The organism is Acidovorax sp. IB03 (assembly GCF_016406015.1).
GTDB lineage: Bacteria > Pseudomonadota > Gammaproteobacteria > Burkholderiales > Burkholderiaceae_C > Acidovorax > Acidovorax temperans.
Window position 1 is genome coordinate 1 of record NZ_JAEFCH010000036.1, and the last position, 46,599, is coordinate 46,599.

The window sequence follows — 46,599 nt, forward strand, 5'->3', positions numbered from 1 at the left end:
AACACGTCCCCTTTTTACTGGATCAAGCCGCCTGCGGGCTTAACTGACTGGCATTAGGCCCAGGGTGGCATGTTCCTGCTCGGTCAGTCCGGGGCCGTTGTCTTCCACGCTCAGGCTCCAGCCCAGCTCGTCCCCGGCTGCTGCCAGCGTGACAGTGCCCCCTGATGGGGTGTAGGCAATGGCGTTGGCTGCCAGATTGGTCAGCGCTTCGTGCATCAGGTGGGCATCGGCAACGGCCATGGCATGCGACGGGGCAGGCGGCTGAATGCCAAAGTCGATCTGCTTGGCGCGTGCCTGGGGTAGCAGTTCGAGAGCGACCGTGCGCAGCAGGCTGGACAAGTCCAGGGGCGCGAAATCCAGGGCGGCTGTGTCGCTGCGCCCCAGGGCTAGCAATTGCTGCGTGCTGCGGGTGGCGCGGGAAATTTCGGTTCCCAGGGCTTGCAGTGTCTGCTGCACCAGGCCGCTGTTCGGCTCTCGCCGTGCATAGTCCACCTGCATCTGCAAAGTGGTCAGGTGGGTGCGCAACTGGTGCGATGCGTCGTCCAGAAATTCTCTTTGCTGCGTGATGAGCGCCTGGTTGCGCGTCATGTGCTGGTTGACGGCGGACACCAGGGGGCGGATGTCTGCGGGCAGATCCTGTGGCGGGATAGGCGTCATATCTTCCGGGCTGCGGTCTTGCACGCCTTGCGCCAAACGTGCCAGCGGGCGCAAGGCCAGCGCCAGGGTTCCGGCAGCACCTAGCACCATCAGCACCAGTATCAGTCCATCCCGCAGGGCTGCGCGGCGCACAAAGCGGAGAGTGAAATCGCGGCGCGATTGGGTGCTTTCACCCACTTGCACGATGACGCTGGTATTCGACTGCTCCAGGCTGGTTCCGTTCAGACTCGCATCTGCCGAAATGGGGCGCTGGTAAGCCACCAAGCGCAAGGACTCTCCAAAATACCGGGCGTCGTAAAAACGCGGAACACCTGGCTCCAGCGGGCGGGGCGGTAAGGGCAGATCGGCATTGCCCAGCTCTACCAACGCATCGGACGTCGCTACCCGGAAGTACACCGATCCGCTGGCTGTCAGCTCAAAGAACTCCAGCATGCTGTAGGGCAGCTCGGCCGTGAGCCCGCCCGATGCGGTGGAGATGCCCGCGTCGATGGCCTTGAGCGCCCCCACCAGCGAGCGGTCATACGCCGCGTTGGCTGCCTCCAGCGCATCGTGCCGTGTCATCCAGAGTTCCAGCGCCGTCACCAGCACCAGCAGGGGCAGCAGCACGATGGCCAGGCGCTGCCACAGGCGCAGGCCGGAGAGCGTGGATGGCCATGTGCTGCGCCACAGCGCCATCAATTGCACTCCAGTGCGTAGCCCAACCCGCGCAGGGTGGTGATGCGTACGTCGCTGCCTTCCAGACGCTTGCGCAGCCGGTGCACAAACACTTCCACTGCTTCGGGGTGAACGTCTTCGTCGTCAGAGAACACCCGATCCAGTATTTGCTGTTTGGAAAAGGGCTCGCCGCTGCGTTGCACCAGCACCCGCAGCACTGCCAGTTCGCGCGGGGACAAGGCCAGTGGCGCGCCTTGCAGTGTGAACTGCTTGCGCTGGCCGTCATAAACCAGCGAGCCGCAGGCCAGCCGGGGGTGTTCGTTGCCCCGTGCGCGTCGCACCAGGGCGTGCAGGCGTGCCTCCAGCTCCGCCAGCTCGAAAGGTTTGGCCAGAAAGTCGTCTGCGCCAGCGTTGAGCAGGCGCACCCGCTCGTCCAGCGAATCACGCGCCGTCAGAATCAGCGCGGGAAGGCGTTGGTCGCGTTCGCGCAGCCGTTGCAACACGCCATGGCCGTCCAGCCCCGGCAGGCCCAAGTCCAGCACCAAGGCGTCGTGGTCGGCATGTTGCAGGGCCCGATCGGCCATCAGTCCGTCGCTGACCCATTCGACCTGGATGCCGGCGTGCTCCAGAGCCCGGCTGAGCCAGGTTCCCAGGCTGTGTTCGTCTTCTGCCAAAAGGATGCGCATGATGGGGCGATGCTAATGCGGGATAGACGGCCTGAGGGTAGGCTCGGCAACGTCCACAGCCATTCAAGCCTGCGGTGCAGGCCTGAATGATGGATAGGGGCAGTCTGTGGAGTGCTCAGTCGGGCTTGACCTTGGCGCGCAGCAATACCTTCTTCCAGCGTTCCTGCTCTGCGGCGATGAACTGGGCAAAGTGCGCAGGCGTACCCCCAATGGCCTCGGCTGCGTCGGCGTTGAGCCGTTCCAGCGAGGCGGGGGCTTTGACGGCCTTCATGGTTTCGACCGAGAGCTTTTCGAGGTTGGCTGCGGGCATGTTGGCCGGGGCGAGCATGCCGTACCACTGGGTCATTTCAAAGCCAGGAAAGCCTTGCTCGGCCACGGTGGGCACGTCGGGCAATTGCGGCAGGCGCTTGGCCGAGCCGGTGGCAATGCAGCGCACCTTGCCCGACTTGATGAAAGGCAGCATCGCGGCTGCACCCACGGCTGAGGCCTCAAGGCGGCCCGAGAGCAGGTCGGTCATCATGGGGCCGGTGCCACGGTAGGGCACGTGCAACAGGAACAGGTCGGCAGTCATCTTGAGGTATTCAAACGCCAGGTGCCCCGCGCTGCCATTGCCGGCCGAGCCGTAGCTGAACCTGCCGGGGCTTTTCTTGGCGTAGGCGATGAATTCCTTGAGGTTCTTGACCGGCACATCGGGGTGCACCACATACAGGCTGGGCACCTTGGCCAACAGGCTCACAGGCTTGAAGTCCTTGTTGGCATCGTAGGGCAGCTTGTCGAAGATGAAGGGATTGACCGCCAGCGTGCCGATGTGCCCCAGGATCAAGGTGTGCTGGTCTTCGGCGCGTGCCACTTCCGACATCGCGATGTTGCCAGCGGCCCCTGGCTTGTTGTCCACAAAAACGCTTTGACCCAGGGTCTTGGACAGTTCGGCGGCCGTGGAGCGCGCCACGATTTCTGAGCTGCCCCCCGGTGCAAACGGCACCACAAAACGCACCGATTTGCTGGGCCAGGCGGCCTGGGCCGCTGCGCCCGCAGGCAAAAGCCCGCCCAGGGCCAGCGCTGAACCTGCGCTGAGCAGGTGGCGGCGTGCAGGGTTGAAGGTGGGGGGAAGTTCAAACATGGCGATGTCTCCTCGTTCTGGTCAGTGATTCGTAGGCCTGGTTGCCTTGAAGCATCGTGCCGAGTGACAGCTTTCGGAATGCTGTCAGTGTGGCGTGGTCGCACTGACTCAGGCTTGTATTTGTTGCCCTTGCTACGCAGCAGCCCAGGTCTTCACAGTGCGCGGTCAGGCCTCTGGGGTGCCTGCCCGCACGACCCGGTTGCGTCCGGTGTTCTTGGCTTGGTAGAGCGCCGCGTCGGAACTGGCCAAGGTCGAGGCCGAGTCTGGCAAGACCGGACACAAGCCCACGCTCATGGTGACTCGGATGGTCTGGCCGTCATCGCTTGCGATGGTGCTTTGCTCCAAAGCGATGCGCAGACGCTCGGCGATGGCGTGGCCTTGCTCCACCGTGGTGTTGGGCAACAGCACCGCAAACTCCTCGCCACCCAGTCGCCCAGCCATGTCTTCCTTGCGCAGCAGATTCCCGCGCAACAAGTTGGCCAGATGAACCAATACCTTGTCGCCCGTGGCGTGTCCCCAGGTGTCATTGACGCGCTTGAAGTGGTCCAGGTCCAGCATCAGGAAGGCCGCGGGAGGCGCACCGTGGGCGATATGAGTGATCTCGGCTTCGAGGCGGGCCATGAAAGCGCGCCGGTTGGTCAGGCCCGTCAGGGTGTCGGTGGTGGCCAGCCGCTCCAGCGTACGCTCGCGGCGGCGGCGCTCGGTGATGTCTTGCGCCAGCCACAACCTGCCCAGGTCATCGCCTCGGGCGGTGCGTATCTGCACCATGTCGATCCGCACGGTGGTGCCTTGTGCCAGTGCCACTTCGTAAGTCGCGTTGTTACCCATGGTGTACAGCTGCTCTGTGGGGGGCAGCGCATCCAAAACCTCGGACGGAACCATGGCACGCAACTTGTTTCGATCACAACCCACCAGCTCTTCTGAGGGCGTGCTGACGCCAAAAAGATCACACAGGGCCTGGTTCAGCACCACGGCGGTGCCAACTTGGTTTTGTACCAGCACCCCTCCAGGGAAGTGCCGAATCACCTCCATCAAGTGCGCCTGGGCTGTTGCCAAGGCCTCTTCGGTCTCGCGCCGCTCGGTGGTGTCCACCAGGGTCCAAATCACGTCGCCCTCTGGCTGCTGCGGATCCAGGGGGGTGCCTCTGATCGAAAACCAGCGAAGGGCGCCTGTGGCAGTGCGCATGAGGTATTCCACCTCCACGCCACCTTGCTCCCGCACGGCATCCACGTACGGTAGAAGTTGCGTGAACGCTGCTTCGTGCCGGTGCAGGACGCTCAGGCTTTTGCCTTGCAGGGGCAGTCCGTCCTGCGAGAAGGTCTCCACGGCTCTGTGGTTGGCCAGCGCAATGATGCGCTCGGGGGTGGAGATGAGGAGGGCCGCTGCGGCATTTTCGAGCAGTGCTTGCCGAAGGTGTGTTTCCTGCTTGCGGGGGGTGATGTCGGTCTGGGTGCCGATGACCAGCCCGGCAATTTCTGTGTCGTCCGGCGCAACTTGCCCTCGGATTTCCATCCATCGCCATGTGCCTTGCTGGGTGAGCAGGCGTGTTTCCAGGTCGAAGGGCTCGCCCAGGGCAATCTGGCGTTGCAGCGTGGTGAGCACCCGGTGGCGGTCATCAGGGTGCACATGCTCTTGCCACGTTTGAAAGTCTAGCTTTTGAGAAAGCACTTCGTAGCCCAGCATCTGGTGGCAGCGCTTGTCCATCTCGATGATGCCCGTGCGGGTGTCCCATTCCCAAAGGCCGTCCTGCACGGCCACCATGGTCAGGCGCAGCCGCGCTTCGCTGCGGCGCAGTGCTTCCATCACGGAGTGTTGTTCAGTCACGTCGTGGATGTATCCATGCCACAACGTAGACCCATCAGCTTCGCGCTCAGGCTTGGCCTGGCCGGCCAACCACCGGGTTTGGCCGTTGGGCAGCACTTGGCGCCATTCGTGGCTCCACAGTTCCAGCCTGCTGGCTGACTCCAAGATGCTGGAGCGCAATGCTTCAAGATCCTCAGGATGGGCACTGGCAAATGCCTGGCGGGAATCCGTCTGCGCCAGCTCTGGGGTGATGCCGTAGATGTCGGCAATAACAGGGCTCGCATACGGAAAGCAACTGCTTCCGTCAGGCCGCAACCTGAATTGGTACACCGTGCCAGGAACCTGCACCAGCAGTTTGGCCAGGCGTTGCTGCAGTTCCTGGCGCGCCGCGTCGATCTCGTGCCGCTGCGTGACGTCGACATAAGTGCCGGTGATGCGTTGCGAAGGCGGCTTACCCGCGCGGCGCACGATGCGTCCACGCACCTGCATCCAGATCCAATGGCCGTCCTGGTGGCGCAGCCGGGGCTCTGCCTCGAAGAATTCGGAGTCCCCGCGAACGTGAGCGTCGAGGGCATCACACCAGGCTGGCCAATCCTCAGGGTGGATCAACGCTTGGAGTTGCTCAGGGTTGGGGTGGTAGGCTTCCTTTGGCAACCCCAGCAGACGGACCCAGCGGCGGTCAAAAAAGAAATCTCCCGCAGGCGGGCTCCAATTCCATGTGCCCAGCTTGCCGCCTTCCAGTGCCAGTCGGTAACGTTGCCTTTGGCGCTCCAGCCGTTCACGGTCCTGCTTTTGACGCTGGAAGAGCAGCGCAATCCAGCACGCCGCCAGCACAAACGCCAGCGTTCCCACGGCATTGCGCAGGCGGCTGTCGCGCACGGATTGGTACGTTCCCGCCATGGCCTGGTCGCGGCTGAGCCCGACGCTGACGCCAAGGGATAGTGCGCGAGTCGCTGCCAGGCGTAGAACCGGTGCACATCTTCAATAGGCGCGGCAACTTGGTATCGCCCACTGGTGCGCTCTGGGTAGCGCATAAATTCGCGGTCTGCGGGTACGTTCAGGGCCATTACCTCCTTTTGACCGTGGGAGCGCGCGAGATACGCCCCATCAGCACGCAGCAGCAGTGCTGCGTCGTTGCCCTGGGTGAATACATCGCGCAGGTTATTGGACAGGTAGTCCGGGTTGATGGAAAGCACCACCACGCCGCCAAAGCGGTTGCCTTGGCTGATAGGGTAAGACACTTGCACCGACCACTGCCCCGACACCCGGCCCAGTGTGGGGCGGCTAATGTAGAGGCGCTTTTCCGTCTCCAAGGTGTGGGCCTGGAAGTGGGGACGGTCTCCGATCGATGTGCCCAGCGTTGCGCTGTCGGGCGACAGCGACGAATACACGATGCGTCCACTGGAGTCTGTCACCGCGATTTGCAAAATACTGCCCGGCGGGAACGACGCAAGGGCGTCGGTCGCTGCCAACTGAAAGGTGTGCTGCGGGTCGTGTTCGTGCAGAACGGCCAGACTGCGCGCCAGGTATTCCAGCCCGCCCATCAATGTTTCCATTTGGGCCGCAAGGGTGCGCGCAATGTGCGTGGCACGCAGTTCGGTCTGTGTCTCCGCAAAGGTGGTTTGCTCTTGCTGTTGCGCGAGCAAAAGCCACCAGTAAGCGCCACAGGCAACGAGTACCGCGGCCAATGCGCCCGTCACCCTCCAGTGCATCCAGAACGTTTTCATCGGGTGCATCCTGACCGTGAACGGATGAGGGCTAAGAAGGCTCGTTTGTGGCAGGGCTTTGTCGCAAGCCCAGCGGGCTTGGCCCACAGTGCGGCCGAGGCGGCTGGCAGGGAAACTGCGGGTACCGTTCGGGGTGAGGAGACTGCGGGGTAGGCGAAAAAACGCATTAATACCGATTTTATTGTTCAGTAGCGGATAGTTACTGATAAAGCGGCTGCGCCTTCCCGGTAGATGGCCCCGTTCGGGATCCAGATCGACGATTTTTGAGGCGTATCAAGGTTGCTCTGGTCGGCTGGACTGCTGGCGACCGCGCCAGAATTTGCCCGCCAAGCGGGTCGTTTTCAGTGGCGCAGGCCTGTGATTTGCTGCGCTGCGTGCAGGCCGCTGCGGATAGCGCCTTCCAGCGTGGCTGGGTAGGGGCCTTCCGTGTAGTCGCCTGCGGCCCACAGGCCTGAGAGCACGCGATTTCCAGGACGGCGCAGGCTTGGGGTACAGGCAAAGGTTGCGCGTTTTTCCACCACGGTCTGGAGGGGGCGCAGGGTTTTGAGGCCCAGCTGTTCCTGGGCCTGGCGCACAACCTGATCCTCAAGCGTGGCACGGTCTTGCTCACTGACGCTGACCACAAAGGCCAGCAAACCGGCAGGCCCCCCCAGGTGCCCGCGGTCGAACACAAACTGTGCGGGTTGCTCGGGGCCTGGGCGCAAGGCCAGCATTGCCTGGTTCAGGGTATGGCGACTTTCCTCAGTGTGCCCAGACCCATTCGGGAGGCTGGTGGCAGAGGCCTGTGCGTACACCGTACCGATGGATGTGAACCGCAGTGCTTGGGTTACATGGATCCACTCGGCGGCTTCGCCTTGTTCGGTTTGGGAAAGGCTGCCGTGGGCCGCTTGCACCAGGCGGGCGGCTTCCGTGCTGTGGGTGGCCAGCACCACCGAGTCAAAGCGTGTGCCGTCCACGTCCCAGCCGTCAGGGGTGCGCGCCAGGCCTGCCACGCGTTGCCCCGTGTGCAGCGCCGCTCCCTGGGCTTGCAGCCACTGCGCAGCGGTATCCGGGAACAGCGCCCCCAGGTCGGTGCGCGGCAGCAGCAGGTTCGAGCCACCGCGCCCGCTGAACAGGCTGTCGCGCAACACGCGCAAGAACACTTCCGCGCTGGCCTCGTGCGCGGGGGTGTTGAGTGCCGATACGCACAGGGGCTCGATGAACTCTTGCAGCAGGCGCTGCGGCAGGCGCTCGCACAGCTGCGCTACCGACCAGCGCGCATCGCACCGGAAGCCCTTGAGCTGCCAGCTGGCGCAAGTGCGCAGCAACGCGACTTTGTCGGTCCAACTCCAGCCGCGTGCCCGCGCCACGCCCACCAGCGCATCCCAGGGGGGCGGCAGGTTGGGCAGTTCCAGGCCTCTGCGGTCGGCGTAGGTCAAGGTCAGGGGGAGGCGCAGCATGGCGCTGGGCACGTCCACGCCCACCGTGCGCATCAAACGCAGGGTTTCGGTGTAGGCACCAATCAGGATGTGTTGCCCGTTGTCCAGTACGAGGGGCTGGCCCGCTGCATCCACGGTGTGCAGTGCCCGTGCCCGCCCACCCAGGGTGCGAGCGGCTTCCATCACCGTGACGTGGTGGCCTGCCTGCGTCAACGCCACCGCTGCCGCCATGCCGGCCCAGCCGGCGCCCACCACCGCGACGCGCATCACATGCGCCCCAGGGCCTGTACCTTCCATGCCAGCCAGAACTTGCGCAAGGGCGTGAGGCGAATGCGCTGGTGCAGCACCTGGAAGTTGTCGTGTTCGATTTCGCGCAGCAGGGTGCGGTAGATGCTGGCCATCATGAGCCCAGGCTTTTGGGCGCGGCGGTCTGCGTCGGGCAATAGGGCCAGCGCCTCGTCGTACAGGCGGTGCGCTCGCTCGGCCTGAAAGCGCATGAGGGCGGTGAAACGGTCGGAATACGTGCGCTTCAGAATCTCGTGCGCCTTCACATCAAACTGCTGCAACTCGCTGACGGGAAGGTAAATGCGGCCCAGCATGGCGTCTTCACCCACGTCGCGGATGATGTTGGTGAGCTGAAACGCCAGCCCCAGCGTGTGTGCGTATTGGGTGGTGCGCTCGTCGGTCTGGCCAAAAATGCGCGCAGCCACCTCGCCCACAATGCCCGCCACCAGGTGGCAATAGCCCTTGAGGCCTGCAAAGTCGAGGTAGCGGGTTTGCTCCAGGTCCATCTGGCAGCCATCTATCACCGCCTGCAGGTGGCGCTGCTCAATGCCGTAGTCGGCGGTGTGCGGCATCAGCGCCTGCATCACCGGGTGCGTGGGCTGGCCGCCAAAAGCCTTGGCCACTTCGGCCTGCCACCAGGCCAGTTTGGTGCGGGCCACGCCGGGGTCAGACACTTCGTCCACCACGTCATCCACTTCGCGGCAAAACGCATAGAACGCGGTAATCGCTGCGCGCCGGGGCGCGGGCAGGAACAAGAAGGCGTAATAGAAGCTGCTGCCCGAGGCAACCGCTTTTTGTTGGACGTACTGTTCCGGAGTCATGGGGCGCGATTGTCCCACGCGCTGTGTGGCCCGCGCCCGAGAATCTGCGCGCCAGGGAGCTTTGCCCGGCCCCTGGGGATGAGCCTGTGATTTTCAAAGGGCGCTCTGTCACTCGCACGCTGGAGCGGCGAAACGATGCAATAAGAGCGGCTAACAAAACTCTTCTGGCGTCGTTGCCGCGTCTTGTCGTACTACGCGTACTGCCTGCGACGCGGCGCCTAGCCAGAACCGCTTCGCTGAGTTTTGTTAGCCGCTCTAAGCGATGTGCCAGCTGTGCATCGCAGCATCCATCTCTCCGATGGGGCTTGCGCCACGGCCGTTAGCGTGCCAACTTGCCTGGTGCTGCTTCAGCATTCCACCACATTCACCGCCAGCCCGCCGCGCGAGGTCTCCTTGTATTTGCTCTTCATGTCGGCGCCGGTCTGCATCATGGTTTTGATGACCTTGTCGAGCGACACCACATGCTGGCCATCGCCGCGCAGGGCCATGCGGGCGGCGTTGATTGCTTTGATGGCGCCCATGGCGTTGCGCTCGATGCAGGGAATTTGCACCAACCCACCCACGGGGTCGCAGGTCATGCCCAGGTTGTGCTCCATGCCGATTTCTGCGGCGTTTTCCACCTGCTCGGGCGTGCCGCCCATCACAGCGGCGAGGGCACCCGCGGCCATGGAGCAGGCCACGCCCACCTCGCCCTGGCAGCCCACCTCGGCACCCGAAAGCGATGCGTTGACCTTGTAAATGATGCCGATGGCGCCCGCAGTGAGCAAAAAGGTGGCAATGCCCGCATCGTTCGCACCGGGCAGGAACCGCACGTAGTAGTGCAGCACTGCGGGGATGACCCCGGCGGCACCGTTGGTGGGTGCTGTGACCACGCGGCCGCCCGCCGCGTTTTCCTCGTTCACCGCCATGGCGTACAGGTTCACCCAGTCCAGCATCGATAGCGGGTCGCGCAGCGCGGCCTCGGGGTGGCTGCTCAGGTTGCGGTGCAGTTCGGCCGCGCGGCGGCGCACATGCATGGGGCCGGGCAGAGTGCCAGTGGCCGCGCAGCCGCGTTGCACGGCCCCAGCCATGGTCTGCCAGATGCGCAGCAGCTGGCGTTGCACTTCGTCGGCGCTGTGCCAGTGCTGCTCGTTGGCGGCAGTGACCTGGGCCATGCTCAAGCCCGTGGCGCGGCACTGCGCCAGCAGCTCGGCCCCGGTGCTGTAAGGGTAGGGCAGCCCCTGGCCATGGCCCTGGCTGCCGGAAGCAGCTGCTGCGCCGGGGTTGGTCACGCGCTGGCCTTGCTCGTCCACTACAAAGCCGCCGCCAATCGAGTAGTACTCGCGCACGGCGATTTCCTGGCCCTGCGCGTCAAAGGCACGAAAACACAGGCCGTTGGGGTGGCGGGGCAGGCTTTTGCGCCGCAGCAGCATGTGTTCCTTGTCGATCCAGGGAATGCTGTGTTCGCCCAGCAGCGGCAGGCGTTGGCTGCTGCGAATCTGGGCCACGGTGGGCGCGATCTGGTCGGGGTCGATGGTGTCAGGCTCGTGGCCTGCCAGGCCCAGCAGCACAGCGGTGTCGGTGCCATGCCCGATGCCCGTGGCGGACAGCGATCCAAACAGCTCGGCCACCACATGGTGCACTGCCGCCAGCCCCACGGTGGCTTGCAGGTGGCATGAGAACTGCCGCGCCGCAATCATGGGGCCCACGGTGTGGGAGCTGGAGGGGCCGATGCCAATTTTGAAAAGGTCGAAGACGCTGACGGACATGGTGGTGCGAGGCCGTGGTTCGGGTTGTGATCCTGCCAAGGCTAGCGGCGCCGTGCTGCCGCCGCACGCGCGGAATCCCTGCCCCTCATGCCGGTGGCGGCAAGGCGGGCCAGGGTGGCTGGCGTGCTGGGTTGTCTGCCAATCATCAATGATGCTATTAAAAATGTAGCTGCTGGCGCTTTTGGATAAAGCGCTAGAGCATGATTTGACTTGAATTTTTCGGGCGCTTGAAGCCGGCGGGTTAGCGCCCGTTGTGGGGCATAAATCTTTCTTACATTGCCACGGCGCGGGCCAGCATCACGATCCAGTCCGGGGCATGCAGGCGGGGGCGGGTGTGCAGGCTGCCGCCTTGAAGGGCGTCCACCTTGTCCAGAATGCGCAGGCCGCCTTGCACCACCAGGCGCAGGTCCCACCCCATGCGCCCGGGCAGGCGGTGTACCAGGGGTGCGCCTTGCACCATCAGGGCCCGTGCCCAGTCGGCGCTGTCTTGAATCAGCCGCGCATTCTGCGGCGTGGTCTGGCGTGCCAGCAGCTCGGCCTGGCAGGCGCCGTAGGCTGCGCAGTCGGCGCGGGGCAGGTAGTGGCGGCCGCGCGGAATGTCCACGCTCAAGTCCTGCCAGAAATTGGCCAGCTGCAAGGCTGTGCAGATGGCGTCGCTTTGCTGCAGTGCCTGGGCATCGCTCACGCCATACAGGTGCAGCAGCAAGCGGCCTACCGGGTTGGCAGAGCGGCGGCAGTAGTCCAGCAGCTCTGCCCGGTCGGCGTAGCCCTCGGCGTCACGCGTCTTTTCCACGTCTTGGGCGAAGGCGCTGAGCAGGTCGGCCAGCAGGTTCACAGGCAGCTGGTGCTGTTCGATCATGGCGCGCAGCGGAAGAAACACCGTCTCCCAACGCTCCGATGGTGCGTGCCCCCGGGCGACAGCTTGCAAGTCGGCCTCGAACGCTGCCAGGTCTTGCAGGCGCTGCGCTGGCGGGGCGTCGCCTTCGTCAGCAATGTCGTCGGCGGTGCGTGCAAAAGCGTAGATGGCCCGAATGGGTGGGCGCAGGCGGGGCGGGCACAGCAGTGACGCCACCGGAAAATTCTCGTAGTGCGTGACTGCCGCTGCGGCCTGGGCCGCTGGGGCGGCCAAAGGGGTCGCAGAAGGGGCAGGGGAAGAGCGATTTTCAGGATTCATGGCGGCGTGGATTGTCGCTTGACAATGCCCGGGCCTTCTCATAGATTACTAACCGGTCAGTCAGTAGCTGTTTCGGCACTGTCTGACCAGGGCCGGTTCGCGGTCTCTCTCTTGAACAAATCACCGCTTTTGCAGCCCCGAATCAAGGGGTGGTTCCCGGTTGCGCCTGCCGCGCCGGTGCATCGCTGTGGCGCGCACGACTGTGTTGTCGTGCCCTATCGCGTGATTTGCCGGGGGAGGGGCCCATCGGCTTTGGCCTGGGCGCAGAGCAAGGGGCAGTCCACCTTGCACCGCCCGGTCGCACCATTTTTCATCACTGGATTTTCCATGCGTACACCTTCCGCTTCGCGGCCATTTCACGGGTTTCACAGGTATCTCATGCTTCTGGGCGCAGTGGCGCTGATGGCCGCTTGTTCGCGGCCTGCGCCGCCGCAGGAGCCCGTGCGTGCCGTCAAATTGATGACGGTGGGTGTGGGGGCGTTGGAGTCGCAGCTCGAATATGCGGGTGAGGTGCGTGCCAGGGTGGAATCCCGCCTGGGCTTTCGCGTGGGCGGCAAGATCGTGCAGCGCCAGGCCGAACTGGGCCAGCGCGTGAAGGCTGGCGATGTGCTGGCGCAGCTGGACCCCAAGGACTACCAGTTGGCGGCGGAGGCTGCCCGCGCGCAGTTGGCAGCAGCCACCACCCAGCGCGACTTGGCAGCGGCCGACTACAAGCGCTACGCAGCGCTGAAAGACCAGAATTTCATCAGCGGTGCCGAGCTGGAGCGGCGCGACACCGCCCTGAAGACCGCGCAAGCCACGCTGGACCAAGCCAAGGCGCAACTGGCCTCGCAAGGCAACCAGGCCGCCTACACGCGGCTGGTGGCCGATGCGGCTGGCGTGGTGACCGGCATTGATGCTGAGCCAGGCCAGGTGGTGGCGGCAGGTGCGCCCGTGGTGCGCATCGCCCAGGACGGGGCCCGTGATGTGGTGTTTGCCGTGCCCGAGGACAAGGTGGCCGCCATGGCCCCCGGCCAGGAAGTGGCCGTGCGTGGCTGGGCCAATGGCAAGACGTTGACGGGCAAGGTGCGCGAAGTGGCCGCCAGTGCCGACGCTGCCACCCGCACCTTCCAGGTCAAGGTGGCCATCGATCGCGCCGAAGCGCCGGCTTTGGGCTCCACTGTGTACGTCACCCCCAAGGCGCTGAGCCATGCCGGCACCCCCGCCATCAAGCTGCCCACCACGGCCTTGCGCCAGGAAGGGCAGTCCACCGCGGTGTGGGTGTATGACCCAGCCACCAGCACCATCAAGTCCCAGGTCATCCAGATTGCCACCGCTGATGGCAACGATGCGGTGGTGGCCTCCGGCCTCACGCCTGGCATGCAGGTGGTGGCCACCGGGGTGCATGTGCTCTCACCAGGGCAGAAGGTAACGGTATATCAGTCAAAAACGGCTGTAGCGCCCGTGAATCAAGCGCCAGCAGCTACTGATTCAGTAGCAAACGGTGCATCCCAGCCCGCTGCGAAGTAAGGTACACCATGAGCCAGAACCAACCAAAAGAGGGGTTCAACCTCTCCAAGTGGGCGCTCGACCACCCGGCGCTCACGCGCTACCTGATGGTCGTGCTGATGCTGCTGGGCTTCGCGGCCTATTTCCAGCTGGGGCAGGACGAAGACCCGCCTTTCACCTTCCGGGTGATGGTGGTCCGCACCTACTGGCCTGGCGCCACGGCGCAACAGGTGGCCGAGCAGGTGACCGACAAGATCGAGCGCACGCTGCAGGAAGTGCCTTACGCCGACAAGATCCGCAGCTACTCCAAGCCAGGCGAGTCGCAGATCATCTTCCAGATCAAGGATTCATCGCGCCCGAGCGAGGTGGCCAACATCTGGTACACGGTGCGCAAGAAGGTGGGCGACATGCGCTACACGCTGCCCACCGGCGTGCAGGGGCCGTTCTTCAACGATGAGTTCGGCGATGTGTATGGCGTGATCTACGCGCTGGAGTCCGAAGGCTTCAGCTACGCAGAGCTGAAGACCTTTGCCGACGATGTGCGCCAGCAACTGCTGCGGGTGCGCGATGTGGCCAAGGTCGAGCAGTTCGGCGTGCAGGACGAAAAGCTGTTTGTCGAAATCTCGCAAAAGCGCCTGTCGCAGCTGGGGCTGGATTTCAACCAGGTGCTGGCCCAACTGGGCCAGCAAAACGCCGTGGAATCGGCCGGGGCTGTGCAGACCCCGCTGGACCAGGTGCAGGTGCGTGTGGGCGGCCAGTTCAACGCCATTGAAGACCTGCGGGCCATGCCGATTCGCGGCCCGTCGGGTGCGCAGTTCCGCCTGGGCGATATTGCCGAGGTCAAGCGTGGCTACGTAGACCCGGCCACCGTGAAGGTGCGCCACCAGGGGCGTGAGGTGATTGCGCTGGGTATCTCGATGGCCAAGGGCGGCGACATCATTGCCCTGGGCAAGGCGCTGGAACAGGCCACGCAGCGCATCGGCAACTCGTTGCCAGCGGGCGTCAAGCTGGTCAATGTGCAAGACCAGCCCAAGGCCGTGTCCACGTCGGTCAACGAATTTGTGAAGGTGCTGATCGAAGCCGTGGTCATCGTTCTGGCCGTGAGCTTCATCAGCCTGGGCCTGCACAAGCGCCCTGGCAACCACCCGCTGTGGAAGCGCTGGTACATCGACCCCCGGCCCGGCCTGGTGGTGTGCATCACCATTCCCATGGTGCTGGCCGTGACCTTTTTGGCCATGTGGTACTGGGGCATTGGCCTGCACAAGATTTCGCTGGGCTCGCTCATCATTGCGCTGGGCCTGCTGGTGGACGACGCCATCATCGCCGTCGAAATGATGGTGCTGAAGCTGGAAGAGGGCTACGACAAGGTGCGCGCCGCCACCTTTGCCTATGAGCTGACAGCCATGCCCATGCTGACGGGTACGTTGATCACGGCTGCAGGCTTTTTGCCGATTGGCATTGCCAAGTCGATGACGGGTGAATACACCTTCGCGATTTTTGCCGTGACGGTGATTTCGCTGGTGCTGTCATGGGTGGTGTCGGTGTACTTCGTGCCTTACCTGGGCACGCTGCTGCTCAAGGTGCCGCCCCATGTGCAGGCCGCCCAGGCCAACAAGGGCATTACCGACGACCCGCACGAGGTGTTTGACAGCCCGTTCTACACCGCCTTTCGGCGGCTGGTGGATTGGTGCGTGCAGCACCGCTGGATCACCATTGGCCTCACGGCCCTGACCTTTGCCCTGGGTATTGTGGGCATGGGCAAGGTGCAGCAGCAGTTTTTCCCGGATTCCAGCCGTCTCGAAATCATGGTGGAAGTCTGGTTCCCTGAAGGCACATCGTTTGCGGGCAACGAAGAGGTCACCAAGCGGGTGGAGCAGCGTCTGCTGACCGAAGCCGGCGTGAATTCCGTGACCACCTGGGTGGGTTCGGGTGTGCCGCGTTTCTATCTGCCGCTGGACCAGGTGCTGCCGCAAACCAACGTGTCGCAGTTCATCGTCTTGCCCAAGGACCTGGCGGTGCGTGAATCGCTGCGCATCAAGCTGCCCACGCTGCTGGCACAGGAATTTCCTGAAGTGCGCGGGCGCGTGAAGTTGCTGCCCAACGGCCCGCCCGTGGCCTACCCCGTTCAGTTCCGCGTGATGGGTCCCGACCCGGTGGTGCTGCGTGAGCGTGCTGACGAGGTGAAGGCTGCACTGCGCGCCAGCCCCGACATGCGCGGCGTGAACGACAACTGGAACGAGTCCGTGAAAGTGCTGCGCATGGAGGTGGACCAGGACAAGGCGCGTGCGCTGGGGGTCAGCAGCCAGTCCATCGCCCAGGCCGCCAAGATCATGCTGGCCGGCTCGCAGATCGGGCAGTTCCGCGAGGGTGACAAGCTCATCGACATCGTGCTGCGCCAGCCGCTGGACGAGCGCAACGCCATTACCGATATTGGTAGCGCTTATCTGCCCACGGCCTCGGGCAAGTCCATCCCGCTCACGCAAATTGCCAAGCCTGTGTTCACCTGGGAGCCCGGTGTGATGTGGCGCGAGAACCGCGACTACGCTATCACGGTGCAGGGGGATGTGACCGAAGGCATGCAGGGCGCCACGGTGACGGCCGCTCTGCTGCCCGGCCTGCGCGAGATCGAAGCCCGCTGGCATGCGGCAGGGCAGGGCGGCTATCGCATTGAAGTGGCCGGTGCCGTGGAGGAAAGCTCCAAGGGGTCTGCGTCGATTGCGGCAGGCATTCCGATCATGCTGTTCATTACCTTCACGCTGTTGATGCTGCAACTGCACAGCTTCAGTCGCGCGATGCTCGTCTTCCTGACCGGCCCGCTGGGGCTGGCCGGGGTGGCTGGTGCGTTGCTGCTGTTGAACCGTCCGTTTGGCTTTGTGGCGTTGCTGGGGGTGATTGCCCTCATGGGCATGATCCAGCGCAATTCGGTGATCCTCATCGACCAGATCGAGCAAGACCGTGCACGCGGCGTGCCTGCGTGGGATGCGATTGTGGAGTCGGCTGTGCGCCGTCTGCGCCCCATCGTGCTCACTGCCGCGGCGGCGGTGCTGGCCATGATTCCCTTGTCGCGCAGCGTCTTCTGGGGCCCTATGGCCGTGGCCATCATGGGGGGCTTGGTGGTTGCTACCGTGCTCACTTTGCTGGCTTTGCCAGCGATGTACGCAGCGTGGTTCAGGGTGCGTCGCCCGGCTCCTGAAGTACTTTGAAGAAAGGTTTCGGTCAGCCGTCCCGCACATCAGGGTAAAATAGAAGGTTGACCGATTTCACACAGGCGGCGAGCCGTGCTTGCCGCCTGTTTGTTTGTAGAACCGCGCGGGTGGCGAAATTGGTAGACGCACCAGGTTTAGGTCCTGACGCCAGCAATGGTGTGGGGGTTCGAGTCCCCCCCCGCGCACCATCCATGTGAGACTTTGCGGAACACGGCGCTGCTGCGCTGCAGCCAGCACGATCCACATTCATAAGAGGAATAGCCATGGCCGTTACTGTTGAAACCCTTGAAAAGCTCGAGCGCAAGATCACGCTCAGCGTGCCCGTTACCTTGATTCAGGCTGAAGTGGACTCGCGCCTGAAGCGCTTGGCCCGCACGGTCAAGATGGACGGTTTCCGTCCTGGCAAGGTGCCCATGAATGTGGTGGCTCAGCGCTATGGCTACTCGGTTCAGTACGAAGTGCTGAATGACAAGGTGGGCGAGGCTTTTGCCGTGGCCGCCAACGAAGCCAAGCTGCGTGTGGCGGGTCAGCCCCGTATCACGGAAAAAGAAGGCGCTCCTGAAGGTCAAGTCACTTTCGACGCCGTTTTCGAAGTGTTCCCTGAAGTCAAGATCGCCGATCTGTCTGATGCCGAAGTGGAAAAGCTGTCGGCCGAAGTGACCGATGCCGCTATCGACAAGACCATCGACATCCTGCGCAAGCAGCGCCGCAGCTTCGCCCAGCGCGCGCTGGACGCAGCAGCCCAAGACGGTGACCGCGTGGCGGTGGACTTCGAAGGCAAGATCGACGGCGAACCCTTTGAGGGCGGCAAGGCAGAAGGCTTCCAGTTCCTGGTGGGCGAAGGCCAGATGCTCAAGGAGTTTGAAGACGCTGTGCGCGGCATGAAGGCCGGTGAAAGCAAGACTTTCCCGCTGGCTTTCCCTGCCGATTACCACGGCAAGGAAGTGGCTGGCAAGACTGCTGATTTCCTGGTCACCGTCAAAAAGATTGAAGCTGCTCACCTGCCTGAAGTGAACGACGCCCTGGCAAAGTCTCTGGGCATTGCTGACGGTTCCGTCGAAGGTCTGCGCGCAGACATCAAGAAGAACCTCGAGCGTGAAGTCAAGTTCCGCCTGCTGGCTCGCAACAAGCAAGCCGTGATGGACGCCCTGGTGGCCAAGGCTGAGCTGGATCTGCCCAACGCCAGCGTGCAAGCCGAAATCGCCCGCCTGATGGAAGGTGCCCGCGCTGAACTCAAGCAACGCGGCATCAAGGATGCTGATAAGGCAGAAATCCCTGAAGACGTGTTCCGTCCCCAGGCTGAGCGCCGTGTGCGCTTGGGCCTGGTTGTTGCTGAGCTGGTGCGTGCCAATGAACTGCAAGCCAAGCCTGAGCAACTGAAGGCCTACATCGACGAGCTGGCTGCCAGCTACGAGAAGCCTGAAGACGTGGTGCGCTGGTACTTCGGTGACCGCCAGCGTCTGGCAGAAGTGGAAGCCGTGGTGATCGAAAACAACGTGACCGAGTTCGTGCTGAGCAAGGCCAAGGTGGTTGAAAAGGCCGTGTCGTTCGACGAGTTGATGGGCCAGGGCTGAAGCCCTGCTGCTGGCCATTTCCTACGGAATTGAGCTGGCAGTAATGCCAACCAAGGGGCTTGTGCTTTTGCGCACAGGCCCCAATTCATTTCTGGGTACAGTACCTGCTTGACTGGAGAAAACATGAGCGCATTGGAAACACAAGGCCTGGGCATGATCCCCATGGTCATCGAGCAGTCTGGCCGTGGTGAACGGTCGTATGACATTTACTCGCGCCTGCTCAAGGAGCGCGTGATTTTCTTGGTGGGGCCTGTCAACGACCAGACTGCCAATCTGGTAGTGGCCCAGTTGCTGTTCCTTGAGAGCGAAAATCCTGACAAGGACATTTCGTTCTACATCAACTCGCCTGGCGGTTCCGTCAGCGCGGGCATGGCGATTTTCGACACGATGAACTTCATCAAGCCCGATGTGTCAACGCTGTGCACCGGCATGGCTGCCAGCATGGGCGCCTTTTTGTTGGCAGCAGGCGCCAAAGGCAAACGCTTTGCACTGCCCAACTCCAAGGTCATGATCCACCAGCCTCTGGGCGGCATGCAGGGGCAGGCCACCGAAATTGAGATCCACGCCCGTGAGATTCTCAAGACCCGTGAGCAACTGAACAAAATCCTGGCCGAACGCACAGGCCAGCCGCTGGAGAAGATCCAGCGCGACACGGAGCGCGACTATTTCCTGTCTGCCGATGAAGCCAAGGATTACGGCTTGGTGGATCAGGTGATCAGCACGCGCGCCTGAACCCGGTAGCACACTGGGCGGCGTTTTCCCTTGGGGAAGACGCCGTTTTTATTTGGTTATCATCCCGACAACTTTCCGTAACAAGGCATTGCTCCATGGCCGAGAAAAAAGGCTCCTCCAGCGAAAAAACCCTTTACTGCTCCTTCTGCGGTAAAAGCCAGCACGAAGTCAAAAAGCTGATCGCTGGTCCTTCGGTCTTTATCTGTGATGAGTGCATTGACCTTTGCAATGAAATCATCCGTGATGAGTTGCCTGTGGGCGAGTTGTCCAAAGAAGCCCGCAGCGATTTGCCTACCCCGGCAGAGATCAAAAATAATCTCGACAACTATGTGATCGGTCAAGACGTAGCCAAGCGAACGCTTGCTGTGGCCGTGTACAACCATTACAAGCGTTTGCGTCACAAGGACAAGGCGCATAAGGACGATGTTGAGCTCTCGAAGAGCAATATCTTGCTGATTGGCCCCACGGGCTCTGGCAAGACTTTGCTGGCCCAGACACTCGCGCGCATGCTGGATGTGCCTTTTGTCATGGCCGATGCCACCACGCTGACCGAGGCTGGCTACGTGGGCGAGGACGTAGAAAACATCGTGCAGAAGCTTCTGCAAAGCTGCAATTACGATGTGGAGCGTGCCCAGCGTGGCATCGTTTACATCGATGAGATCGACAAGATTTCTCGCAAATCTGACAACCCCTCCATCACCCGTGACGTGTCTGGTGAAGGCGTCCAGCAGGCATTGCTCAAGCTGATCGAAGGAACCATGGCGAGCGTGCCTCCCCAGGGCGGCCGTAAGCATCCCAACCAGGATTTCTTGCAGATCGACACGACTAACATCTTGTTCATTTGCGGTGGCGCTTTTGCCGGCTTGGAGAAGGTCATCGAAAACCGTACCGAAGCGTCTGGTATCGGTTTTGGTGCGGCAGTGCGCAGCAAGAAGCAGCGGTCGCTGACGGATGTCTTCCAGGAGATCGAACCTGAAGACCTGATCAAGTTTGGCATCATCCCTGAGCTGGTAGGCCGTATGCCGGTGGTGACGGCGCTGGCCGAGTTGAGCGAAGACGCGCTGGTGCAGATCCTGACAGAGCCCAAGAACGCGCTCGTCAAACAGTACAGCAAGCTCCTCTCCATGGAAGGTGTGGAGTTGGAGATTCGCCCAGCGGCCTTGAAGGCGATCGCGCGCAAAGCGTTGGCGCGCAAGACGGGAGCGCGCGGTTTGCGATCCATTCTGGAGCAATCGCTCATTGGCACCATGTTTGACTTGCCCAACACCAGCAATGTTGAAAAAGTGGTTGTTGACGAGGCAACCATCGAAGAAAACAAGCCGCCGCTTCTCGTGTACCGCGAAGCGGCCAAGAAGGCCTGAGATACCCGGTACGGGCGTGCACCCTGCAGCCCTTTCTTTTATCAACCCTTGCGCCGGTGCGGCTGCGTGCAAGGGTTGAAAATCCCCATATGTGGACCATATTCCACAGAGTTAACTGAGGATTTCCATGTCCGGACATACCCCCCTCCCAGCCACCCCCCTTGACCTTCCACTGTTGCCCTTGCGTGATGTGGTGGTGTTCCCCCATATGGTTATCCCCCTCTTTGTGGGAAGACCCAAAAGCATCAAGGCGTTGGAGTTGGCCATGGAAGCCGAGCGGCGCATTATGTTGGTCGCCCAGAAGGCAGCCGCCAAAGACGAGCCTTCGGTGTCTGATATGTTTGATGTCGGCTGTGTCTCGACCATCTTGCAGATGCTCAAACTTCCCGACGGCACCGTCAAGGTGCTGGTGGAAGGCCAGCAGCGTGCCTTGGTCTCCTCCATAGAGGATGCAGAAACCCATTTCAACGCTACGGTGACGCCAGTTGCCCCTGCTGCTGACGAAGCCAAGTCGAGTGAAATTGAGGCTTTGCGTCGAGCAGTGATGCAGCAGTTTGACCAATACGTCAAACTGAACAAAAAGATCCCACCCGAGATTTTGACGTCGATCGCCAGCATCGATGATCCGGGCCGTTTGGCCGACACCATTGCGGCCCATCTGCCTCTGAAGCTTGAGAACAAGCAGGTGGTACTGGACCTCTCCGATGTGAAGGCTCGCCTTGAGAATCTGTTCGAGCAGCTTGATCGTGAAGTCGACATCCTGAACGTTGACAAGAAAATCCGTGGGCGCGTGAAGCGCCAGATGGAGAAGAACCAGCGCGACTTCTATCTGAATGAGCAGGTCAAAGCCATCCAGAAAGAATTGGGTGAGGGCGACGACGGCGCGGACATCGAAGAGATTGAGAAGAAGATCAAGCTCGCCAAGATGCCTGCCGAGGCTCGCAAGAAGGCAGAAGCTGAATTGAAAAAGCTCAAGCTGATGTCTCCCATGTCTGCTGAGGCATCGGTCGTGCGCAATTACATCGATGTGTTGACAGCTTTGCCTTGGGCTAAAAAGACCAAGATCAAGCATGATTTGGTCAACGCCGAAGGTGTCTTGAACGAAGACCACTTTGGTCTCGATAAAGTCAAAGACCGCATCCTTGAATACCTTGCTGTGCAGCAACGCGTCGACAAGGTCAAGGCGCCTATTCTGTGTCTGGTGGGGCCTCCAGGGGTGGGCAAGACTTCGCTCGGACAGTCGATTGCCAAAGCCACTGGGCGCAAGTACGTACGCATGGCGCTGGGCGGTATGCGGGACGAAGCCGAAATTCGCGGGCACCGGCGCACCTACATCGGGGCTTTGCCTGGGAAGGTGCTCCAAAGCTTGTCCAAGGTGGGAACGCGCAATCCGCTGTTCCTTTTGGATGAGATTGACAAGCTTGGCACTGATTTCCGAGGCGATCCATCCAGCGCACTGCTGGAGGTGTTGGACCCTGAGCAGAACCACACATTTGGCGACCATTACGTAGAGGTTGACTTCGACCTGAGCGACGTGATGTTTGTGGCGACGTCCAACTCGATGAACATTCCTCCTGCACTGCTGGACCGGATGGAAGTGATTCGCTTGTCGGGATACACCGAGGACGAGAAGACCAACATTGCCATGCGCTATTTGTTGCCCAAGCAGCTGAAGAACAACGGAGTCAAGGACGAAGAGTTGTTGATTACCGAAGCTGCGGTGCGCGACATGGTTCGCTACTACACCCGTGAGGCGGGTGTGCGGTCGTTGGAGCGGGAGTTGTCCAAGATCTGCCGCAAGGTGGTGAAGGGCTTGCAGCTGAAAAAGCTCACGCCCCAGGTGGTGGTCACGGAAGACAACCTGCCCGATTACCTGGGTGTGCGCAAGTACACCTACGGGCGAGCTGAGCAGCAAAACCAGATCGGCCAAGTGGTCGGATTGGCCTGGACCGAGGTGGGTGGCGACCTGCTCACCATCGAAGCTGCGACCATGCCAGGCAAGGGTGTCATTACTCGCACAGGATCACTGGGTGATGTGATGAAGGAATCCGTGGAGGCTGCGCGAACGGTTGTGCGCAGCCGTGCCCGGCTGCTGGGCATCAAGGATGAAGTGTTTGAAAAACGGGACATTCATATCCACGTGCCGGATGGCGCCACGCCGAAGGATGGCCCGAGCGCAGGTGCTGCAATGACCACTGCATTTGTCTCCGCCCTCACAGGCATTCCTGTTCGTGGAGATGTTGCCATGACGGGTGAGATCACCTTGCGCGGTGAAGTTACGGCGATTGGCGGGTTGAAGGAAAAATTGCTGGCGGCCTTGCGTGGCGGCATCAAGACCGTGTTGATCCCGGAAGAGAACGTCAAGGATCTGCAGGAGATTCCCGAGAATGTGAAAAGCGGACTCGAGATCATTCCTGTGAAGTGGATTGATAAGGTTCTTGAGGTGGCGCTGGAGCGCAAGCCTGTCCCCTTGTCAGACGAGGAGGCTGCAGTTACTGCAGTGACGGCAGACAAAACTTCTCCGGCAGTCAGTAACGATTCTTTGAAGCACTGAAGTTTTTTTCGAAAACCTCCAAAAAATGCGCTACAATTCATCCCATCGCAGCAAACGTTGTAGAATGTAAGGCTTCGATAAATGCGGGAATAGCTCAGTTGGTAGAGCGCAACCTTGCCAAGGTTGAGGTCGAGAGTTCGAGACTCTTTTCCCGCTCCAAATTCCAAAAAAGGGAAGCATCAGCTTCCCTTTTTTGCCAAGGCAGTGGTTTCTGGCGCGGTAGCAAAGCGGTTATGCCCCGGATTGCAAATCCGGTTAGTCCGGTTCGACTCCGGACCGCGCCTCCAGGATGCGGCTGACTTGCTGAAGTGACTTGAGTTACTTCAGAGAGTTGGAAAAATTTTTGAAATTTCGCAGAAATTCAAAAATTGTGTTATAATTTAATTCTTGCTGATGCACTGAAGTGTTGATGCAAAATGCGGGAATAGCTCAGTTGGTAGAGCGCAACCTTGCCAAGGTTGAGGTCGAGAGTTCGAGACTCTTTTCCCGCTCCAAGTTGTGATCTACAGACTTCTACTGACGTCTGTAGGTCGTTGAAAAGAGGGGCTTCGGCCCCTTTTTTCATTCCAGCGAGCGCCACGGAAATCCACCCACAGCCAGCGTTTTTGAGTCGCCAAATGAGGCACAAGAATGCGGAGGGTCGGCTACCGGATAGTTGCTGGGGCTGAGCGGGGACCATGACGAGCATAGGGCCTAAGTCATAACTTAGGAGCCTCGAAATGGCACTCTCTGATCTGACCGTCCGGCAGGCAAGGACCACCGGAAAGCGCTACACCATCTCCGACAACGACTGCCTGGGCCTGATGGTCTCCGCCGCAGGCGGCAAGTCGTGGCAATTCCGCTACTACTGGCTGGGCAAGCAGAAGCGCATGTCTTTAGGCGGCTATCCCGCACTCAGCCTGCGCGAGGCCCGAGCCGAGCGGGACAAAGCCCAAGCCCTGCTCGCCAGGGGGATCGATCCCCAGGTCGAGCGTGACCAGCGGCGGCATGCGGTCAGGCTGGCCGGCGAATACACCTTCAAGACCGTCTTCGACGCCTGGGTCGAGCATCGCCGCAAGGAACTCAAGGAAGGCCGGCAGAGCACGATGTCGCAGATCCTGCGCATCTTCAACAAGGACGTGCTGCCTACCCTTGGAAAGATGTCTATCTACGACATTCGCCGCCCCCAGCTCCTGGGCGTCCTGGCAGCGATCGAGAAGCGCAAGGCGTTCACCACGGCCGAGAAGGTCCGTACCTGGTTCAACCAGTTGTTCCGCTATGCCCTGGTCATCGCCGAGGGGCTGGAGGTCAACCCGGCCGCCGACCTGGACGTGGTTGCCGAGCCCAAGCCCCCGGTGACCCACAACCCCTACCTGCACCTGCCCGAGATGCCCGAGTTCCTCCAGAAGCTCCGGCTCTACAACCCTCGTGGCTGGCAGACCCAGCTTGGAATCCGGCTGCTGTTCCTGACGGGGGTGCGCACGGGCGAACTGCGGTTGGCGGAAGCTGAACAGTTCGACCTCGACCGGGGCTTGTGGATCATCCCGCCACAGGTCGTCAAGCAGCTTCAGGACGAGATGCGCAAGGCCGGCAAGCGGCCGCAGGACGTGCCGCCCTATATCGTGCCTCTGTCCCTGCAGGCCATCGAGATCGTTCGTTACCTCCTGGGCGTGATGCGGCCGGCGCAGAAGTACCTGCTGTCGCACCGTAGCGAACTCAAGAAGCGCATCAGCGAGAACACCCTCAACAAGGCCGTGCAGCTCATGGGCTATGAGGGGCGCCTGACCGGCCACGGCATCCGCGGCACTATCTCGACGGCGCTCAACGAGATCGGCTATCCGAAGATTTGGGTGGACGCCCAGCTTTCGCACTCCGACCCCAACAAGGTGAGTTCGGCCTACAACCACGCCAAGTACGTGGAACCGCGCCGCCGGATGATGCAGGACTGGGCCGATCGGCTCGACCTACTTGAACAGGGCGAAGTGGAAGCCGCGAGCGCGCACCTGACCATCCGTATCGACGGGGTGCCGGCGATGGCAGAAGTGGAGGAAGCGGTGGATGCGACCATCACGATGGGCGAGCCCACTCCCCCCGGCGTCCCGCCGGTCGTGGCCACGCCTATTGTGGTAACCCCGAACAGCGGCGGGATCACGTTCCAGCGGCTGTCTCAGGTGCCGCCGCCTCCGACGCATGCCCCGGAGCCGGAAGTGTCCGCGATCCAGCGCGAGCGCGAGGAAATGCTGGCCATCTACGAGTCGCCAAGCAGCTTGCCGGTCCCGCTGTTCGGCAAGCTGGCCGGGAAGTCCAAGGACCAGATCAACCGCGAACTGAAGGCGGGCAAGTTGCTGGCCATCAGTTTGGGAAATCGGGGGCAGCGTGTTCCCGATTGGCAACTGGTGCCGCTCAAGCACAAGCTGGCCCAGGTGCTCATGAACCAGTGCCCGCACGCGGATTCGTGGGAGCTTTACCGCATGCTGACCCAGCCGCACCCGGACCTGGGTGATCGCGGGGCCATCGATGTGGTGACGCCCGCGAATTTGGGTGTGGTCGTCCAGGTCATCGCGGGCGGCCAGCAGGCTGTCTCGCCGCCGCTGTCCATCTCCGAAGATGTGCGGCAGAGTGTTCGCCGGCTGCTGGATAGTGCTGTGGTGGCTGAAGGGGCCTAGCCTTGATGTTGCCGCCCTATGGCTGGGCGAACGTCCCAAGCCATAGGGCTCTCTACGTTGCTCCGACCTTGGCAATCTGCAGCGCTCTGCGCTCGAACCGATCAGAAACAGGGTTGACTTGCCCGTCGAGTCGCTGCAGGTGCGTCACGATTTCGTAAGGGCCGTCAAAAAGCGGCCTCATGCCGATCCCCCATCCATGCGCGTGCCCAATGCGTGATTGCGCGGATACCCCGACGCCGTAGCCAGCGGCGACCCATAGCGTCATCATCTCGAAGGAAGTTACGCTCTGAACAGTGTTCGGTCGGTTCGCCGGCATGAGGGAGGACAGCCGCTGATCCAACAGAGGGCAGATTTCCGCCTGCCAGCGAAAAATGGGGTAGTCCAGTAGCTCGGCGACCGTGGGCTTCACCTGGGCCAGTAAGGGAGACCGCATCGGCATGGCAACGGCCATGCTCTCACTCCACAGAGGTTGGCTTTTCAAGGGCGGATCGCTCAAACCCTCGAGCGATATGCCTGCGTCGTAGCGGCCGTCACGAAGTCCTGCAACCAGTTCGTCGCCTGCGACCTCGAAAAAAGCGATGGTGACTTCCGGCTCTTCCTCACGCTGTAGCGCAAGCAATGCCGAGAGATGCGATGAGGGTACGCCAGGCGCAATAGCAAGCCTGAAGCTGGAAGTCTGACTGGTGGCGTCGTGCATGAGAGCCCCCAAGAAGCGATCGGGTCAAATAGGCGAGTCCACATGATAGCCAATATACGTTAAGTTTAACGTGGTTAAATTGTCTCGACTGCTCGACGCTTCTGTTCATGCAGAAGCGTACCGTTCAACGAGGCCGTCCCTCGGGCACAACCACATTTGAAGCCGAGCCAGCTCTGGCCTTCGGAAAAGCCGTGCGCGCTGCGCGCGTAGAGCAAGGGATTGCTCAGGAAGAACTGGGAGCTATGGCCGGCATCGCGCGCTCTCACATGGGCAAGATCGAGCGTGGAGAACATATGCCCACGCTGGCCCTGATTCTGAAAATCTCCGTTGCGCTCAGGATCAGTGCCGCCGAACTGATGGCTGCGACTGAACGCAATCTTCATGCCGACACCGAGGCGTGAGGTAACCGGCTGAGGATGGCTTCGTCAGCTACCTGAAGGGTCGCGCAGGCGATCGATAAATCGTTCCAGAGAAGCCGATAAATCACTGCTGTCAGGCCGAAGGAGATATGTGGTCATCACGGCTGAGTCCAAAGCCAAAGGACGGATCACCACGTCTGGCCGCTGGCTCAGCGGAATCTTGGTCGCCGTCATGAAGCCGACGCCATAGCCTGCACCGACCAGGGTGAGCATCATGTCCAGCGAGGACACCTCTTCAACGACGGTCAGCTTATGCTCCAGCGTCTGTAGGAGTCGATGCAGTTCACGGCAGTAGCCTTCGCACACATGCGGGTCGCACAAAACAAGTGGATAGCCCCTGATCTCATGGAGCGGAACCTCCTTGTAGGCGAGCAGTACATGCCGGGCCGGGACCGCGATCACCAGCGGGTCTCGCCAGATAGGTTCGGCAACAACGCCATCACCGACGTCAGCCGTATGAGCGAACCCGATCATGAAGTCGCCCGCGCGCAGCCCGCGCAACTGCTCGGCCAAAGGCACTTCGGACAGACGTATCTCGATCTCGGGCTCTTCGGCGCGGCAACGGGCAAGAAACGCCGATAGACGTAGATCGATCGCTCCATCGGACACCGCAATGCGCAGACTGCCGCGCAAGCCGGCAGCAACAGCTTTGGCGTTTTCCCGTGCCTGCTCCAGGATAGTGAATAGGCGTCGAGTGTCTTGTAAGAATGCCAAGCCCGCTGCGGTCAACTGGGTTCCTCGGCGGTCCCGATCGAAAAGCACAACCCCCAGTTCTTCCTCTAGTTCTTTGATCGCCCGGGACAATGGCGGCTGTTCAATATGAAGACGATCAGCTGCTCGCGTGAAATGCAATTCTTCTGCCAAAACGGAAAAATAGCGAAGATGTCGCAATTCCATGGGCTTTTCCCCCCTTTCTATAGCCTTGGAAGCAATGTGTCCGCGGCTTTGGCGCTGTCCCGGGGATGTTCCAGAGCTGCGAACGAGCGGACAGGATGTTCCGTGAACAGTTTGCCCCGCAGGTGGTGGTTGTGTGTTGCACATGGTGCGAGTAAATCGGGCCACCTGATGCTGTTTTTGTCCGCCTCAAAGTGAGGGCGCGAGAGGCTTGGGTATTCGTTGAAGATACTTAATGTCCTGAACTTTCTGGTGTTGATTGTAAGTAAGTACTCATCTGCGTGTTCCCAGTTGTTCATGCTTAAAGCGCAAGGCATGGCCGGCGGCGATCCACTCCTCGTTGGTGGGCTCCACTGCGACCCGCACGGTGCTGCCGGAACGGGAGATCAACGCTGCGTCGGCGGCGTTGGCGCGGTCGTCGAGTTGCACGCCGAGAAAGCCCAGCGAACGGCAGACGCGCTCGCGCACGAAGGCGTTGTGCTCGCCCACGCCGGCGGTGAATACCAGCAGGTCCAGGCCGCCGAGCACGGCGGTGAGTGCGCCGATCTCGCGCACGATGCGGCGCACGTACAGCGCAAGTGCGATGCGGGCCCGCTCACCGCGTTCACCATCGTCGCCTTCGTGCTGCACGATCACGCGCGGCTCGGCCGAGATGCCGGACACGCCGAGCAGGCCCGAGCGGTGGTAGAGGATGCGGCCGACCTCTTCCAGCGACAGCTTCTCGATCTCCATCAGATACAGCACCGCGCCCGGGTCCAGCACGCCGGTACGGGTGCCCATCATCAACCCGTCCAGCGCCGAGAAGCCCATGGTGGTGGCCACGCTCCGCAGATCCTGCATCGCGCACAGGCTCGCGCCGCTGCCCAGGTGAGCAACGATGGTGCGTCCATGCGCGACGGCACCGTGGCGCTCGCCCAGGACCGCGGCCATGTAGGCGTAGGACAGGCCGTGGAAGCCATAGCGCCGCAGTCCGCGCTGCCACGCATCCCAGGGCAGCGGCAGCATCTGCTCGACCACTGGCAGGGTGTGGTGGAAGCCGGTGTCGAAGCAGGCGACCTGGGCGATGTCCGGGCGCTCGCGCAGCAGGATCTCGATGGCCTCCAGCGCGAACGGCTGGTGCAGCGGCGCCAGCGGGATGTAGCCCTTGAGGTCGGCCAGCACCTGGGCATCGACGCGCACCGGGTCGAAGTACTTGCTACCGCCGTGGACCACGCGGTGCGCGATCGCGGCCACGCCGCGCCCGTCGAGCCGGGCCAGGACGCGCTGCCGGATCAGCGCCAGCGCGTCGCGGTAGGGGTGGTCCGGGCCCAGTTCGATCGGGAACGGCGCCACGTCGGTCTCGCCGAAATCCGGCGCCGGCCCGCCGATGCCCTGCACCTTGCCGTTCCACAGCGGCCTGCGCGGCAGCGGCACGGCGCCGGCATCGAACACGGCGAACTTGATGCTCGACGAGCCGCAGTTGAGCACCAGCAGGACGTCTCGGGTGGGTTCGGACATGGATATGCGGCCTGCGTTCAGGCGGCGGTGTAGCCGCCGTCGGCGACCAGCGCGCTGCCGGCCAGGAAGCTGGCGCCATCGGACAGCAGGAAGGCGACGGCATGGGCGATCTCCTCGGCGCGGCCAAGCCGGCCGATCGCGTGCTTGGCCACCAGCGCCTGCCGCGTGGCGCCGTCCAGGTTGGCCAGGATCGCCGTCTCCACGTAGCCGGGGTGGATCGAGTTGATGCGCACGCCCTGGCTGGCATAGGCCAGCGCGGCCGAGCGGGTCAGGCCGGTCACGCCGTGCTTGGCGGCCACGTAGGCCGGGGCGCCGGCGTCGCCGACCAGGCCGAGGATCGAGGACATGTTGACGATGGCGCCGCCGCCGGCGGCCAGGATCGCCGGGATCTGGTAGCGCAGGCCGTACTGCACGCCGCTGAGGTTGATGTCGATGACCCGGCGCCATTCCTCGGTGGTGAGTTCACCGGCCGGCTTGAACGGGGCACCGATGCCGGCATTGTTGAACGCCAGCTGCAGCGCGCCGAATTCGCGCACGGCCAGCGCCACCGCCGATTCGGCGTCCTCTGGGCGCGAGACGTCGCCGGCGTGGGCCACGGCGGTGCCGCCGTCGGCGACGATGGCCCCGGCCACGCGCCCGGCGGTGCCGGCGTCGATGTCCGAGACCACCACACGCAGGCCGTTGGCGGCCAGCAGCCTGGCGGTGGCCTCGCCGATGCCCGAGCCGGCGCCGCTGACCAGCACCACGTCACCCTGGAATGTGTATTTCATGTCATCTCCTTCGTTTGATGGAACCGTCGTCGGCATCGGGGGCCGTTGTTCAGGGCGGGATCTGCCGGTAGCGGTGCGCCAGCAGCAGGGCGATCGCGCAGGAGGCCAGGCGCGTTTCGCGGCTGTCGGCACGGCTGGTCAGGATGATCGGCACTTTGGCACCGAGCACGACGCCGGCGCTCTCCGCGTTGCCCAGGTAGATGAGTTGCTTGGCGAGCATGTTGCCGCTCTCCAGGTCGGGCACCACCAGCACGTCGGCCTGCCCGGCCACCGGCGAGGCGATGCCCTTGGTACGCGCGGCGGCGATCGACACCGCGTTGTCGAAAGCCAGCGGCCCGTCGAGCACGCCGCCGGTGATCTGGCCCCGGTCGGCCATCTTGCACAGCGCGGCGGCGTCCAGCGTGGCCGGCATCGCCGGGTTGACGGTCTCGACCGCCGCCAGGATGGCGACCTTGGGCTCGGCCACGCCGATGACCTGCGCCAGTTCGATGGCATTGCGGACGATGTCGGCTTTCTGCAGCAGGTCCGGGGCCAGGTTGATGGCCGCATCGGTGACGATGAAGGGGCGCGGATACTGCGGCGTCTGCAATACGAAACAATGGCTGACCCGGCGCTTGGTACGCAGCCCGGTGGTGGAGGACACCACTGCCGACATCAGTTCGTCGGTATGCAGGCTGCCTTTCATCAGGGCCTCGACCTGTCCCTCGCGGGCCAGTTCGACCGCGCGCGCGGCGGCGGCGTGGCTGTGCGGCACGTCCTCGATGGCCAGGCCGGCCAGCTCCAGGCCGGCCTGCCCGGCGACCGCTTCCAGTTTCGGGCGCGGGGCGACCAGGATGGGCTCGATCAATCCCTCCGCCCTCGCCTCCAGGGTCGCCGACAGGCTCAAGGCATCGCAGGGATGCACCACTGCGACCCGGATCGCCGACTTGCCCGCGACGTGGGCGAGCAGGTGCAGCAGGCCTTCGTTGCCGGCGGCCTGGCCGGTTGTCGCGGTCATGGGCGGTTTCCTTTCTTGCCGGTGGCCTTCTTGCCGGGACGCCCAGGCGAACCGGAGGGGCCGGGACGGGTGGCGGGCTCGCCAGCAGTCCCCGATGGGACTGCAGCGCCTGCCGTGGTGCCGCGCTTTCGCGTCTGCGCAGTCCCGGGACGCGGCGTGTGCTTTGCCGCGGAAGCCGCTTTGGCGGTGGCGGCCTTGCCGACCTTCGCAGGCACGCTGGGCGCATGGGCAGGCGTCAATGGCACGGAGGCCGCCGGCGCGGCCGCAGCGGTCGCCGCTTGCGCGGCGTGTGCGAACAGGTCGAGCACGCGTCGCAGGCTGGCCTGCTCCTGGGCAGACAGACTGCCGGCCACTTCGACCAGTCCGGCGATGATGTCGCTGGCGCGGTGGATGATGTCGGGTGGCGTGTCGGCCAGCAGCCGCGGGATCGCCGCCAGTGCGGCCTCGCCGTCGCGCCAGACCAGCAGGCCCTGTCGGCGCACCAGTTCGCGGAACCGCGCCAGGTCCGGCACGCCCAGATCCGGGCGGTCCAGGCGCGGCTGCAGCAGCTCCCAGGCATGGCGGAAATGGCGGCAGTCGGCCTCGCCGCGGGTCTTGAGCACGAAGAACAGGCCGCGGATCACCGCCTCGGCCAGCCCGCCCCGGTCCAGGTCGGCCTCCAGCCGCGCCAGCTCGCCGGCCAGGAAGGCGCGGTGCTCGGGCGAATCGCCCGGATGCGTCCTGGGCGGCTGCGGTTGGTACAGGGTCTGCCCTGCCAGCGACTGCAGCAGGAGCGAGCCGAAGATCAGTTCGAACAGGCGTCCCTGCAAGGCGTCGCGCTGGTCCCGGAACTGATCCAGCGCCTGCACGATCGTCTCGGACAGGCGCTCCTGCGCCAGCAGGAAGGGGTTGCCCGCGGCGGCCGGCGCACGCTCCTTGCGGATCTGTTCGGCGGCGGCGGCGACCGGCACGGCCAGTGGATGCTGATCCGACCACCACTCGAAGCCGACCCGCAGCGGATGCAGCGCTTGCAGCCAGCGGGCAGACCAGGGCGTGGAGATCGCCCGGATCCAGGGTTGCAGCGTGTTGCGGTACAGCGCCAGGTTGATCTCCGACAGGCGCGCGGCGGCCGCGAAGCGGCGGTCGGACGCGGGATCGGGCCGCACGATCTGGCCGATCTCCTCCAGGCTGCTGCCGCGGATGCGCATGAGGTACTCGGCGTCGCCGAGCTCGCCCGCCGGCACGCCGTCGGGACGGTCCTCGACCTCGGCGCGGTAAATCCCGGACGGCAGCAGGTCGATGATGTCGATGTTGGCGGCGAACTCGCGGTGTTCCTTGCGACCGACGCTGGCCGAGACGAAGATCCCCAGATGGCCGATGCTGTCGTGGGTGGCGTAGACGATGGTCTGGTCGTGGGCGACCAGGTCGTCCTTGTCGCGGTACAGGTCGGTGATCCAGCCCAGCGCCTGGCCGGGCGGGGTGATGTTGTCGCCGTAGGAGCAGAACACCACGATCGGCGAGCGAATATTGCGCAGGTCGATGCGCACGCCATCAGACGTCACCAGCTGCGCCGTACTCAGTTTGTTGCCGATGAACAGGTTGTCGACGATGTACTGCATCTCCACGTCGTTGAGGAAGACGTAGCCGCCCCAGTACTTCTCGAAGCCCAGGTAGCGGTCGGCCTCGGTGTCGATGTTGGCGTACAGGTGGTACTGCTTCTTCCACAGGGTGTTGGCCGGGTCCAGGTGCTCGAAGTTCTGCACCAGCCAGGCGCCGTCGAAGCGCCCGGCGCCGATGTCGCTGGTCAGTGCGGTCAACCAGCTGCCGCCGGTCAGGCCGCCGCCGTAGCGCATCGGGTTGTCGCCGGCCCAGTACGAGACCGGCGCGCCGGCCAGGATGATCGGCCCGAACAGCTCCGGCCAGACCGCCGCGGTCATCAGCACCTGCCAGCCGGCCTGGCAGTTGCCGATCACCACGGGCTTGCCGTTGCCCGGATGCAGTTCGCCGACCTTGCGCACGAACGCGGCCTCGGCGCGCATCACGTCCTCGACCGTCTGCCCCGGCACCGGGTCGGGCAGGAAGCCGACGAAGTAGCACGGATGACCGGCCTTCATCGCCGCACCGATCTCGCTGTCGGGCTTGAAGCCACCGATGCCCGGGCCGTGGCCGGCGCGCGGGTCGACCACGACGAAGGGGCGCTTGGCCGGGTCGACCGGGGTTCCGGCGCCGGGCACGATGCGCGCCAGCCCGTAGTTGACCGGGCGCGGCAGGTCCAGGCCGGAGAGCACCAGTTCGGCCTCGAAGGCGAGCACGTTGGGCACGCGCTCGCGCAGGTGCGCCTGGTACTGGTTGCCGCGCTGGCGGAGTACGTCGGCATACAGCAGGCCGCGCTGCCAGGCGTCGATGGTGTATTCGGCCGCGGCGGCACCCAGCCGCAGCGGGTCGGTCGGCCAGTCTGCGGGGATGTTCCCGGTCGTCTTGTGGGGGGCGCGATCGTCGCTCATGTCGTCGGGGCCTGTGTCGGGATCAGCGTTCGATGGCGATGGCCACGCCCTGGCCACCGCCGATGCACAGCGTGGCCAGGCCCTTGCGGGCATCGCGGCGGATCAGTTCGTGGACCAGGGTGACCAGGATGCGCGCACCGGACGCGCCGATCGGGTGCCCCAGCGCGATCGCGCCACCGTTGACGTTGACCCTGGCCGTGTCCCAGCCCAGTTCCTGGTTCACCGCCAGCGCCTGCGCGGCGAAGGCCTCGTTGGCCTCGATCAGGTCGAGATCGCCGATGCGCCAGCCCGCCTTGTTCAGCGTCTTCTGCGTGGCCGGCACCGGGCCGATGCCCATGACCGCCGGGTCCACGCCGGCGCTGGCATAGCCGCGGATCCATGCCAGCACCGGCAGGCCCAGTGCCTCGGCCTTCTGCGCACTGGCCAGCAGCAGCACCGCGGCGCCGTCGTTGATCGTGGAAGCGTTGCCGGCGGTGACCGTGCCGTCCTTCTTGAACGCAGGGCGCAGCTTGGCCAGCGCCTCGGCGGTGGTGCCGGCGCGCGGCTGCTCGTCGGTGTCGAACAGCACCGGGTCACCCTTGCGCTGCGGGATTGATATCGGGGTGATCTCGTCCTGGAAGCGGCCGGCTGCGATGGCCTCGGCGGCCTTGCGCTGCGAGTCGGCGGCGAAGGCGTCCTGCTGCGCGCGGGTGATGCCGTAGCGCTCGGCCAGGTTCTCGGCGGTGATGCCCATGTGGTAGTCATTGAAGGCGTCCCACAGGCCGTCGCGGATCAGGCTGTCCTCCAGTTGCGCATGGCCCAGGCGCAGGCCGGTGCGCGCCTTGGGCAGCACGTAGGGCGCCAGGCTCATGCTCTCCTGGCCGCCGGCCAGGACCAGGTCGGCGTCGCCCAGGGCGATCGCCTGCGCGGCCAGGTGCACGGCCTTCAGGCCCGAGCCGCAGACCTTGTTGAGGCTCAGCGCGGGAACCGCGTGCGGCAGGCCCGCCGCGATCGCGGCCTGGCGCGCCGGGTTCTGGCCGCTGCCGGCGGTGAGGATCTGGCCCAGGACGACCTCGTCGATCTCCGCGGGCGCGATGCCGGTCTTCTCGAGGATGCCGCGGATCAGCGCCGCGCCCAGGGCGTGGGCCGGCAGGCCGGACAGCGTGCCCTGGAAACTGCCGATGGCGGTGCGGGTGGCCGCCAGGATTGCAATGTCGTTGCTCATCTCATGTCCTTTTCTTTGCGGGAGGGCGCCTGACCGCCGGCGCGACAGGCGCCGGGGGGGCGGGCGCGGCGTCAATACATGTGCTGGCCGCCGTTGATGGACAGGTTGCTGCCGGTGAGGAAGCCGGCGGCATCGCCGGCGACGAAGCCGATCAGCGCGGCGATCTCATCGGGACGGCCCAGGCGCCCGACCGGGATGCCGGCGATGATCTGGTTGCGCACGTCCTCGGGCACGGCCATCACCATCTGCGTGGCCAGGTAGCCTGGCGAGATGGTGTTGACGGTGATGCCCTTGCGCGCCACCTCCTGCGCCAGCGCCTTGGTGAAGCCGTGGATGCCGGCCTTGGCCGCCGAGTAGTTGGTCTGGCCGAACTGGCCCTTGGAGCCGTTGATCGAGGAGATGTTGACGATGCGGCCCCAGCCGCGTTCGAGCATGCCGTCGATGAACAGCCGGGTGACGTTGTACATCGAGTCCAGGTTGACCCGGAGCACCGCGTCCCAGTTCTCCTTGCTCAGCTTGCGGAAGGTCGCGTCACGGGTGATGCCGGCGTTGTTGACCAGGATGTCCACCACATGCCCGTCGGCGGCGATGCGCTCGGCCATGGCCTGGGTCGAAGCCCAGTCGGCCACATCCACGTCGTAGCACTGGAAGGTGTAACCGGCATCGGCCTGTTTGCGCAGCCACAGGTTGGCGGCTTCGTCGCTGCGGGCGTGGGTGACCAGCACCGTATGTCCGGCATCGTGCAGATGGCGGGCGACGGCCTCGCCCAGCCCTCCCATGCCGCCAGTGACCAGCGCAGTATGTGTTGTGCTGCCCATTCCGATCAGTCTCCCTTGGGCGCCTTGCGCTGGGTGGCCTCGGTCGTCTGCGACCACAAGGCATTCCACTGCTTGAAGACGTCGGCGAAGGGCGACGCGGAGTTGTCGCTGCCGAGCGCGCTGCTCACGGCCTTGTGCCAGCTCTCGATGGCCTGCTGCAGTCCCGACGTGAAGGCCGCCTGGTTCTTGATCGCGACCTGTTGGAACGTCTGCACGTGCGCAACGCGGCCCTGGAACTGACGCCAGAAGGCTTCAGGCGGCAACGACGCCAGTGCCTGCCAGTTTGCCGAACGCAGCACGCCTTCGATCTCGGCCGAGGTTTCCGCGATCCCCTGCGAACTGGCCTCCTTCACCGAGTCCAGCCATTGATGGCTGCTTTCCTGCAGCAAGCGAGTCAGGCGCAACTGCAGTTCGGCGTTGGCCTTGAGGAGGTTCAGGGGAAGCGTTTCGGTGGTCATGGGTAGTACCTCACTGAGTGGAAGTCCCGAGTCAGGGACGGATTCAGGCCATCTGGCTGATGGTCCTGCGGAAACGGGTGAGCGCGAGCGCGAACAGGGCCGAGCCGATCAGCGCCAGGGCCAGGAAGGGCTTCCAGACCACGCCGATGCCGGCGCCGCGGTAGAGGATGGCCTGCGACAGCTCGACAAAGTGGGTGGTCGGCGCGGCCAGCATGATGGTCTGCACCAGCTGCGGCATGCTTTCGCGCGGCGTCATGGCGCCCGACAGCAGCTGCAGCGGCAGCAGCACGAGCACCAGCAGCATGCCGAACTGTGGCATGTTGCGCGCCAGCGTGGCAAGGAAGATCCCCAGCGACGTTGTGGCGAACAGGCACAGCGCGGCCCCTGCCAGGAACAGCGGCTGAGAGCCTTCGATGGGAACGCCCAGGGCGCCGCGCACCACGAGGTTGAGCGAGGCAAAGGCGGTGACCAGCACGACCAGTCCCATGGACCATATCTTGGCCAGCATGATCTCGGTCGGTGTCACCGGCATGACCAGCAGGTGCTCCACCGTGCCGTGCTCGCGCTCGCGGATCAGCGCCGCGCCCGTGAGGATGATGGACAGCATGGTCACGTTGTTGATGATCTGCATCAGCCCGCCGAACCAGACCTTGTCCAGCGCGGGATTGAAGCGCGCGCGCACCACCAGGTCCACGGGCAGGGCGGTGGCGCCCCGAAAGCGCCGCACGAACTCGCTGACCTCGGCCGAGACGATCTGCTGCACATAGCTGTTGCCCGTGAAGGCCTGGCTCATGCGCGTGGCGTCCACGTTCAGCTGCAGCTCGGGCGCGCGGCCCGCCAGCACGTCGCGCTGGAAGTTGGGCGGGATGTTGAGCACGAAGGTGTAGGTGCCCGAGTCCATGCCCGGGTCCATCTGCGTGCGGTCGATCATGGCCGGCGGCGCGAACTGCGGCGGATAGAAGGCGCCCGCGATGCGCTGCGACAGCGGCGAGCCGTCCTCGTCCACGATGGCGATGGGCGCGTTGTGCAGGCTCTCGGGCATGGCCGTGGCCGCCGTGTAGATGGAGACCGTGAACACATAGGCGATGAGCACCAGCAGCACGGGGTCGCGCCACAGGCTCCACAGCTCCTTGACGCCCAGCCGGTAGATGTTGGAGAAAAGGCGGGTGCGCATGTCAGTTCTCCTGCTTTCTGGTCAGCGCAATGGCCAGGCCCAGGATCGCCGGCACGGACAGCAGCAGCGGCCCGAACGAGCCGGCCAGCTCCCGAAAGCCCAGCGCCTTGCTGAACACGCCGCGGCTGATGGCGATCATGTGGCTGGCCGGATAGACCTCGCCGATGGCGCGGCCCACGCCCTCCAGCGAGGACACGGGGTCGACCAGGCCTGCGAACTGCGTGGTGGGGATCAGCGTGCCGATCAGCACCAGGAACATCGAGGCGATCTGGCTGCGCGTCAGCGTGGAGGCCAGCAGGCCGAAGCCCGTGGAGGCGCCGCTGAAGATCAGCGCCGCCAGGGCCAGCGTGGCAAAGCTGCCCGTCACGGGCACGCCGAACAGGGTGACGGCCATCAGGCACATCAGCAGGAAGTTCAGCATGGCCAGCACCACATAGGGCAGTTGCTTGCCCAGCAGGAATTCGGTGCGCGTGACCGGCGTGACGTAGAAGTTGGTGATGGAGCCGCTTTCCTTCTCGCGCACCACGGCCAGCGCCGTCAGCATGGCGGGCAAAAGCAGCAGCAGCAGGGGCATGACGGCCGGCACCATGGCCGGCAGGCTGCGCACGTCGGGGTTGTAGCGAAAGCGCGTCTGGATGTCGATGAGGCCGGCCGGCGCCACGCCCAGGCGCTCGCGCGCCTGCTCGGTCAGCCAGTGCTGGTGGATGCCCTGCAGGTAGCCGCGCACGGTCTCGGCGCGCGTGGGCATGGCGCCGTCGAACCAGGCGCCCACCTGCACGGAGCCGCCGCGCAGCACATCGCGCGCAAAGCCCGGGGGGATCTCGATGGCCAGGGTCAGCTCGCCGCTGCGCATGCGGCGGTCCAGTGCGTCGTAGTCGGTCAGCGGCGGCTGCTCGATGAAGTAGCGCGAGCCCGACAGGCTCATCGCATAGCTGCGGCTGATGGTGGTCTGGTCGCGGTCCAGCACGGCAAAGCGCAGGTCCTCCACGTCCAGGCTGATGCCGTAGCCCATCACGAACATCAGGATCAGCGAGCCCACCAGGGCCAGCGTGGCGCGCACCGGGTCGCGCTGCAGCTCCAGCGCTTCGCGCCAGACATAGCTGAGCATGCGCTGGGCGCTGAAATGGCGGCGGCGCGCAGTGTGCGTTTCCACGGCAGCGGGGGCGGCAGGCGCGGCCGGTTCCTCGGCGGCCGGGGCCTCGCCGCCACCGGCCTCGACCAGGTAGCCGATGAAGGCTTCCTCCAGCGTGGCCGCGCCGCGCTTGGCCACCAGGCGCGCGGGCGTGTCGCTGTCCAGCACCTTGCCCGCATGCATCATGGACATGCGGTCGCAGCGCTCGGCCTCGTTCATGAAGTGGGTGGAGATGAAGATGGTCACGCGGTCGCGCCGCGACAGCTCCACCAGCAGGCGCCAGAAGCCGTCGCGCGCCACGGGGTCCACGCCCGAGGTGGGCTCGTCCAGGATGAGCAGCTCGGGCTTGTGCACCATGGCCACGGCCAGCGACAGGCGCTGGCGCATGCCCAGCGGCAGGGCGGCCGGCAGGCTGTGCTGCGCGGCCTGCAGGTCAAAGCGCTGCAGCATCTCGGACACGCGCGCGGGAATGTCCGCCTCTGGCACGCCGAACAGGCGCGCATGCAGCACCAGGTTCTGGTGCACGGTCAGCTCGCCGTACAGCGAGAACGCCTGGGTCATGTAGCCCACGCGGCGGCGCGTGTCGATGTCGCGCGGGTCCACGGGCTGGCCGAACAGCCAGGCCTGGCCCTCGCTGGCCGGCAGCAGGCCGGTCAGCATCTTCATGGTGGTGCTCTTGCCGCAGCCGTTGGAGCCCAGGAAGCCGAAGATCTCGCCGCGGCGGATGCGGAAGGACACATGGTCCACGGCGACGAAGTCGCCAAATCGCATGGTCAGGTCCCTGGCCTCGATGGCGATGTCGTCCTCGCCACCCTCGGGCAGGGGTGCAATGGTGACGGGCGCATGGCCGCGCTTTTTCTCTTCGGGCAGCAGGGCGATGAAGGCCTCTTCCAGCGAGCGGCTGTCCGTGCGCTGCAGCAGCTCGGCCGGCGTGCCCGTGGCCAGCACGCGGCCCTCGTCCATGGCCACCAGCCAGTCGAAGCGCTGGGCCTCGTCCATGTAGGCCGTGGCCACCAGCACGCTCATGCCGGGGCGCTGGCGGCGGATGCGCGCGATCAGGTCCCAGAACTGGGCGCGCGCCAGCGGGTCCACGCCCGTGGTGGGCTCGTCAAGAATGAGCAGGTCGGGGTCGTGGATCAGCGCGCAGCACAGGCCCAGCTTCTGCTTCATGCCGCCCGACAGCTTGCCGGCCGGCCGCTCCAGGAATTTGCGCAGGCCCGTGGCCTGGGTGAGATCGTCGATGCGCCGGCGCCGCTCGGCCGCGTCATGGCCGAACAGGCGCGCGAAGAACTGCAGGTTCTCCTCCACCGACAGCGTGGGATAGAGGTTGCGCCCCAGGCCCTGCGGCATGTAGGCCACGCGCGGGCAGACGGCCTCGCGGTGCCGGCGCTGGGCCATGTCGCCGCCCAGCACCTCGACGCTGCCTTCCTGGATCTTGCGCGCCCCGGAGATCAGCGCCATGAGGCTGGACTTGCCCACGCCGTCCGGCCCGATCAGGCCGACCATGCGGCCTTCGGGAATGTCCAGATCTATGCCCGCCAGCGCCTCGACCTGGCCATAGCGCTGGTGCACGCCCTTCAGGCGCACGACCCAGCCGCTGGCGTGGGGCGTCGTGCTCTCGCTCATTGCGCGGGCTGGGCTGGCAGCTTGATGGCCAGGTTGGCGGGCCACTCATGGCTGGCATCGGTGCGCAGCCAGGCCATGCCGGGCACGCCGGTCTTGACCTGTTCCAGATGGCGGCGCAGCAGCTCCGGCGGGATCTGGGCGCGCACGCGGAACATCAGCTTCTGGCGCTCGCTGGCGGTCTCCACGGTCTTGGGCGTGAACTGGGCCTGGCTGGCGACGAAGGAGACGCGGGCCGGGATCACGTACTCGGGCGCGGCGTCCAGCACCAGGCGCACCTCGCTGCCCAGGGCGATGCGGCCGGCGGCGGTCTCGGGCACGAAGAAGGTCATGTAGACATCGGACAGGTCCAGCAGGTTGAGCACGCGCCCGCCGGCGCCGAGCACTTCGCCCGGCTGCGCCACGCGCACCTGCACCCGGCCGGCGCGCGGCGACTTGAGCGCGCTGTCGTCGATGTCGGCCTGGATCCGCGCCACCGCGGCCTCGGCCGCGCGGACCGTGGACTGCGCCCCGACCAGCTGCGCCTCGGCGGCGCGCACGGCCGCCTGGGCAGCGGCAGCCTGGGCCCGGGTCGCCGCGACCGCCGCCTGGCTGGCGCGTGCCCGCGCGCGGTCGTCGTCCAGTTCCTGGGCCGAGGAGGCGCCCTCCACCGAAAGCGTCTCCGAACGCGCCAGCCGGCGGCGCGCAGCATCGAGCTCGGCCTCGCGCTGGACGACCAGCGCCTGCGCGGTGGCCACCTCGCTCTGCCGCAGCGCGATCTGCGCCTGGGCCGCGGCCACGCCGTGCTCGGCCTGTTGCCGCCCGGCCTCGGCCTGGTCGTACTGGGCGCGCAGGGTGTCGGTCTGCATCCGCGCCAGCGTCTGCCCGGCCTGCACGAAGTCGCCCTCGCGCACCAGGATCTCCTCCACCCGGCCGGGCAACTTGGTGGCCACGTTGATCTCGGTGGCCTCGATGCGCCCGTTGCCGCTGGCGAATCCCTCGCCCGGGCCGTGGTCGGACCAGCGCTGCCAGCCCCACCAGGCCAGCACCGCGACGGCGACGACCAGCGTGGCGGGGACGATGCGTTTCTTGGAAAAAAGGGACGATGCTGTGCTCATGGTATGTCCGACGCCCGTTGCGAATGGGTGGAAAGGCCTGATTCAGCGCCACCGGAGCGCTGGCCAGGCCCGCCTCCGAGCGCGCCGTACAGCGCGACCTGGCTGGACAGCAGCGCACGGCGCACCTGCACCAGTTGCTGCTCGGCGTCCAGCAGGTTGCGCTGCGCGTCGAGGACTTCGAGATAGGCGGCCGAGCCGTTGTCGTAGCGCAGTTGGGCCAGCCGGGAGCGTTCGGCCAGGGCCTGGCGCGCGACGGTCTGCACCTGCAACTGCTCGGCCAGCCAGTGGCGGGCCGCCAGCGCGTCGGCGACCTCGCGGAACGCGGTCTGGATGGATTTCTCGTACTGGGCCACCGCGATGTCGCGGCGCACTTCGCTGAGCTCCAGGTTGGCGCGGCGACGGCCCGCGTCGAAGATCGGCAGCGACAGCGTCGGCAGAAAGGTCCACGCGCGGCTGCCGGAATCGAACAGGCCATCGAGCTCGGCGCTGGCCGTGCCCCAACTGCCGGTCAGGGCGATGCGCGGGAAGAACGCCGCGCGCGCGGCGCCGATGTTGGCATGGGCGCCACGCAGCTGATGCTCGGCGGCGATGAGGTCTGGGCGACGGACCAGCAGGTCCGAAGGCAGCCCTGGCTGCAGCGCCGCCAGCACCGTGTCCTCGTCGAACGGCGCGCGGGCTGGGAGTGCGCCGGGATCGGCGCCGACCAACTGGGCCAGTGCGTGGTACTGGCTGGCGCGCGCGCGTTCGAGCTGGGCCAGCAGCGCCTGCGCCTGGGTCAACAGGGTCTGCACCTGGGTCAGGTCCAGCCGAGAGGTCGAGCCGACTTCCTGGCGGCGCTGGAAGATGCGGTAGGACTCCGCGCGTGAGTCCACGGTGCGGCGCGCGATCGCCACGCGCTCGTCCAGTTCACGCAGCCCCAGGTAGCCATCGGCGACCTGGACGATCAGCGCCAGTTCGACCGCCTGACGGCCGGCATCGGTGGCCAGCCACTGCTGCAGTGCCGCATCCTTCAGGTTGCGTATGCGGCCCCACAGATCCAGTTCCCAACTGCTCAGGCCGACTTCGGCGCGGTATTCGCCGCCGACCACGGACTGCCCGTAGTAGTTGAGATCGCCCGGCACCCGTGCGCGCGCGCCCTGCGCACCCAGGCCCAGGCCCGGGAATTGATCGGCGCGCTGGATCTGGAATGCGGCTCGGGCTTCCTCGGCCCGGAGCGCGGCGACGCGCAGGTCGCGGTTGTTGCCCAGCGCCGTCTCGATCAGGCGCTGCAGCAGCGGATCGGTGAAGTAGTCGCGCCAGGGCGGCAGATCCTCGCGCCCTGGCGTCGATGCGCCCACGGTGGACGCATAGCTCTGCGGTACCGGCGCGACGGGCTGTTCATACTCCGGCGCCAGGCTGGCGCAGCCGGCCAGCAGCGCCAGCGCGGTGCTGGCCAGGATCGGCCGGGCCCGCAGCGGCGGCGGACGGCGCTTGCCACTTGTGGCGACGGCTGGCCTATCGTTCATGTCATGTCTCCAGCACGTAGTTGCCCGGCGCCGCGTACTGCGGCTTGTAGCCCTTGGAGGGCGCCCCGATCGCGGGCGGCTTGACGGGCGTTCCCGAGCGTTCCTGCAGCCACGCGATCCAGGCCGGCCACCACGACCCTTCCTGTACCGGCGTCTGCTCCAGCCAACGGTCGGGGGGCACGTAGCTGGCGCCGGCCGCACGCGTACCGATCCGGTAGCTGCGTCTGGGCCTGCCCGGTTCGCTGACGATACCGGCGTTGTGCCCGCCGCTGGTCAGCGCGAAGGTGATCTCGGTGGGCGTGAGGTAATGCAGCTTGTACACCGAGCGCCAGGGCGCGACGTGGTCGGTGAGCGTGCCGACGGCGAACGTCGGCAGACCGATGTCGCCCAGCGAGACCGGACGGCCGCCGACCGGGTAGCGCCCCTCGCTGAGATCGTCGTCCAGGTACAGCCGCCGCAGGTACTGCGAATGCATCTTCGCCGGCATCCGGGTCAGATCGGCATTCCAGGCCATCAGGTCGTTCATCGGCCTGCGGTCGCCGAGCAGGTATTCCTGCACCATCTTCGACCAAAGCAGGTCATAGGAGCGCAGCATCTGGAAGGCGCCGGCCATCTGGTCGCCGCGCAGATAACCGGCCTCGGCCATCTGCGCTTCCAGCATGGACACCTGGCTTTCGTCGATGAACAACCCGAGTTCGCCGGGTTCGCTGAAGTCGGTCTGCGCCGTGAACAGGCTCAACGAGGCCAGACGCTCATCGCCATCGCGCGCCATCGCCGCAGCGGCAATCGCCAGCAGCGTCCCGCCCAGGCAATAACCGGTGGCGTGCACCTTGCGCTTGGGAACGATCGCGTTGACGGCCTGCAGCGCTGCATGGAAGCCCTGCTCCAGATACTCGTCCATGCCCAGATCGCGCTCGGCCTGGCCCGGGTTCTTCCAGGAGATGCAGAACACCGTATAGCCCTGGCCTACCAGATACTTGATCAGGGAGTTGTGCGGAGAAAGATCGAGGATGTAGTACTTCATGATCCAGGCGGGGATCACCAGCACCGGCTCCGGGTGCACCGTTTCGGTCGAGGGCGCGTACTGGATCAGCTCCATCAACTGGTTGCGCAGCACCACCTTGCCCGGCGTGGCGGCCACATCGCGACCGACCACGAACGCCTCCGCTCCTGCGGGCGGCAGCTTGGCCAGCGAGCGCTCGATGTCGTCAAGCAGATGCGCCAGGCCGCGCTGCAGGTTCGAGCCATCCTCGGCGACGGTACGTGCCAGCGCCTCTGGATTGGTCAGCAGGTGGTTGCCGGGAGAGAGCATGTCCAGCCACTGCCTGGCCGCGAAGGCCACCACGTTCTCGTGGTGCTTGTCCACGCCGGATACGCCATGGGTGGCCTGCGACCACCACTGCTGGTTGAGCAGAAAGACCTGATGCAACAGGTTGAACGGCCAATGGCGCCATTCCGGGGCAGCGAAGCGCCGATCCTGCACCGGTGTCTCGATGCAATCGCGGGCTTCTCCCGTGCCGGCCAGAAGGCATTCGCGCAGATAGCCGGCAAGCGCGGACGCCTGTTCGGCCGCCAGTGACATCAACTCGGACTGCTTGCCCGGCGAGGAGGCCAGATGCGAAGCCCAATCCGTCCACGCCAGCAGGAGAGACTGCGGCGAGATGGACGCGCTGGCAGCGGCCTGGACAGCGCGGGCCAACGCATCCATCTGTATCGAGACTTCACCTTCATCCGCCATCAAAACGCGTCCTCTTCCTATGACGATCAATGAATTACGCAAGAAACGACCCGTGCGTCGTTTTGGAGTATAGCATCAATTCCCCAAATGCGAAGCGCTTATCCGCGGCTCGATCGGTCACGTGGGCGTACGCATGGGCCGCTCTACGACAAGGGGTGCGGCACGGGTGGGCGTTGAAGTGAAGCTCCGTGCTGCCTTGATTGCAGCTCTGAAAGCAGAATGGCGAGACTGCGCCAGGCGAGCCGCGTTAGAATTGCCGCAACAATTTCGCAGCGTGTTGAAGCAGGCCTAGGCCGGGAGATATCTTGAGTAGCTCGTCTCACCGAGGCGGTCGGCGGCGCCGTTATTTGCCAGGAGCCGAGCGAAAGCGGGAAATCCTGGATGCTGCACTGATCGAGTTCCTCGCACATGGGTTAACCAAGACCACTGTCGAGGGAATCGCCATACGCGCAGGCATGTCGAAGTCAGGGGTCTATGCGCACTTCGGCAGCAAGGATCAGGTCTTCGAAGAACTGTTGATGGCAGCCTTGCCTACGACGGAAGATTCTTTCAGCGTGTTCCTGTCGGAGGCAAATGGCTCGATTCAGGAGATAGCCGAGGCCTACATCGACAAGCTCTATGCACGTCTGGACAGTCCGCTTGCAGCTCCGACCTTCCAGTTGCTGATCACGGAGAGCAAGCGGGTACCCGGCCTCATCGAGCGATGGCACGCCAATATCCTGTTGAAGATGCGCGCGAGTTCGCAGGCCTTGGTCGACGAATGCGTGCGCCAGGGAGTCATGCGTCAAAGCGCGCTGACAGAACATTTCGAGATCGTGCTTTGCCCCATCGTTTATTGGCTGGCAAAATGTGTACTGCTTGGTGAGCGGGCCGAGGACACAGGGTTGTCGCTGGTCAAGATGCGGGAGATCCATAAAAAGATGTTTCTGGCGCTGCTCTTGCCTTAACAGGCCGTTGAAAAATCCCCCGCCGACGCCCGCGTTGGCCGCTACGATCTGAAGCCATAGGTGAACGACCCAGACGAGGACGATGAGAGGCAACCAAGACTTCCAGGGGGCGATGTTCAGCTACATCAGCCTTGAAGAGCGCGTGCCGCAGGCACACCCGTTGCGCAAGTTGCGCGCGGTGGTTGATGCGCTGCTGTCAACCATGAACCGCGAGTTCGAAGCGGTGTACGCCCGCCGTGGCCGCCCATCGGTGCCACCGGAGATGCTGCTCAAGGCCTTGCTGCTGCAGATCCTGTTCTCCATCCGCAGCGAGCGCCAGTTGGTCGAAGCGGTCAACTACAACCTGCTGTACCGCTGGTTCGTGGGCCTGAACATCGAGGACAAGGTCTGGGACCACTCCACCTTCAGCGCCAACCGCGAGCGGCTCTTCAATGAAGACCTGGCCCGCGCCTTCTTCGAGCGGGTCAAGCACACCGCCGATTGGGCGAAGTTGACCAGCGACGAACACTTCAGCGTGGACGGCACGCTGATCGAGGCCTGGGCCTCGCACAAAAGTTTCAAGCGCCGGGACGACGACCAAACCCCGACTGAGGGGCGCAATCCCGAGGTGGACTTCAAAGGACAGCAGCGCTGCAACGACACCCACGCCAGTACCACGGACCCCGATGCCCGGCTGTTCAAGAAGAGCGCGGGCGACAAGGCTCGCCTGTGCCACATGGCGCACATCCTCATGGAAAACCGCAACGGTCTGATCGTGGACGTGCAGATCACCCATACCCGCGGCACCGCCGAGCGCGAGGCAGCGCTCGCGATGCTTGGGCGCCGGGACAACAAGAACAAGCGGGCTACGGTCGGGGCCGACAAGGGCTACGACAGCAAGGCCTTCATCAAGGGCTGCCGAAAGCTCAAGGTCACGCCGCACGTGGCGGCCAAGGACAAGCACTCGGCGGTGGATGCCCGGATCACCCGACACGAGGGCTACAAGACCAGTCAGAAGGTGCGCAAGCGCATTGAGGAGGCCTTTGGCTGGATCAAGACCGTGGGTGGTCTGGCAAAGACCAAGCTGATCGGTCAGGCCAAGCTCACGGGTCAGGCGCTGCTGTGCTTTGCCACCTACAACCTGGTGCGCATGGGCAGCATCGGCGGCTGGTGGGACGCGCATCATGCGTGAGCCCGGGGATACGTGCGCCCGAAATGGGCGAGATGGCCTGCAAACAGGCCAGATTGGCCGGTGCAATCGCTGCGCAGACGCGTCTGGGCAGCTCGTGTCTTCGAAATCAGCGCCCCTGATTCGTTCGAAAACCAATTTTTCAACGGCCTGTTAATAGGGATTAGCCCAGTTCGAGAGCCGGTCCGAAGTTATGTTAGAGAGGCATAGCATGACGACCTGGAGCATTCCTGCCACTAGTGTGGTGTCTCAAAAATAGATAGAACTATTTTGACCGGTGTTGGTCGAATCAGCTTCCTTATAGGAGACTACGCTGATGGCCCAC

Annotated in this window: 32 protein-coding genes, 4 tRNA genes and 1 pseudogene; 14 read left to right on the forward strand and 23 right to left on the reverse strand. The window is 64.3% G+C overall.

All coding sequences use genetic code 11. From position 1 onward, the window contains the following. Positions 1–39 precede the first annotated feature (39 nt). The 9 genes from IHV84_RS16340 to hpnC form a co-directional block, all read right to left on the reverse strand. A complete protein-coding gene (locus tag IHV84_RS16340; RefSeq protein WP_198847645.1) occupies positions 40–1,332 on the reverse strand; it encodes a sensor histidine kinase in 1,293 nt (430 codons plus the stop codon). Beyond that, on the reverse strand, positions 1,332–1,997 hold the full coding sequence (locus tag IHV84_RS16345) for a response regulator (protein ID WP_066690211.1): 666 nt from the start codon (positions 1,995–1,997) through the stop codon (positions 1,332–1,334). Before IHV84_RS16345 ends, IHV84_RS16340 begins: the two co-directional genes overlap by 1 nt. A gap of 115 nt (positions 1,998–2,112) precedes the next feature. Continuing rightward, positions 2,113–3,117 carry a tripartite tricarboxylate transporter substrate binding protein gene (locus IHV84_RS16350; RefSeq protein WP_198847646.1) on the reverse strand — a complete coding sequence of 335 codons (1,005 nt, stop codon included), beginning with the start codon at positions 3,115–3,117 and terminating at the stop codon, positions 2,113–2,115. A 165-nt stretch (positions 3,118–3,282) separates the two neighbouring features. Next, positions 3,283–5,574, reverse strand: a complete 2,292-nt coding sequence (locus tag IHV84_RS16355; protein WP_233100076.1) for a PAS domain-containing protein — start codon at positions 5,572–5,574, stop codon at positions 3,283–3,285. Next, on the reverse strand, positions 5,526–6,734 hold the full coding sequence (locus tag IHV84_RS20510; RefSeq protein WP_370541310.1) for a cache domain-containing protein: 1,209 nt from the start codon (positions 6,732–6,734) through the stop codon (positions 5,526–5,528). The genes IHV84_RS16355 and IHV84_RS20510 overlap by 49 nt, the downstream gene beginning before the upstream one ends. 254 nt (positions 6,735–6,988) lie before the next feature. Further along, positions 6,989–8,332, reverse strand: a complete 1,344-nt coding sequence (gene hpnE / locus IHV84_RS16360; protein WP_198847668.1) for a hydroxysqualene dehydroxylase HpnE — start codon at positions 8,330–8,332, stop codon at positions 6,989–6,991. Continuing rightward, on the reverse strand, positions 8,332–9,171 hold the full coding sequence (gene hpnD / locus IHV84_RS16365; RefSeq protein WP_198847648.1) for a presqualene diphosphate synthase HpnD: 840 nt from the start codon (positions 9,169–9,171) through the stop codon (positions 8,332–8,334). Before hpnD ends, hpnE begins: the two co-directional genes overlap by 1 nt. 347 nt (positions 9,172–9,518) lie before the next feature. Further along, entirely contained in the window at positions 9,519–10,919 is a 1,401-nt protein-coding gene (locus tag IHV84_RS16370; RefSeq protein WP_198847649.1) for an L-serine ammonia-lyase, read from the reverse strand. 271 nt (positions 10,920–11,190) lie between these two features. Then, positions 11,191–12,093, reverse strand: a complete 903-nt coding sequence (gene hpnC, locus IHV84_RS16375; protein WP_198847650.1) for a squalene synthase HpnC — start codon at positions 12,091–12,093, stop codon at positions 11,191–11,193. Positions 12,094–12,420: 327 nt separating this feature from the next. Here hpnC and IHV84_RS16380 point away from each other — a divergent pair, with 327 nt between their 5' ends. From IHV84_RS16380 to IHV84_RS16430, 11 genes are all read left to right on the forward strand, one after another. Then, on the forward strand, positions 12,421–13,602 hold the full coding sequence (locus IHV84_RS16380; RefSeq protein ID WP_198847651.1) for an efflux RND transporter periplasmic adaptor subunit: 1,182 nt from the start codon (positions 12,421–12,423) through the stop codon (positions 13,600–13,602). 8 nt (positions 13,603–13,610) lie between these two features. Then, positions 13,611–16,784 (forward strand): efflux RND transporter permease subunit, encoded by a 3,174-nt coding sequence (locus IHV84_RS16385; RefSeq protein ID WP_198847652.1) that lies wholly within the window; start codon positions 13,611–13,613, stop codon positions 16,782–16,784. Between the two features lie 104 nt (positions 16,785–16,888). After that, a tRNA-Leu gene (locus tag IHV84_RS16390) sits at positions 16,889–16,975 on the forward strand. 75 nt (positions 16,976–17,050) lie between these two features. After that, complete coding sequence (gene tig / locus IHV84_RS16395; protein WP_198847653.1) at positions 17,051–18,361, forward strand: trigger factor; 1,311 nt, start codon at positions 17,051–17,053, stop codon at positions 18,359–18,361. Between the two features lie 123 nt (positions 18,362–18,484). Beyond that, entirely contained in the window at positions 18,485–19,093 is a 609-nt protein-coding gene (clpP, locus tag IHV84_RS16400) for an ATP-dependent Clp endopeptidase proteolytic subunit ClpP (RefSeq protein WP_304503641.1), read from the forward strand. A 95-nt stretch (positions 19,094–19,188) separates the two neighbouring features. Continuing rightward, positions 19,189–20,454 carry an ATP-dependent Clp protease ATP-binding subunit ClpX gene (gene clpX, locus IHV84_RS16405; protein ID WP_066695023.1) on the forward strand — a complete coding sequence of 422 codons (1,266 nt, stop codon included), beginning with the start codon at positions 19,189–19,191 and terminating at the stop codon, positions 20,452–20,454. 127 nt (positions 20,455–20,581) lie between these two features. Next, positions 20,582–23,008, forward strand: a complete 2,427-nt coding sequence (gene lon, locus IHV84_RS16410; RefSeq protein ID WP_044402539.1) for an endopeptidase La — start codon at positions 20,582–20,584, stop codon at positions 23,006–23,008. A gap of 83 nt (positions 23,009–23,091) precedes the next feature. Beyond that, a tRNA-Gly gene (locus tag IHV84_RS16415) sits at positions 23,092–23,167 on the forward strand. Positions 23,168–23,221: 54 nt separating this feature from the next. Beyond that, positions 23,222–23,295 (forward strand) — tRNA-Cys (locus IHV84_RS16420). A 131-nt stretch (positions 23,296–23,426) separates the two neighbouring features. Further along, positions 23,427–23,502 (forward strand) — tRNA-Gly (locus tag IHV84_RS16425). Between the two features lie 225 nt (positions 23,503–23,727). Next, a complete protein-coding gene (locus IHV84_RS16430) occupies positions 23,728–25,653 on the forward strand; it encodes an integrase arm-type DNA-binding domain-containing protein (protein ID WP_198847654.1) in 1,926 nt (641 codons plus the stop codon). A 52-nt stretch (positions 25,654–25,705) separates the two neighbouring features. Here IHV84_RS16430 and IHV84_RS16435 read toward each other — a convergent pair whose 3' ends face one another. Further along, positions 25,706–26,350, reverse strand: coding sequence for a LysR family substrate-binding domain-containing protein (locus IHV84_RS16435; RefSeq protein ID WP_198847655.1), 645 nt, complete (start codon positions 26,348–26,350; stop codon positions 25,706–25,708). A gap of 107 nt (positions 26,351–26,457) precedes the next feature. Between IHV84_RS16435 and IHV84_RS16440 the strand changes: the two genes are divergently transcribed. After that, complete coding sequence (locus tag IHV84_RS16440; RefSeq protein ID WP_198847656.1) at positions 26,458–26,751, forward strand: helix-turn-helix domain-containing protein; 294 nt, start codon at positions 26,458–26,460, stop codon at positions 26,749–26,751. A gap of 24 nt (positions 26,752–26,775) precedes the next feature. Here the strand turns inward: IHV84_RS16440 and IHV84_RS16445 are convergent, their stop codons facing one another. The 13 genes and pseudogenes from IHV84_RS16445 to IHV84_RS16505 form a co-directional block, all read right to left on the reverse strand. Further along, the gene (locus IHV84_RS16445) at positions 26,776–27,666 is read right to left on the reverse strand and encodes a LysR family transcriptional regulator (protein ID WP_198847657.1); all 891 of its coding nucleotides are present in this window, start codon (positions 27,664–27,666) and stop codon (positions 26,776–26,778) included. A 270-nt stretch (positions 27,667–27,936) separates the two neighbouring features. Next, positions 27,937–29,160, reverse strand: a complete 1,224-nt coding sequence (locus IHV84_RS16450) for an acetate/propionate family kinase (protein WP_198847658.1) — start codon at positions 29,158–29,160, stop codon at positions 27,937–27,939. A 17-nt stretch (positions 29,161–29,177) separates the two neighbouring features. Then, positions 29,178–29,930, reverse strand: coding sequence for an SDR family NAD(P)-dependent oxidoreductase (locus IHV84_RS16455; protein WP_033474840.1), 753 nt, complete (start codon positions 29,928–29,930; stop codon positions 29,178–29,180). Between the two features lie 49 nt (positions 29,931–29,979). Next, positions 29,980–30,900 (reverse strand): annotated as a pseudogene (locus tag IHV84_RS16460) (bifunctional enoyl-CoA hydratase/phosphate acetyltransferase); the annotation flags it as partial. 23 nt (positions 30,901–30,923) lie between these two features. Beyond that, positions 30,924–33,410: a DUF3141 domain-containing protein gene (locus IHV84_RS16465; RefSeq protein ID WP_198847659.1), complete on the reverse strand. Its 2,487-nt coding sequence runs from the start codon at positions 33,408–33,410 to the stop codon at positions 30,924–30,926. A gap of 22 nt (positions 33,411–33,432) precedes the next feature. Continuing rightward, a complete protein-coding gene (locus IHV84_RS16470) occupies positions 33,433–34,614 on the reverse strand; it encodes an acetyl-CoA C-acetyltransferase (protein ID WP_198847660.1) in 1,182 nt (393 codons plus the stop codon). A gap of 71 nt (positions 34,615–34,685) precedes the next feature. After that, positions 34,686–35,432: an acetoacetyl-CoA reductase gene (phbB, locus tag IHV84_RS16475; protein ID WP_198847661.1), complete on the reverse strand. Its 747-nt coding sequence runs from the start codon at positions 35,430–35,432 to the stop codon at positions 34,686–34,688. Positions 35,433–35,437: 5 nt separating this feature from the next. Beyond that, a complete protein-coding gene (locus IHV84_RS16480; RefSeq protein ID WP_033474837.1) occupies positions 35,438–35,890 on the reverse strand; it encodes a hypothetical protein in 453 nt (150 codons plus the stop codon). Positions 35,891–35,933: 43 nt separating this feature from the next. Further along, complete coding sequence (locus IHV84_RS16485) at positions 35,934–37,064, reverse strand: ABC transporter permease (protein WP_198847662.1); 1,131 nt, start codon at positions 37,062–37,064, stop codon at positions 35,934–35,936. A 1-nt stretch (position 37,065) separates the two neighbouring features. Beyond that, positions 37,066–39,822, reverse strand: coding sequence for a ribosome-associated ATPase/putative transporter RbbA (rbbA, locus tag IHV84_RS16490; RefSeq protein ID WP_198847663.1), 2,757 nt, complete (start codon positions 39,820–39,822; stop codon positions 37,066–37,068). Then, the gene (locus tag IHV84_RS16495) at positions 39,819–40,916 is read right to left on the reverse strand and encodes an HlyD family secretion protein (RefSeq protein ID WP_198847664.1); all 1,098 of its coding nucleotides are present in this window, start codon (positions 40,914–40,916) and stop codon (positions 39,819–39,821) included. Before IHV84_RS16495 ends, rbbA begins: the two co-directional genes overlap by 4 nt. Next, on the reverse strand, positions 40,913–42,421 hold the full coding sequence (locus IHV84_RS16500) for an efflux transporter outer membrane subunit (RefSeq protein ID WP_198847665.1): 1,509 nt from the start codon (positions 42,419–42,421) through the stop codon (positions 40,913–40,915). The genes IHV84_RS16495 and IHV84_RS16500 overlap by 4 nt, the downstream gene beginning before the upstream one ends. A 1-nt stretch (position 42,422) precedes the next feature. Then, positions 42,423–44,159 carry an alpha/beta fold hydrolase gene (locus IHV84_RS16505; protein WP_198847666.1) on the reverse strand — a complete coding sequence of 579 codons (1,737 nt, stop codon included), beginning with the start codon at positions 44,157–44,159 and terminating at the stop codon, positions 42,423–42,425. 305 nt (positions 44,160–44,464) lie between these two features. Here IHV84_RS16505 and IHV84_RS16510 point away from each other — a divergent pair, with 305 nt between their 5' ends. Together IHV84_RS16510 and IHV84_RS16515 are read left to right on the forward strand one after the other, a co-directional pair. Next, the gene (locus IHV84_RS16510) at positions 44,465–45,106 is read left to right on the forward strand and encodes a TetR/AcrR family transcriptional regulator (protein ID WP_233100075.1); all 642 of its coding nucleotides are present in this window, start codon (positions 44,465–44,467) and stop codon (positions 45,104–45,106) included. Positions 45,107–45,188: 82 nt separating this feature from the next. Then, a complete protein-coding gene (locus IHV84_RS16515) occupies positions 45,189–46,277 on the forward strand; it encodes an IS5 family transposase (RefSeq protein WP_198847667.1) in 1,089 nt (362 codons plus the stop codon). Positions 46,278–46,599 lie beyond the last annotated feature (322 nt).

What these genes read in the sequence shown, in the direction of transcription:
- IHV84_RS16340 (WP_198847645.1), bottom strand. Translation starts at nt 1,332, where the DNA reads ATGGCGCTGTGGCGCAGCACATGGCCATCCACGCTCTCCGGCCTGCGC.
- IHV84_RS16345 (WP_066690211.1), bottom strand. Translation starts at nt 1,997, where the DNA reads ATGCGCATCCTTTTGGCAGAAGACGAACACAGCCTGGGAACCTGGCTC.
- IHV84_RS16350 (WP_198847646.1), bottom strand. Translation starts at nt 3,117, where the DNA reads ATGTTTGAACTTCCCCCCACCTTCAACCCTGCACGCCGCCACCTGCTC.
- hpnE (WP_198847668.1), bottom strand. Translation starts at nt 8,332, where the DNA reads ATGCGCGTCGCGGTGGTGGGCGCCGGCTGGGCCGGCATGGCGGCAGCG.
- hpnD (WP_198847648.1), bottom strand. Translation starts at nt 9,171, where the DNA reads ATGACTCCGGAACAGTACGTCCAACAAAAAGCGGTTGCCTCGGGCAGC.
- IHV84_RS16370 (WP_198847649.1), bottom strand. Translation starts at nt 10,919, where the DNA reads ATGTCCGTCAGCGTCTTCGACCTTTTCAAAATTGGCATCGGCCCCTCC.
- hpnC (WP_198847650.1), bottom strand. Translation starts at nt 12,093, where the DNA reads ATGAATCCTGAAAATCGCTCTTCCCCTGCCCCTTCTGCGACCCCTTTG.
- IHV84_RS16380 (WP_198847651.1), top strand. Translation starts at nt 12,421, where the DNA reads ATGCGTACACCTTCCGCTTCGCGGCCATTTCACGGGTTTCACAGGTAT.
- IHV84_RS16385 (WP_198847652.1), top strand. Translation starts at nt 13,611, where the DNA reads ATGAGCCAGAACCAACCAAAAGAGGGGTTCAACCTCTCCAAGTGGGCG.
- tig (WP_198847653.1), top strand. Translation starts at nt 17,051, where the DNA reads ATGGCCGTTACTGTTGAAACCCTTGAAAAGCTCGAGCGCAAGATCACG.
- clpP (WP_304503641.1), top strand. Translation starts at nt 18,485, where the DNA reads ATGAGCGCATTGGAAACACAAGGCCTGGGCATGATCCCCATGGTCATC.
- clpX (WP_066695023.1), top strand. Translation starts at nt 19,189, where the DNA reads ATGGCCGAGAAAAAAGGCTCCTCCAGCGAAAAAACCCTTTACTGCTCC.
- lon (WP_044402539.1), top strand. Translation starts at nt 20,582, where the DNA reads ATGTCCGGACATACCCCCCTCCCAGCCACCCCCCTTGACCTTCCACTG.
- IHV84_RS16430 (WP_198847654.1), top strand. Translation starts at nt 23,728, where the DNA reads ATGGCACTCTCTGATCTGACCGTCCGGCAGGCAAGGACCACCGGAAAG.
- IHV84_RS16435 (WP_198847655.1), bottom strand. Translation starts at nt 26,350, where the DNA reads ATGCACGACGCCACCAGTCAGACTTCCAGCTTCAGGCTTGCTATTGCG.
- IHV84_RS16440 (WP_198847656.1), top strand. Translation starts at nt 26,458, where the DNA reads ATGCAGAAGCGTACCGTTCAACGAGGCCGTCCCTCGGGCACAACCACA.
- IHV84_RS16445 (WP_198847657.1), bottom strand. Translation starts at nt 27,666, where the DNA reads ATGGAATTGCGACATCTTCGCTATTTTTCCGTTTTGGCAGAAGAATTG.
- IHV84_RS16450 (WP_198847658.1), bottom strand. Translation starts at nt 29,160, where the DNA reads ATGTCCGAACCCACCCGAGACGTCCTGCTGGTGCTCAACTGCGGCTCG.
- IHV84_RS16455 (WP_033474840.1), bottom strand. Translation starts at nt 29,930, where the DNA reads ATGAAATACACATTCCAGGGTGACGTGGTGCTGGTCAGCGGCGCCGGC.
- IHV84_RS16465 (WP_198847659.1), bottom strand. Translation starts at nt 33,410, where the DNA reads ATGAGCGACGATCGCGCCCCCCACAAGACGACCGGGAACATCCCCGCA.
- IHV84_RS16470 (WP_198847660.1), bottom strand. Translation starts at nt 34,614, where the DNA reads ATGAGCAACGACATTGCAATCCTGGCGGCCACCCGCACCGCCATCGGC.
- phbB (WP_198847661.1), bottom strand. Translation starts at nt 35,432, where the DNA reads ATGGGCAGCACAACACATACTGCGCTGGTCACTGGCGGCATGGGAGGG.
- IHV84_RS16480 (WP_033474837.1), bottom strand. Translation starts at nt 35,890, where the DNA reads ATGACCACCGAAACGCTTCCCCTGAACCTCCTCAAGGCCAACGCCGAA.
- IHV84_RS16485 (WP_198847662.1), bottom strand. Translation starts at nt 37,064, where the DNA reads ATGCGCACCCGCCTTTTCTCCAACATCTACCGGCTGGGCGTCAAGGAG.
- rbbA (WP_198847663.1), bottom strand. Translation starts at nt 39,822, where the DNA reads ATGAGCGAGAGCACGACGCCCCACGCCAGCGGCTGGGTCGTGCGCCTG.
- IHV84_RS16495 (WP_198847664.1), bottom strand. Translation starts at nt 40,916, where the DNA reads ATGAGCACAGCATCGTCCCTTTTTTCCAAGAAACGCATCGTCCCCGCC.
- IHV84_RS16500 (WP_198847665.1), bottom strand. Translation starts at nt 42,421, where the DNA reads ATGAACGATAGGCCAGCCGTCGCCACAAGTGGCAAGCGCCGTCCGCCG.
- IHV84_RS16505 (WP_198847666.1), bottom strand. Translation starts at nt 44,159, where the DNA reads ATGGCGGATGAAGGTGAAGTCTCGATACAGATGGATGCGTTGGCCCGC.
- IHV84_RS16515 (WP_198847667.1), top strand. Translation starts at nt 45,189, where the DNA reads ATGAGAGGCAACCAAGACTTCCAGGGGGCGATGTTCAGCTACATCAGC.